The 56,770-nt window shown below is 71.4% G+C and carries 51 protein-coding genes (2 of these 51 only partly in view); 17 read left to right on the forward strand and 34 right to left on the reverse strand.

Going from position 1 to position 56,770, the window contains the following annotated elements:
* Both AC2EAQ_RS02610 and AC2EAQ_RS02615 read left to right on the forward strand, forming a co-directional pair.
* Positions 1-1,975: the 3' portion of a sensor histidine kinase gene (locus AC2EAQ_RS02610; protein ID WP_484640156.1), read on the forward strand. It extends 1,337 nt beyond the left edge of the window; only the last 1,975 of its 3,312 coding nucleotides appear in the window; the start codon falls outside the window, past its left edge; its stop codon occupies positions 1,973-1,975.
* The gene (locus tag AC2EAQ_RS02615; protein WP_484640157.1) at positions 1,950-2,597 is read left to right on the forward strand and encodes a response regulator; all 648 of its coding nucleotides are present in this window, start codon (positions 1,950-1,952) and stop codon (positions 2,595-2,597) included. The genes AC2EAQ_RS02610 and AC2EAQ_RS02615 overlap by 26 nt, the downstream gene beginning before the upstream one ends.
* 1 nt (position 2,598) lies before the next feature.
* On the opposite strand, the gene AC2EAQ_RS02620 is transcribed toward AC2EAQ_RS02615, so the two are convergent.
* From AC2EAQ_RS02620 to AC2EAQ_RS02730, 23 genes are all read right to left on the reverse strand, one after another.
* The gene (locus AC2EAQ_RS02620; RefSeq protein WP_484640159.1) at positions 2,599-4,956 is read right to left on the reverse strand and encodes a Tex family protein; all 2,358 of its coding nucleotides are present in this window, start codon (positions 4,954-4,956) and stop codon (positions 2,599-2,601) included.
* A gap of 55 nt (positions 4,957-5,011) precedes the next feature.
* Positions 5,012-6,007, reverse strand: coding sequence for an aldo/keto reductase (locus AC2EAQ_RS02625; RefSeq protein ID WP_484640161.1), 996 nt, complete (start codon positions 6,005-6,007; stop codon positions 5,012-5,014).
* Positions 6,008-6,126: 119 nt separating this feature from the next.
* Positions 6,127-6,429, reverse strand: coding sequence for an RNA-binding regulator (gene rbp, locus AC2EAQ_RS02630; protein ID WP_484640162.1), 303 nt, complete (start codon positions 6,427-6,429; stop codon positions 6,127-6,129).
* Between the two features lie 108 nt (positions 6,430-6,537).
* Positions 6,538-6,804, reverse strand: coding sequence for a translation initiation factor IF-1 (gene infA / locus AC2EAQ_RS02635; protein WP_484640163.1), 267 nt, complete (start codon positions 6,802-6,804; stop codon positions 6,538-6,540).
* A gap of 15 nt (positions 6,805-6,819) precedes the next feature.
* Positions 6,820-7,068 (reverse strand): hypothetical protein, encoded by a 249-nt coding sequence (locus AC2EAQ_RS02640; RefSeq protein WP_484640164.1) that lies wholly within the window; start codon positions 7,066-7,068, stop codon positions 6,820-6,822.
* A gap of 259 nt (positions 7,069-7,327) precedes the next feature.
* Positions 7,328-9,250 (reverse strand): N,N-dimethylformamidase beta subunit family domain-containing protein, encoded by a 1,923-nt coding sequence (locus AC2EAQ_RS02645; RefSeq protein WP_484640165.1) that lies wholly within the window; start codon positions 9,248-9,250, stop codon positions 7,328-7,330.
* A 52-nt stretch (positions 9,251-9,302) separates the two neighbouring features.
* Positions 9,303-10,094: an SDR family NAD(P)-dependent oxidoreductase gene (locus tag AC2EAQ_RS02650; protein WP_484640167.1), complete on the reverse strand. Its 792-nt coding sequence runs from the start codon at positions 10,092-10,094 to the stop codon at positions 9,303-9,305.
* Entirely contained in the window at positions 10,091-11,266 is a 1,176-nt protein-coding gene (locus tag AC2EAQ_RS02655) for an MFS transporter (RefSeq protein ID WP_484640168.1), read from the reverse strand. The genes AC2EAQ_RS02650 and AC2EAQ_RS02655 overlap by 4 nt, the downstream gene beginning before the upstream one ends.
* Positions 11,267-11,276: 10 nt before the next feature.
* A complete protein-coding gene (locus AC2EAQ_RS02660) occupies positions 11,277-12,518 on the reverse strand; it encodes a TIGR03862 family flavoprotein (protein WP_484640169.1) in 1,242 nt (413 codons plus the stop codon).
* Positions 12,519-12,567: 49 nt separating this feature from the next.
* On the reverse strand, positions 12,568-14,046 hold the full coding sequence (locus AC2EAQ_RS02665) for an MBL fold metallo-hydrolase (RefSeq protein ID WP_484640171.1): 1,479 nt from the start codon (positions 14,044-14,046) through the stop codon (positions 12,568-12,570).
* Between the two features lie 106 nt (positions 14,047-14,152).
* Positions 14,153-15,100 carry a tripartite tricarboxylate transporter substrate binding protein gene (locus AC2EAQ_RS02670; protein ID WP_484640172.1) on the reverse strand — a complete coding sequence of 316 codons (948 nt, stop codon included), beginning with the start codon at positions 15,098-15,100 and terminating at the stop codon, positions 14,153-14,155.
* Between the two features lie 19 nt (positions 15,101-15,119).
* Complete coding sequence (locus AC2EAQ_RS02675; RefSeq protein ID WP_484640173.1) at positions 15,120-15,599, reverse strand: ASCH domain-containing protein; 480 nt, start codon at positions 15,597-15,599, stop codon at positions 15,120-15,122.
* Positions 15,600-15,605: 6 nt separating this feature from the next.
* Complete coding sequence (locus AC2EAQ_RS02680) at positions 15,606-16,517, reverse strand: SDR family oxidoreductase (protein ID WP_484640174.1); 912 nt, start codon at positions 16,515-16,517, stop codon at positions 15,606-15,608.
* The gene (locus tag AC2EAQ_RS02685; RefSeq protein WP_484640175.1) at positions 16,514-17,017 is read right to left on the reverse strand and encodes a GNAT family N-acetyltransferase; all 504 of its coding nucleotides are present in this window, start codon (positions 17,015-17,017) and stop codon (positions 16,514-16,516) included. Before AC2EAQ_RS02685 ends, AC2EAQ_RS02680 begins: the two co-directional genes overlap by 4 nt.
* Before the next feature lie 4 nt (positions 17,018-17,021).
* Positions 17,022-18,044 carry an NADP-dependent oxidoreductase gene (locus AC2EAQ_RS02690; protein WP_484640176.1) on the reverse strand — a complete coding sequence of 341 codons (1,023 nt, stop codon included), beginning with the start codon at positions 18,042-18,044 and terminating at the stop codon, positions 17,022-17,024.
* 6 nt (positions 18,045-18,050) lie between these two features.
* Complete coding sequence (locus AC2EAQ_RS02695) at positions 18,051-18,509, reverse strand: PaaI family thioesterase (protein ID WP_484640177.1); 459 nt, start codon at positions 18,507-18,509, stop codon at positions 18,051-18,053.
* A gap of 31 nt (positions 18,510-18,540) precedes the next feature.
* Positions 18,541-19,332: an SDR family oxidoreductase gene (locus tag AC2EAQ_RS02700; RefSeq protein ID WP_484640178.1), complete on the reverse strand. Its 792-nt coding sequence runs from the start codon at positions 19,330-19,332 to the stop codon at positions 18,541-18,543.
* Position 19,333: 1 nt separating this feature from the next.
* Positions 19,334-19,519, reverse strand: a complete 186-nt coding sequence (locus tag AC2EAQ_RS02705) for a hypothetical protein (RefSeq protein WP_484640179.1) — start codon at positions 19,517-19,519, stop codon at positions 19,334-19,336.
* A 22-nt stretch (positions 19,520-19,541) separates the two neighbouring features.
* Positions 19,542-21,368 (reverse strand): acyl-CoA dehydrogenase, encoded by a 1,827-nt coding sequence (locus AC2EAQ_RS02710; RefSeq protein WP_484640181.1) that lies wholly within the window; start codon positions 21,366-21,368, stop codon positions 19,542-19,544.
* A gap of 4 nt (positions 21,369-21,372) precedes the next feature.
* The gene (locus AC2EAQ_RS02715; protein ID WP_484640182.1) at positions 21,373-21,792 is read right to left on the reverse strand and encodes a PaaI family thioesterase; all 420 of its coding nucleotides are present in this window, start codon (positions 21,790-21,792) and stop codon (positions 21,373-21,375) included.
* A 51-nt stretch (positions 21,793-21,843) separates the two neighbouring features.
* Positions 21,844-22,716 carry an SEL1-like repeat protein gene (locus AC2EAQ_RS02720; protein WP_484640183.1) on the reverse strand — a complete coding sequence of 291 codons (873 nt, stop codon included), beginning with the start codon at positions 22,714-22,716 and terminating at the stop codon, positions 21,844-21,846.
* Complete coding sequence (locus tag AC2EAQ_RS02725; RefSeq protein ID WP_484640184.1) at positions 22,716-23,891, reverse strand: acetyl-CoA C-acyltransferase; 1,176 nt, start codon at positions 23,889-23,891, stop codon at positions 22,716-22,718. The genes AC2EAQ_RS02720 and AC2EAQ_RS02725 overlap by 1 nt, the downstream gene beginning before the upstream one ends.
* Positions 23,892-23,904: 13 nt before the next feature.
* Complete coding sequence (locus AC2EAQ_RS02730) at positions 23,905-25,998, reverse strand: 3-hydroxyacyl-CoA dehydrogenase NAD-binding domain-containing protein (RefSeq protein WP_484640185.1); 2,094 nt, start codon at positions 25,996-25,998, stop codon at positions 23,905-23,907.
* A gap of 173 nt (positions 25,999-26,171) precedes the next feature.
* Here AC2EAQ_RS02730 and ubiM point away from each other — a divergent pair, with 173 nt between their 5' ends.
* Positions 26,172-27,407: a 5-demethoxyubiquinol-8 5-hydroxylase UbiM gene (gene ubiM / locus AC2EAQ_RS02735; RefSeq protein ID WP_484640186.1), complete on the forward strand. Its 1,236-nt coding sequence runs from the start codon at positions 26,172-26,174 to the stop codon at positions 27,405-27,407.
* On the opposite strand, the gene AC2EAQ_RS02740 is transcribed toward ubiM, so the two are convergent.
* From AC2EAQ_RS02740 to AC2EAQ_RS02765, 6 genes are all read right to left on the reverse strand, one after another.
* A complete protein-coding gene (locus AC2EAQ_RS02740) occupies positions 27,404-28,099 on the reverse strand; it encodes an ABC transporter ATP-binding protein (protein ID WP_484640187.1) in 696 nt (231 codons plus the stop codon). The two genes, ubiM and AC2EAQ_RS02740, sit on opposite strands and share 4 nt — an antisense overlap.
* Before the next feature lie 10 nt (positions 28,100-28,109).
* Positions 28,110-28,886 carry an ABC transporter ATP-binding protein gene (locus AC2EAQ_RS02745; protein ID WP_484640188.1) on the reverse strand — a complete coding sequence of 259 codons (777 nt, stop codon included), beginning with the start codon at positions 28,884-28,886 and terminating at the stop codon, positions 28,110-28,112.
* Between the two features lie 124 nt (positions 28,887-29,010).
* Positions 29,011-30,318, reverse strand: coding sequence for a branched-chain amino acid ABC transporter permease (locus AC2EAQ_RS02750; protein WP_484640189.1), 1,308 nt, complete (start codon positions 30,316-30,318; stop codon positions 29,011-29,013).
* A 108-nt stretch (positions 30,319-30,426) separates the two neighbouring features.
* Positions 30,427-31,401 (reverse strand): branched-chain amino acid ABC transporter permease, encoded by a 975-nt coding sequence (locus tag AC2EAQ_RS02755; RefSeq protein ID WP_484641139.1) that lies wholly within the window; start codon positions 31,399-31,401, stop codon positions 30,427-30,429.
* A gap of 176 nt (positions 31,402-31,577) precedes the next feature.
* Entirely contained in the window at positions 31,578-32,771 is a 1,194-nt protein-coding gene (locus AC2EAQ_RS02760) for a branched-chain amino acid ABC transporter substrate-binding protein (protein WP_484641140.1), read from the reverse strand.
* 192 nt (positions 32,772-32,963) lie between these two features.
* Entirely contained in the window at positions 32,964-34,601 is a 1,638-nt protein-coding gene (locus AC2EAQ_RS02765; RefSeq protein WP_484640191.1) for a 3-(methylthio)propionyl-CoA ligase, read from the reverse strand.
* A gap of 113 nt (positions 34,602-34,714) precedes the next feature.
* Here AC2EAQ_RS02765 and AC2EAQ_RS02770 point away from each other — a divergent pair, with 113 nt between their 5' ends.
* Genes AC2EAQ_RS02770 through AC2EAQ_RS02790 form a run of 5 tightly spaced genes read left to right on the forward strand, consistent with a single transcriptional unit; the run spans position 34,715 to position 38,420 of the window.
* A complete protein-coding gene (locus AC2EAQ_RS02770; protein WP_484640192.1) occupies positions 34,715-36,202 on the forward strand; it encodes a protein adenylyltransferase SelO in 1,488 nt (495 codons plus the stop codon).
* Entirely contained in the window at positions 36,199-36,624 is a 426-nt protein-coding gene (gene msrB / locus AC2EAQ_RS02775; RefSeq protein ID WP_484640193.1) for a peptide-methionine (R)-S-oxide reductase MsrB, read from the forward strand. The genes AC2EAQ_RS02770 and msrB overlap by 4 nt, the downstream gene beginning before the upstream one ends.
* Before the next feature lie 2 nt (positions 36,625-36,626).
* Positions 36,627-37,280, forward strand: a complete 654-nt coding sequence (locus AC2EAQ_RS02780; protein WP_484640194.1) for a septation protein A — start codon at positions 36,627-36,629, stop codon at positions 37,278-37,280.
* Positions 37,277-37,558: a BolA family protein gene (locus tag AC2EAQ_RS02785; protein ID WP_484640195.1), complete on the forward strand. Its 282-nt coding sequence runs from the start codon at positions 37,277-37,279 to the stop codon at positions 37,556-37,558. The genes AC2EAQ_RS02780 and AC2EAQ_RS02785 overlap by 4 nt, the downstream gene beginning before the upstream one ends.
* 58 nt (positions 37,559-37,616) lie before the next feature.
* Entirely contained in the window at positions 37,617-38,420 is an 804-nt protein-coding gene (locus tag AC2EAQ_RS02790; RefSeq protein ID WP_484640196.1) for a peptidylprolyl isomerase, read from the forward strand.
* Positions 38,421-38,588: 168 nt separating this feature from the next.
* Here AC2EAQ_RS02790 and AC2EAQ_RS02795 read toward each other — a convergent pair whose 3' ends face one another.
* The 3 genes from AC2EAQ_RS02795 to AC2EAQ_RS02805 form a co-directional block, all read right to left on the reverse strand.
* Positions 38,589-41,792: an efflux RND transporter permease subunit gene (locus AC2EAQ_RS02795; protein WP_484640197.1), complete on the reverse strand. Its 3,204-nt coding sequence runs from the start codon at positions 41,790-41,792 to the stop codon at positions 38,589-38,591.
* A gap of 13 nt (positions 41,793-41,805) precedes the next feature.
* On the reverse strand, positions 41,806-42,975 hold the full coding sequence (locus AC2EAQ_RS02800) for an efflux RND transporter periplasmic adaptor subunit (protein WP_484640198.1): 1,170 nt from the start codon (positions 42,973-42,975) through the stop codon (positions 41,806-41,808).
* Between the two features lie 156 nt (positions 42,976-43,131).
* Positions 43,132-43,866: a GntR family transcriptional regulator gene (locus tag AC2EAQ_RS02805; protein ID WP_484640199.1), complete on the reverse strand. Its 735-nt coding sequence runs from the start codon at positions 43,864-43,866 to the stop codon at positions 43,132-43,134.
* A 113-nt stretch (positions 43,867-43,979) separates the two neighbouring features.
* Here AC2EAQ_RS02805 and AC2EAQ_RS02810 point away from each other — a divergent pair, with 113 nt between their 5' ends.
* The 9 genes from AC2EAQ_RS02810 to AC2EAQ_RS02850 all read left to right on the forward strand — a co-directional run bounded on the left by AC2EAQ_RS02810 (position 43,980) and on the right by AC2EAQ_RS02850 (position 54,917).
* Positions 43,980-44,966, forward strand: a complete 987-nt coding sequence (locus AC2EAQ_RS02810) for a malate dehydrogenase (protein WP_484640200.1) — start codon at positions 43,980-43,982, stop codon at positions 44,964-44,966.
* A gap of 58 nt (positions 44,967-45,024) precedes the next feature.
* Positions 45,025-46,029, forward strand: coding sequence for an HpcH/HpaI aldolase/citrate lyase family protein (locus AC2EAQ_RS02815; RefSeq protein ID WP_484640201.1), 1,005 nt, complete (start codon positions 45,025-45,027; stop codon positions 46,027-46,029).
* A 67-nt stretch (positions 46,030-46,096) separates the two neighbouring features.
* On the forward strand, positions 46,097-46,621 hold the full coding sequence (locus tag AC2EAQ_RS02820; RefSeq protein ID WP_484640202.1) for a hypothetical protein: 525 nt from the start codon (positions 46,097-46,099) through the stop codon (positions 46,619-46,621).
* Positions 46,622-46,692: 71 nt separating this feature from the next.
* Positions 46,693-47,775, forward strand: a complete 1,083-nt coding sequence (serC, locus tag AC2EAQ_RS02825) for a 3-phosphoserine/phosphohydroxythreonine transaminase (RefSeq protein WP_484640203.1) — start codon at positions 46,693-46,695, stop codon at positions 47,773-47,775.
* A 65-nt stretch (positions 47,776-47,840) separates the two neighbouring features.
* Positions 47,841-48,104 carry an AbrB/MazE/SpoVT family DNA-binding domain-containing protein gene (locus tag AC2EAQ_RS02830; protein ID WP_484640204.1) on the forward strand — a complete coding sequence of 88 codons (264 nt, stop codon included), beginning with the start codon at positions 47,841-47,843 and terminating at the stop codon, positions 48,102-48,104.
* Positions 48,101-48,502 (forward strand): type II toxin-antitoxin system VapC family toxin, encoded by a 402-nt coding sequence (locus AC2EAQ_RS02835; protein ID WP_484640205.1) that lies wholly within the window; start codon positions 48,101-48,103, stop codon positions 48,500-48,502. Before AC2EAQ_RS02830 ends, AC2EAQ_RS02835 begins: the two co-directional genes overlap by 4 nt.
* A gap of 39 nt (positions 48,503-48,541) precedes the next feature.
* A complete protein-coding gene (gene acnB / locus AC2EAQ_RS02840; protein WP_484640206.1) occupies positions 48,542-51,127 on the forward strand; it encodes a bifunctional aconitate hydratase 2/2-methylisocitrate dehydratase in 2,586 nt (861 codons plus the stop codon).
* A gap of 81 nt (positions 51,128-51,208) precedes the next feature.
* Positions 51,209-53,896, forward strand: coding sequence for an aconitate hydratase AcnA (gene acnA / locus AC2EAQ_RS02845; RefSeq protein WP_484640207.1), 2,688 nt, complete (start codon positions 51,209-51,211; stop codon positions 53,894-53,896).
* 76 nt (positions 53,897-53,972) lie between these two features.
* Positions 53,973-54,917 carry a DUF3014 domain-containing protein gene (locus AC2EAQ_RS02850; RefSeq protein ID WP_484640208.1) on the forward strand — a complete coding sequence of 315 codons (945 nt, stop codon included), beginning with the start codon at positions 53,973-53,975 and terminating at the stop codon, positions 54,915-54,917.
* Between the two features lie 25 nt (positions 54,918-54,942).
* On the opposite strand, the gene AC2EAQ_RS02855 is transcribed toward AC2EAQ_RS02850, so the two are convergent.
* Together AC2EAQ_RS02855 and AC2EAQ_RS02860 are read right to left on the reverse strand one after the other, a co-directional pair.
* Positions 54,943-56,517 carry an AMP-binding protein gene (locus AC2EAQ_RS02855; protein WP_484640209.1) on the reverse strand — a complete coding sequence of 525 codons (1,575 nt, stop codon included), beginning with the start codon at positions 56,515-56,517 and terminating at the stop codon, positions 54,943-54,945.
* A gap of 7 nt (positions 56,518-56,524) precedes the next feature.
* Positions 56,525-56,770 carry the final stretch of a riboflavin synthase subunit alpha gene (locus AC2EAQ_RS02860; RefSeq protein WP_484640210.1) on the reverse strand. The gene runs 441 nt beyond the window's last position, so 246 of the gene's 687 nt are visible here — the last part of the coding sequence; the start codon falls outside the window, past its right edge — the gene reads right to left on this strand; it ends in the stop codon at positions 56,525-56,527.

The following is a 56,770-nucleotide window of genomic DNA, read 5'->3' on the forward strand; positions in this document are numbered from 1 at the left end:
CTTCGATGCCCGCACCCCGTCCGGCCAGCGGGTGGCGGTGCAGTGGAACCTGGTGCCGCTGCTGGACGCCGAGGGCCGCCTCGACGGCGCCATCGTGGTGATCCAGGACCGGCGGGCAGAACAGCTGGCGCTGGCGCGGGCCGACGCGCTGGCGGGTCGCCTGCGCGCCCTGGCCGACGCGGCCGTCGACACGCTGCTGGCCACGCTCGACGGCGACGGCTGCGTGCTCGAGTGGAGCCGTGGCGCCGAGCGCCTCGCCGGCCGTGCGGCGGCCGAGGCGATGCGGCGTCCCATCGGCGAACTGCTCCATGCCGGCACCGCCTGGCAGTCGTGGCTCCTGGACGCGCGCCGCCACGGCAGTTGCCCGATCGATGCCGAGCTGATGACCGGCGACGGCCGCCTGCGCGGGTTCGAGGGCAGCCTGTACGCGCTCGGGCTGGCGTCGGGCTCGGCGCGCATGGGGCTGATCCTGCGCGACGTGACGGCACGCCGCGAGGCCGAGGCCGAGCTGCAGCGAAGCCGGGCCCGGCTGGAGAACGTGCTGAACACCATGGTCGAGGGCCTGATGATCTCGGACGCCACCGGGACCTACACACTGTTCAACGCCGCCGCGGCACGCATCTGCGGTGTCGACGGGCCCTCGATGATCGGCAAGCACCCGCGGCAGGCGCCCTGGCGCCGGCGCTGGCTCGACACCGGGCTCGAGGTCGTGCATCCGCACGATCGACTCATGGCGGGCGGCGAGGATCTGCGCAACGTCGAGTGGAGCATCGAGCGCCCCGATGGCACCCTCCGCGCGATCTCGCTCAATACGAAGATGCTGCGCGACGCCGAGGGCCGGGTCGACGGCGTGGTGGCGACCTTCGTCGACATCACCGAGCGCCACATGGCCCAGCTCGCGCTGCGTGACAGCCAGGCCCGGCTGGCGGCGGTGGTGGACAGCGCCAGCGATGCCATCGTCAGCACCGACATCGACGGCCGCATCACGCTGTTCAACCCGGCGGCCCAGCGCATCTTCGGCGTCGATGCGGCGTCGATGGCCGGCGCCGGGCTCGAGCGGCTGCTGCCCCTGGCGACCCGGCAGCACCACCTGACGCACATCCAGGGCTTTGCGCACTCGGGCCAGACGCGCCGCGCCATGGGCGCGGGTCGCGTGCAGGGCGTGCATGCCGACGGCCGTGTGCTGGAGCTGGAGGCGTCCATCTCGCAGGCGGAAGTGAACGGCCGCACGGTGCTGACAGCGATCCTGCGCGACGTGACCGAACGCGTGGCGCAGGAGCGCGCCCTGGAAACCACGCGCGCCGAGCTGATGCAGCTGACGCGCCGGCTGCTCGAGCAGGAGAAGCAGACCACCCGCCGCCTTGCGCAGGCCCTGCACGACGAACTGGGTCAGACGCTTACCGCCCTGCGCCTGCACTGGGAAGCGCTGAGGGACGCGGCGCCGGACACCGGCGGCACCATCGCCCAGCGGGTGAATCAGCTGGTCGAGACGGCGCACCGCCAGATCCGCAGCGTGCTGGGCGACCTGCGTCCGCCGCTGCTCGACGACTTCGGCCTCGTGTCGGCGCTGGACAACGAGATGCAGCAGCATCGGCCGGTCAACGGCGTGCCGTCCCTGCGGCTGGACGTGGCCGCGCGCCTGCAGTCCCAGCGCTGGCCGCCGGACGTGGAGTACGCCGGCTTCATGGTCGCCCGCGAGGCGCTGCTCAACGCGCTGCACCACGCCCGGGCGAAGTTCGTCACGGTCGCGATCGAGGGCGACGACGGCGAACTGCAGCTGCGGGTGCACGACGACGGCCTGGGCATGCCGCCGCCGGTGGCCGCCGGGCGGCCCGGCCACCTCGGACTCGTGGGCATGCGCGAGCGCGCCCTGGCCATCGGCGCCGAACTGCGGATCGACTCCGCCCCCGAACGTGGGACGATCGTCACCCTCACATGGACCCTGAGCGATGACCCGGCTGTACCTGATCGATGACCACGGCGTGGTGCGCGACGGACTGCGCATCGTGCTCGAGAACGCCGGCCACGAGGTCGTGGGCGAGGCGGCCGGGCCCACGCCGGCGCTGGCGGACCTGGCCCGGCTGCGCCCCGACATCGTGCTGCTGGACCTGCGGCTGGGCCTGCGCTCGGGCTTCGAGCTGCTGGCCGAGTTGCAGCGGCGCGAGCTGGGGCCCCGGGTGATCGTGCTGACGATGTCCGACCAGCCGCGCCATGTGTCGGAGGCGATGCGCTACGGCGCCTGGGGCTACCTGCTCAAGGGCTCGTCGAGCGCCGAGCTGCTGAAGGCGGTGGACGCGGTGGCGCAGGGCCGGCGCTACCTGTGCCCTCAGGCAGCGGCGGTGGCCGCGAGCGCGCTGACCGGCGAGGCCAGCGCACCCGCGGGCGCCGACCTGCTGTCGCCGCGGGAGCGGCAGATCCTGCTGATGGTGGCGCGGGGCGCATCCAGCGCCGCCATCGGCGAGTCGCTGCACCTGTCGCCCAAGACCGTGGACACCTACCGCAGCCGCCTGATGGCCAAGCTCGGCCTGGCCGACGTGCCGGCCATCGTGCGCTGGACCATCCGCGAAGGCCTGCTCGACGTCGACGACGAGCGCTGACTCAGCCCCGGAGCTTGGCGAAGGCGGCCGCCATGGCGCCCTGCGGTGCGGCCGCATCGCCGGCACCCCGGCGCGGCGCGCGCTCGTCGCGCGCGGCCGGCCGGTAGCCGCCCGCCGCGCCGCCCGGCCCCGGCTTCGCGTCGGAGCGCATCGACAGGCCGATGCGCCCGCGCGCCAGATCCACCTCCATCACGCGCACCTTGACGATGTCGCCGGTCTTGACCACCTCGCGCGCGTCGCGCACGAAGCGGTCGGCGAGCTGGCTCACGTGCACAAGCCCGTCCTGGTGCACACCGAGATCGACGAAGGCGCCGAACTGCGCCACGTTGGTCACCGTGCCTTCGAGCTGCATGCCGGGCTTCAGGTCCTTCAGGTCCTGCACGCCGTCGTTGAAGCGGGCCACCTTGAAGTCGGGCCGCGGGTCGCGGCCGGGCTTGTCCAGCTCGGCCAGGATGTCGCGCACGGTGATGGCGCCGAAGCGCTCGTCGGCGAAGGCCTCCGGGCGCAGGCCGCGCAGCACATCGCTGCGGCCCATCAGCGTGTCGACCGTGCGGCCGGTGGCTGCCAGCATCTTCTGCACCACGGGATAGGTCTCCGGATGCACGCCCGACGCGTCGAGCGGGTCGTCGCCGTCGCGGATGCGCAGGAAGCCCGCCGCCTGCTCGAAGGTGCGCGGGCCCAGGCCCGGCACGTCCAGCAGCTGGGCGCGGCGCCGGAACGCGCCATGGGCGTCGCGCCAGCGCACGATGGCACCGGCCACCCCGGCCGACAGGCCCGACACGCGCGCGAGCAGCGGCACCGATGCGGTGTTCAGGTCCACGCCGACGGCGTTGACGCAGTCCTCCACCACCGCGTCGAGCGAGCGCGCGAGGCCATGCGGGTCCACGTCGTGCTGGTACTGGCCCACGCCGATGCTCTTGGGGTCGATCTTCACCAGCTCGGCCAGCGGGTCCTGCACGCGGCGCGCGATGCTGACCGCGCCGCGCAGGCTCACGTCCAGCCCCGGCAGCTCCTGGCTCGCGTACTCGCTGGCCGAGTACACCGAGGCGCCGGCCTCACTGACGACCACCTTGTCGAGCCGGTGTTCCGGCACGGCCGCCTGCACACGGCGCACCAGCTCCTGCGCCAGCTGGTCGGTCTCGCGGCTGGCCGTGCCGTTGCCGATGGCGATCAGCGACACGCCATGCGTGCCGACCAGCCGCGCCAGCGCATGCAGCGCGCCGTCCCAGTCGCGCCGAGGCTCGTGCGGGTAGACGGTGGCGGTGTCGAGCACGCGGCCGGTGTCGCTGACCACGGCGACCTTGACGCCGGTGCGGATGCCCGGGTCCAGGCCCATCGTCACGCGCTTGCCCGCCGGCGCGGCCAGCAGCAGGTCGCGCAGGTTGTCGGCGAACACCTTGATGGCCGTGGCCTCGGCCGCCTCGCGCAGGCGCGAGAACAGGTCGCGTTCCAGGCTCAGCGACAGCTTGACCTTCCAGGTCCAGGCGACGCAGCGGCGGATCAGGTCGTCGCCGGGCCGGCCGGCGTGGCGCCATCCCAGGTGCAGCGCGATGCGGCCCTCGGCCGGCGAGGGCTGGCCGGGTTCCGGCGGCGCGCCGGGCGGCAGCAGACGCGCGTCGAGCACTTCCAGCGTGCGGCCGCGGAACACCGCCAGTGCGCGGTGCGACGGCACGCGCGCGATCGGCTCGGCGTAGTCGAAGTAGTCGCGGAACTTGGCCACCTCGGGCGACTGCTCGTCCTTGCCCGATGCGAGGGTCGACGCGAACCGGCCCTCGGCCCAGAGCCACTCGCGCAGCGCGCCGACCAGGGCGGCGTCCTCGGCCCAGCGCTCGGCCAGCAGGTCGCGCACGCCGTCGAGCACGGCCGGCACGTCGGCGAAGCCGCCCTCGGCGTTGACGAAGCCCGCGGCCTGCGCTGCGGGGTCGAGCGACGGATCGGCGAACAGGCGGTCGGCCAGCGGTTCGAGCCCGGCCTCGCGCGCGATCATGCCCTTGGTGCGGCGGCGCGGCTTGAACGGTGCGTAGAGGTCTTCCAGCTCCTGCTTGGTGGCCGCGGCATCGAAGGCGGCGGCCAGTTCGGGCGTGAGCCTGCCCTGCTCTTCCACGCTGCGCAGCACCGCGGCGCGGCGTTCTTCCAGCTCGCGCAGGTAGGCCAGGCGCGCCTCCAGCTCGCGCAGCTGGATGTCGTCGAGGCCGTCGGTGGCCTCCTTGCGGTAGCGGGCGATGAACGGCACCGTGGCGCCGCCGTCGAGCAGGGCCACAGCGGCCTGCACCTGGGACGGTCGGACCTTCAGCTCGTCGGCGAGCTGGTGGCTGATCTTGCGCTGGAGGTGGTCGGTGGGCGGTGTGTCCTGGGTCACGGGAACGAGGGGACCGGAAAAATCGAAGGGCGCGAGTGTGGCACAGGCCCCCGGCTCAGCGTCCGGCCAGCGGATACATCGGGTCGTTGTAGCCCGGCGTGGAGGGGTGGCCCGGCGCGACCAGCGCGTCCACCACCGCTTCGTCGTCGGCACCGATGGCGACGTCGAGCGCGCCCAGGTAGTCCACCCATTGCTCGAAGGTGCGCGGCCCCGCGATCACCGCGCTGACGGCGCAGTGGGCCAGCACCCATGCGGTGGCGAAGTGCGACAGCGCCACGCCCCGGGCGTCGCAGTGGGCCTTGAGCTGCTGCGCGATGGCCAGCGACTCCTCGCGGAACTCGGTCTGCAGCATGCGCTTGTCGCCGCGCCCGGCGCGCGTGCCCTCGGCCGGCTTCGCCCCCGGCGCGTACTTGCCCGACAGCACGCCGCGCGCGATCGGGCTGTAGGGCACCACGCCGATGCCGTGGTGGCGGCACGCGTCCAGCACCTCCACCTCGGGCTGGCGGTTGAGCAGGTTGTAGTAGGGCTGGCACACCACCGGCCCGGGCATGCCGAGCTGGCGCGCCAGGTGGACCATCTCGGCGATGCGCCAGCCGCGGAAGTTGCTCACGCCCCAGTAGCGGATCTTGCCGGCGCGCAGCAGCGCGTCGACGGCCCGCAGCGGCTCCTCCAGGTCCATGCCGTTGAAGTCGCGGTGCAGGTAGTAGACGTCGACATGGTCCATGCCCAGCCGCTGCAGGCTCGCGTCGCACTCGGCCAGCACCCAGGCGCGCGAGTAGCGCGAGCGGTTGGGCGCCTCGCCCATCGGGTTGCCGACCTTGGTGGCCACGACCCAATGCTCGCGCTGGCCGGCGAGCAGTTCGCCCACCATGCGCTCGGACGCGCCCAGCGTGTACACGTCGGCGGTGTCGATGAAGTTCACGCCATGCTCGCGCGCGTGCGCGGTGATGCGGCGCGCTTCGTCGATGGGGGTCTGGTCGCCGAACATCATCGTGCCGAGGCACAACTCGGACACCTGGAGCGGGCTCTTGCCGAGGTTGCGATAGCGCATGGGGACTCGCGGTCGGGAAGGAGGGCCACCGTTATAGCAGCGCCGGCCCCATGAAAAATGGGCCCCGAGGGGCCCATCGTGTCGTGCAGGCAGGCCGCAGCGGCCTGCGCAGCGTGGCTTCAGTAGCCGCGCGAACGGCCACCGCCGCCGCCGCCGAAGCCGCCCGGACGCTCTTCGCGGGGACGGGCCTCGTTGACGACGAGCGCACGGCCGTCGATGTTCTTGCCGTTCATGCCGCGGATGGCGGCCTGGGCGGCTTGCGGCGACTCCATCTCGACGAAGCCGAAGCCCTTCGAGCGGCCGGTTTCACGGTCCATCATCACCTTGGCGGAGTTGACGGCACCGAACTCGGAGAAGTGCTGCAGCAGCGAAGCGTCGGACAGCGAGTAGGCCAGGTTGCCGACGTAGAGTTTGCTGATCATGGGAGAGTTGCCTTTCTGGCAGGGAGATTGCGCACCCCGGTGGATCCAGGAATCGGACGCCTTGGCGCGCGGGGGTTGAACGGGGGTGTGGGGTGGGTGCCGTCGCGGTCAGCGGCGGCGCTGGGGGGCGGGACGCGGAGCGCCGCCGGCCCGGGGTTCGAGATGTCGGAAGGTGATGCGCCCCTTGCTCAGGTCGTAGGGCGACAGTTCGAGCGCCACGCGGTCGCCCGCGAGGATCCGGATGTGGTGCTTCTTCATGCGGCCCGAGGTGTAGGCCACGAGGACGTGGCCGTTCTCCAGAGACACGCGGAAACGCGAGTCGGGCAGCACTTCCTCGACCTTGCCGTTCATCTCGATCAGCTCTTCCTTGGCCATGGATGCTCCTCGGTGTTATGGGTGTGCCGGCGCCTGGGGCGAACCGGTCTCGCGGATCCAGCGACGGCCGTGGTCGGCGGCATGCCGACGCGCGTCGTCGCGGCGCGCGAAGCGGGCCTCGAGGCGGAACACCCGGTCGTGGGTGCTGCGGCCGTGGCCGCTGCGGATGGAGACGGACGGCGCGTAGGTGCCGGCCGGAGTGAGGGTGGTGAGCGGAGACACGAGGTACTTGCCCACCGAGAAAGTCTTTTCGCGGTTGGTCATCAACAGGCGCCAGGCCGGAGGCCGGCCGAGGCGCAGGGAACAGGGAATCGGGCCGGCCCGCGATGTCGGGGACCGGCGGCGTGAAAGGGGTGGAGCTCTCCGAAGGGAGGAGGCTGACGGCGGGGGGACCGAGGATGACGGCCCGAGGTGCCTGGGTGCGCTGCGGCGGTTCTGTGGCCGAGGACCCTGTCAAGCGACAGGCGCCGGGTCAGGGAGCAGACTCACGGCGCGTGCCGCATTGTAGCGCCTTTGTGGCGCGTCAGGACGCCGTGCTGCGCCGACCCATCTCGGGATGGTGCAGGTCGAGCCACGACAGCCGATGGTCGGTACCCGCGGAGAACAGCATGTTCTGCACCACCGCGAGCCCGCGCGTGGCAGGGCAAGGCGCGAGGTCGACCCAGGCGAGACTCTCGCCGACGAAGTCGGAACTCGATCGCAGCAGGCGGCCACCCGACGTCGCCACGAGCAGGATGCCCGCCAGCGATGTCATCGCCACGATGTCGGCCCGCGCGGGCGGACCGGCGGAAGGCCGCCAGCCCGCGTCGGGCCCCGCGACCACCTCCGGTCGCGATGGCCGGGTCCACAGGCGGCCATCGCCGCCAATGGCGTAGAGGGCGCCGCCCAGGCCGGCCATGGCGCGCACGCCCCCTGTCGGCCCGGAGCCGATCGGAGACCATGTGATGTCCTGCTCCTGCGGACGCCGGCAGAACAGCAGGTTGCCCGCGGCGATGCAGAACAGGTGCCCGCGGTCCGCCGCCAGGGCCGACACGCGGTTCGCGTGTCCGATCGGGCGCCAGCGCGCGTCCGCCAGCACCGGATGCCGCAGCCACAGGCGGTCGTCGCGCGTGGTGGCGAACAGCCGTCCCTCCAGCGCCGTCAGCGCCGTGACGTCGCGTGCATGACCGACCGCTTCCCAGTCGAAAGGCCGGCGCGCCGAGAGCCGGCCCAGCACGTTGAGCGTGATGCGCGAGAGCGCGGCGTCGTAGGGCACCGTTTCCATCCACTCGGTGGTGCCGGCACTGAACACGGCCCCACCACGAACCAGCAGCGTGGCCGTGGCCAGCCCGGGCTTGTGCGCCGGACTGGTGAACTCGGCCGAGGCCAGCACCACCGTTGACAGCGGCGCGCCCTCCTCGCCCGTGACACGCGGATGGCCCTCGGGCTCGATCACGAAGCCAGTGGCGTCCGTCTCGTATCCGAGGAAGGGGCGCGTGCGCTGTCCGGTTTCCAGCGCGGCACCCGTCATCGTCCAGTGACCGGGGAAATGCACGGTGTAGGGCACGCGCCCCCCTTCGCTGTACCAGGCGCCATGGGTCCAGCCGACGCCAAGCAACGCGTCCGGCGCACGATGCACCGGCGGCTGGGCGAAGGCGACCGTGGCGTCGGCGGGGTCGGGGACCGGATCGGTGGCCGCCGTCTTCTGGCACACCAGCGTCCGATAGGTGCGTTCGAACCGCACCTGGCGATAGCAGGTGTTGCCCGACAGGCTGACGACGTTGCCGCCGCGGCGCACGAAGCGCTCGACCGCACTGCGCATCGCCCGCGACCAGTACTCGACGTGGTGGCCGAAGACGAGGCAGTCGTAGGCATCGAGCAGGCTGGCGTTGGCATGCAGGTCCACCGTCGACCCATGCTCGACCGTGATCGACTGCGCCTCCAGCCAGCGGATGAAGCCGTGCATGATGGTGCTGGTGACGTAGGCCGGCTCGGGGGGCCGGTTGAAGCTCACGGTGGGCGAGCGCGCGATCCAGCGGCCACCGGACTCGAAGCCGTAGAAGCAGCGTCCGCCCGTGGTGTTGTAGGCCTGCGGCGTGATGAAGTCGGTGGCGAGGAGCACGCGCGACAAGGCGCCGGGCCGCGACGGCCGCACCACGAACTCGACGACAGGGACGAAGTCCGCGGGGCCCGGACCTTCGAGCGCCTGCAGCACGTACAGGCCGGTCGGCCAGTCGGACGGCACCGACAGGGCCCAGGCCACGGGCCAGAAGAACTCGAGCGAGCCGTAGGCGGGGTCGGCATGGGCGCCGACGAGCCGCGTCGTGCGTGTCCGCTCGACGTCCATGCGACCCACCTGCACCACGCGCAACACCACGCTGCGCGCCGAGGCGCCGGCGCTGAGGTGGAAGTCGATCAGGCCACCGGGGGAGGCGGCGGTGATGCTGGTGTACCCGCGGATCGGCATGGGCTCACCCTAGCGCGGCGGCGGCGCCCGAACGATCCCCAGAACTAGGCTCTCAGCCGGGGCGCCGCCTCAGCGTGGGCAGGCCCACGCCGCTCGCGTCGAAGCCGCCGTCCACCGCCAGCACCTGGCCGTTGACGTAGCTGGCCTCGGCGCTGCACAGGAAGCCCGCCGCCGCCGCGATCTCGTCGACGGTGCCGTAGCGGTTGAGCGGGATCACGTCGTGATAGTCGCTGCGGATCGCCACCGAGTGCACCAGCTTGGCCATCTCGGTGTCCACCGGGCCCGGCGCGATGGCATTGACGCGGATGCCGGCATTGCCCAGTTCGATGGCCTGCTGCTTGGTCAGGTGGATCAGCGCGCCCTTGCTGGTGCCGTAGGCCACGCGCAGCGTGGACGCGCGCAGGCCCGAGATCGACGCGATGTTGACCACCGCGCCGCCGCGGCCCTCGCGCAGCATGATCGGTGCGGCGGCCTGGGTGCACAGGAACGCGCCGTCGAGGTTGGTGCCCAGCACGTGGCGCCACTCGTCGTAGCTGGTGTCGAGGATCGGCTTGAACACTGCGACACCCGCGTTGTTGACCAGCGCGTCGATGCGGCCGAAGCGGTCGTCCACCGCGGCGATCGCGCGCGCGACCTGGTCCGGCTTCGACACGTCGGCATGCACCGCAAGCACGCGCTCAGGGTCGGCCAGCTCGCGCTCGGTGCGCGCCAGCGTGTCGGCGTCGATGTCGATCAGCGCGACGCCGTGGTTGCGCGACAGGAACCAGCGGCCGATGGCCAAGCCGATGCCGCGCGCACCGCCGGTGACGACGGCCACGGGTCGCAGGGTGCTCGGGTCGGTCATGCGGGGGTCTCCTCGGGTCGGGGTTCGGGCGGCAGCAGCAGCAGCAACCCGGCGGTGAAGACGGCGATGCCGGACATCGCCAGGAACAGCGTCGTGAAGCCGGTGGCCTTGACCACCGGCCCGAGCGCCCAGACGGCCGCCGAGCTGATGCCCAGCGACACAGCCAGGCGCATGCCGGACACGCGGCTGCGCATGCGGTCGTCGACGAAGCGCACGATGGTCGCATCGATGAACGGGATGGAGCCGAACACGAACACCATCAGGCCGAGCAGCGCGAGCCAGCTCCACCATCCGGGCGCAGCGGAGGCCAGCGCAAGCATCGGCGCCTGGATCAGCACCACCGTCAGCCACAGCGGCTTGAGGGCATGACGGTCGATCAGGCGGCCCATCACCACCTGGGCCAGCGATGCCACCGCATACACCACCGCCAGCAGTACGCCCAGGCGCGACGGGTCGGCGGCGAGGCTGGCCACGCGCTCGCCCAGCAGCTGCGCGTTGCCGTTGGTGGTGAGGTTGAAGATCAGCCCGCCCGACGCCGACGCCAGCGTCACGACCAGCAGCACGCGCGTCAGGGCGCGCGGTTCCAGCCGCACCGCCGCGCGCTGCACGCGCCGGGACGGCGGCTCGCTCTCGCGCGGGGCCAGGCGCCAGAACACCAGGCCGACCGCGATGCTCGCCAGCCCGGGCACGGCGAAGGCCGCGCGCCAGCCCGCGAGTTCCACCAGCACGCCGGTGGTCAGGGCCGCGGCGGCGATGCCCAGGTTGCCGCTCAGGCCGTTGACGCCGATGGCCGCGCCCGGGCGCTGTGCATGCTGCACCAGCATCGGAATGCCCACCGGGTGGTAGATCGACGCGAACGCGCCCAACAGCGTCAGCGCACCGGCCATCTGCCAAGGCCCCTGCGTCACCGACACCAGCAACGCCGACACGCCCATGCCGAAGAAGAACACCAGCATCATCGGCCGCCGGCCCCACAGGTCGCCCAGGCGACCCGACGGGATCGAGCCCAGACCGAACAGCAGGAACGCGCCGGCGCCGAAGGGCATCAGGTCCTCCCATCGGGCCAGGCCGAAGTCCTGCGCGATGGCGCCCACCGCGGTGGCGAAGATCAGCAGGAACAGGTGGTCGATGGCATGCGCGATGTTGAGCAGCAGGGTGACGGAGCGGCGCATGGTCTGCATGCTAACCGTGCGCCTGCGGCCGCCATCGCGCGGCACCCTGCCCCGCCACGCGCCCGCTGGCGATCGACGCCTGCAGCAGGTAGCCGCCGGTGGGCGCCTCCCAGTCGAGCATCTCGCCGGCACAGAACACGCCGGGCCGCGCGCGCAGCATCAGCGCGTCGTCGAGCGATTCAAGCCGCACGCCGCCCGCGGTGCTGATCGCCTCGGCCACCGGCCGCGCCGCGCCGAGCACGACCGGCAGGGCCTTGATCGCCGCGGCCAGGCGCGCCGGATCGCCCATCGCCTCGCGCGGCAGCAGCTCGTGCAGCAGCGCGGCCTTCACGCCGTCCAGGCCGAGCCGGCTCTTCAGGTGCGACGACAGGCTGCGGCTGCCGCGCGGGTGCGCCACCTCGCGCGCCACGCGGTCGGCGTCGTGCGCGGGCAGCAGGTCCAGCCAGACCGTGGCGCGGCCCTCGGCCGCGATGGCTTCGCGGATCGCCGCCCCCGCCGCGTACACGAGGCTGCCCTCGATGCCGTAATCGGTGACGACGAACTCGCCCTGGCGTTCGAACGCGGTGCCGAAGCGCAGCACCACCGGCTTGACCGGCGCCCCGGCGAAGCGCTCGCGCAGATGCGCGCTCCACGGTGCCGCCACTTCGAAGCCGCAGTTGGCCGGCCGCAGCGGCGCGATCTCGGCGCCCGCCTCGCGCAGCCACGGCACCCAGGCCGCATCCGATCCGAGCCGCGGCCAGCTCGCCCCGCCCAGCGCCAGCACCACGCGCGGCACGGCGACGTCCAGAGCGCCCTGCGGCGTGTCGAAGCGCAGCGCGCCATCGGCCGACCAGCCCTGCCAGCGGTGGCGCATGTGGAACGTCACGCCCTGCGCGCGCAGCCGGTGCAGCCAGGCCCGCAGCAGCGGCGCGGCCTTCAGGTCCACCGGGAACACGCGGCCCGAGGTGCCGACGAAGGTCTCCACCCCCAGGCCGCGAGCCCAGTCGCGCAGCGCGTCCGGCGACCAGGCCTGCAGCCACTGCGCCGCCGCTGCCGAGCGCGCTCCGTACCTCGCCACGAAGTCCGGCAGCGCCTCGCCGTGCGTGAGGTTCAGGCCGCCCTTGCCCGCCAGCAGGAACTTGCGCCCCACCGAGGGCATGGCGTCGTACAGGTGCACACGCAGGCCAGCGGCGGCCATCACTTCGGCGGCGGCGAGCCCGGCGGGGCCGCCGCCGATCACGACGGCGGCGTTGTCGGTGTCGGGCGTGGTCACGGACGCATCGTGCCATGCCGGCGCGGCACGGCCCGATGCGCCGGGTGCGTCAGCGCGGCAGCGGCCGGCTGGCGGTGGCGTACAGGTCGGCCAGCGGGACGACGCGGCCGTGCAGCGGCAGGATGCGGTCGATCGGCAGCTTCAGGCGCTCGATGTTGTCGATCAGGTTCACGTTGTTGGCGTTCGGCGTGGCCGGCGGCGGCGTGTTCGGCGGCAGCGGCGTGTAGGCGTCGGCCTGGATCAGCAGCCGCTCCTTCGGCAGGTACACCATCAGGAACCCGTCGTTGTGGATGCTGCCGACGATGCGGTGCAGTTCCACCTTGCGCGTGGCGTCGGCCAGCTCGCCGCGGTCGCCCACCGGCAGGAAGCGCGGTGTGCGCGCCGCCTGGGCCAGGCGGTCGGGTCGCACCGTGTTCGGCGTGGCCAGCGCCCGCTCGAAGTACGGCACGTTGACCGCCTGGGTGACCACGGTCGCGCCCTCGGCCACGGCGGCGCGCAGGCCGCCCGAATGGTCGAAGTGCGGGTGGCTGTTGACCACGAAGCGGATCGGCTTGCCCGGCGCCAGCGCCTTGGCCTGGTCGATCACCGCCTGCGTGCGCGCGTCGTTGAGCGGCGCCTCGACCAGCACGAGATGGTCGGCCATCTCGATGGCCACGCTGTTGTGGGAGCCGCCGGCGAGGAACCACACCCCGTCGGTCACCTTGTCGGCGACGACGCGCTCGCCCTGGTTGCGGGCGGCGTCCGGCACCGCCAGGGCGGTCACGGGCGCGTTGGCCTGCACTTCCTTGACGGCGAGGTCGAGCACCGGATGCCCGCCCGCGGACTGGCGGATGCGGGTCGGGAACCTGACGCCGCCGAAGTCGCGGTAGTCGGCATAGGTCGTCAGCGTCTGCGTGTCGCCCAGCACCGGGTCGGCGTAGGTGGAGGCCACCTGCGTCACCAGGCCGTCGGCACCGATGGTCGCGGACGCCCGGACGCGGCCCGGCACGGCGAACGACAGCACCTGCGTCCCGCCGGACCCCGCGGCCACCGTGGCGTTGCCTCGCTGCGCGGCCCGGAGCACGCCGTGCGGCGTGATCCACAGCTGGTGCACGCGGTCGGCCACGAAGCGCGGGCCGGGCGCCACGTTGCCGCCCACGACGTTCCAGGCGATCTCGCCCGCGACGAACTGATCGTTGCGCTGCTGACCGGCCAGCGGGTAGCCGCCGCCGCCGCGCGGCTCGGCGCGCGACAGCACGATCTCGTCGCGCATCGCCGCCGCCTCGTAGTCCACGGTGCGCACCACGGAGTGATAGGCCACCTTGGGCCAGGGTCCGTTGGGCAGGTAGGCCTGGCCGAAGGTGAAGCCCTCGCCCTCGCCCACGTAGCGGATCGAGCGCAGGCCGGTGGCGCCCATGGCCTGCGACGCGCGGGCGATGACCTCAGGGGCCGAGGGCGGCGCGGTCGCGCAGCCGGCCGCGGCCAGCAGCAGCGGCACCAGGGCCGAGGCCCACAGAAGCCGGCGAAGGGGGAACACGGGGCTCGTCATCGGGCGTCTCCTCGGGCACAAGGCCCGTCGTTGTCTGGCGTATACGCGCCCAGGGGCCCGGCCCTTCCCTCGCCGCGGGGAGACACGCCCGCGGCGGCCCGACGGGCTACTTCTTGCCCAGGCCCATCATCTTGGCCGTCTCGCCGTAGACCGCGGCGCGCTCCTTCATGAAGGCGTCCATCCGGTCGACCCCCACGTTGATGAGCTCGAAGCCGCTCTTGGCGGCCAGTTCCTTCATCTCGGGGTCGGCATTGAGCTGGGCGAACAGGTCCGACAGGCGCTTGCGCGCCTCGGGCGGCGTGGACTTGGGGACCGCGATGCCGCGCATGGCACCGTCGACCCAGTCGACGCCCAGTTCCTTGAAGGTCGGCACGTCGGGCAGCAGCGGATGGCGCTGCGCCATGGCCACGGCCAGCGCGCGCACGCGCTGCTTGTTGTTGATCGCGAACACGGTGTAGGTCAGCGCGCCGTCGATCTGCGCGCCGAGCACCGCGTTGGCAAGGTCGCCGGTGCCCTTGTAGGGCACGTAGGTGGTCTTGATCTTGAACGAGCCGTTGAGCCGCTCGTGCGCCGCGTGGTTGGCCGAGTTCAGCGCCGAGCCACCGAGGTTGAACTTGCCCGGGGTGGCCTGCGCCGCCTTCAGGAAATCGGCGAAGGTCTTGAACGGGCTGGACTCGGGCACCACCAGCGCGTCGGGCGTGTAGTGGTACCAGAACACCGGCGTCAGGTCCTCGGTCTTGTACTGCACCTGGCCCTCGAGCGGCTGCAGCACCACGTGCGGCAGGTTGATGCCGTAGATGTGCGTGCCGTCGGCCGGCAGCGTATTGACCGAGCTCCACAGCACCGCGCCGCCGCCGCCGGCCTTGTACTGCACGATGGTGTCGATGGCCGGGCACTTCTTCTTCAGCACCACCTGCTGATGACGCGCCGAGATGTCGGACTCGCCGCCGGGCGGGAAGGCCTGCCAGTAGTTCAGGTTCTTGTCAGGGCACAGGTTCTGCGCCGAAGCGCCTGCAACCGATGCGAACAGGGCGAGCGCGACGAGGTGCTTCATGCGGGATTCCTGGTGGAGGTCACTGGGGCCAGACGAGCTCGAAGTATTCCAGGATCAGCACCGCCCGTTCACCCACCTGAAAACCCTGAGCCTCGGCGCGCTCGGCGAATTCCTGGCGGTAGGCCACCAGCCACCAGGCCAGCGTGCGGTCGCCTTCGCCGCACTCGAAGGCGAACTCGTCGTCGATCTCGTTGAAGTAGCGCCGCTCCACGTGCGTCAGCCGCACGATGGCGCGCGGCGAGCCGCGGCCGTCGAGCACGACCACATGCTCGCCCGGTCGCGGCAGCGGGTCCCCTTCGGCCTCGAAGTCGCGTTCCAGCGAGGCATGGGCGCGCTTGTGGCCCTCGGCCACCAGCGCGGCCAGCTCGTCGGCCACGGCACGCGTGTGGCCGTAGGCGGTGGCCGAGAAGCCTTCCACGCGCACCTGGCAGGCCTTCTGGTAGTCGAGCCAGAAGGCCTCGATCTCGTCGCGTCGCCCGGGCTGCGGTGGCGTGCTCATGGCGCCTCAGCCCTGGCCGCGCAGCGCCGCGCGCAGCTCGGCACCGATCTCGGGCTTGTCGGCGAACGGGTCGGTCGGGTTGCGCGCCTGCATGATGTCCTCCAGACGGGTCTGCACCGCGCCCAGCGCCTTGGGGTGGCTGTAGATGTAGAAGCGGCGCTTGCGCACCGCGTCGAACACCAGGGCGGCCACCTGGGCCGCGCTGACGCGCCCCGATTCCACCGCCTTGCTCACCATGGCCTGCGCCACGCGCTGGCTGCGCGTGGGCCGGGCCGGCGGCGCAGCCGGGTCGGCCGGCCGGTTGCGGTGGCTCTGGTGGATGCCGGTGGCCACGAAGTACGGGCAGAGCACGGAAGCCCCGACCTGGTCGGTCACCAGCGACAGATCCTGGTAGAGCGTCTCGCTCAGGCTCACCACGGCATGCTTGCTGACGTTGTAGACGCCCATGTTCGGCGGATTGAGCAGGCCCGCCATCGACGCGGTATTGACGATGTGACCCTCGTAGCCGGGGTCGGCCGCGGCGGCCTCCAGCATGCGCGGCGTGAACACGCGCACCCCGTGCGCCACGCCCATCACGTTGACGCCGAGCACCCATTCCCAGTCGGCGGCGCTGTGCTCCCAGATCAGCCCGCCGTGGCCGACGCCGGCGTTGTTGAACACCAGGTGCGGCACGCCGAAGCGGGCGAGCACCGCCGCGCCGAGCGCCTCGACCTCGGCCGCGCGCGACACGTCCAGCCGGTACGGCAGCACCGCCGCGCCCAGCGCCGCCACCTCGGCCGCCGCGCGCTCGAGCGCGTCGGCCTGCACGTCGGCCATCACCACGTTCATGCCCTCGCGCGCCGCGAGGCGGGCGGTCTCGAGGCCGAAGCCGGAACCGGCACCGGTGATCACGGCCGTGCGGCCCTGGAAGGTCTTCATGGGGTCCTTGCTGCCGGCACGGCCGGCGGAGGGAGGACGGCCGCAGCGGCGGGCCGCAGCATCACGACATGGGGAATGCCGTCCTCACCGTGGTTGGGAGCGACGCGCACGTAGCCGAAGCTTTCGTAGAAGCGCTCCAGATGCGCCTGCGCGCTGATGCGGTTGGCGCGTCCCGGCCAGAACCGGTCGGCGCCGGCGACGCCCTCGGCCATCAGTGCGCGGCCGCTGCCGCCGCCGCGCGTCTGCGGCGACGTGATCACGCGGCCGATCGAGGGTTCCTCGAACTTGGCGCCGGGGTCGACCAGGCGCAGGTAGCTGACCAGCGTGCCGGCCGGGTCGCGACCCAGGAGGTGCCAGGACACGCGGTCCAGGCCGTCGGGGTCGAGGTAGGGGCCCTGCTCCAGCACGAACACGCGGCAGCGCAACTGCAGCGCGTCGTAGAGCCCGTCGACGCCGAGGTCGGCGAAGCGGGCCCACTGCCAGTGCACGTCGGAAGCCACCGGCTCAGGCCAGCCTGACGAGCTGCTTGCCGAAGTTGCGGCCCTTGAGCAGGCCGAGGAAGGCCTCGGGCGCGCTGGCGATGCCGTCGGCGATGGTCTCGCGGTACTTGAGCTTGCCGGTAGCCACCAGCGTGCCCAGTTCCTTCAGCGCCTGCGGCCACAGTTCCATGCGCTCGCTGACGATGAAGCCCTGGATCTTCATCCGGTTGACGAGGATCAGCGCCGGATTGGCCATCGGCAGCGGCGCACCGTCGTAGCCGGCGATCATCCCGCACACCGCGATGCGCGCGAACGCGTTGGTGCGCAGCATCACCGCGTCGAGGATCATCCCGCCGACGTTCTCGAAGTGGCCGTCGATGCCGTCGGGGCAGGCTTCCTTCAGCGCGCGCGTCAGCGACTTCAGGTCGCTGTGCTGCTTGTAGTCGATGCAGGCGTCAAAGCCCAGCTCCTCGACGACGTAGCGGCACTTGTCCGGGCCGCCGGCGATGCCCACCGCGCGGCAGCCGCGCTGGCGCGCCAACTGCCCCAGCGCGCCGCCCACAGCGCCCGACGCGGCGCTCACCACCACCGTCTCGCCCGCCTTGGGCTCGATGATCTGCGTCAGGCCCATCCAGGCGGTCACGCCGGGCATGCCCACCGCGCCGAGGTAGGCCGACAGCGGGATGTGCGTCGTGTCCACCTTCTGCAGCACGCCGCGCTGGCCGGCGTCGACGATGGCGTATTCCTGCCAGCCGCCCATGCCGACCACCTTGTCGCCGACCGCGAAGTGCGGATTGCGCGACGCCACCACCTCGCCGGCGGTGCCGCCGATCATCACCGCGTCCAGCGGCTGCGGCTGGGCGTAGCTCTTGCTCTCGTTCATGCGGCCGCGCATGTACGGGTCGAGGCTCAGGAAGTGGTGCCGCACCAGCACCTGGCCGTCGGCCAGCTCGGGCACGGCGGCCTGCACCAGGCGGAAGTTCGCGGCGCTGGCTTCGCCCGTGGGGCGCGAGGCCAGCAGCCACTGGCGGTTGACGATGGAACTCATGGGCATCTACTCCTGGGTGTCGTCGCGGCGCGAGGGCGACTTGGGCGGGCGGCCCTTCACGGGCAGCTTGCGCAGGTACTTGAAGGTGCCCGTGGCATGGGCACAGAGGTGATGGTCCTCGTCGAACACCGAGGCCTCGCAGAAGGCCATGGTGGTGCTGCGATGCAGCACCTTGGCCTTGGCCGCGAGCCGACCCTCCGCCGGACGCATGAACGAGGTCTTCATCTCCACCGTCACCAGGCCCGGCGCGTTCGCGGGGTCGTGGCTGTTGACGCTGCGCGCGGCGTGCGCCATGGACACGTCGAGCATCGTCATCAGCACGCCGCCGTGGGCCACCTCCCACGAGTTGAGGTGGGCCTGCTCCAGGTCCACCTGCACCTCGGCCTGGCCGTCGCCGAAGCGGTGCAGCTCGAGGCCCAACTCCTCGACGAAGGGGATCTGGATCGGGAACTGGAGTCGCGACACGGGCAGGGTCTCCTGGAGGCGGTGGTGGGTGTCAGGCGCCGTGGTGCACGGCCGACAGGCCGCCGTCCACGGCGAGGATCTGGCCGGTGATGTGCTTTCCGGCCGGCGAGCACAGCAGCAGCGCGGCGCCCTTGAGGTCGTCGTCGTCGCCGATGCGGCGCAGCGGGGCCGCCGCGGCGAGCTTGTCCACGCCCAGCGCGGCCAGCGTGCCGCGCGTCATGCGGCTCGGGAAGAAGCCCGGCGCCAGCGCGTTGACATTGATGCCGTGCGGCCCCCACTCGCCGGCGAGCTGGCGCGTGAAGTTGACCACCGCGCCCTTGCTGGTGGCATAGGCGATGAACTCCATGTCGTGCGACCCGGCCAGACCGGCGATCGACGCCACGTTGAGCACCCTGCCCTGGCGCCGCGGCAGCAGGCTGGCGCGCCCGGCCGCCTGGCAGAACAGGAACATGCTGCGCACGTTGAGGTTCATCACCTTGTCCCAGGCCTCGAGCGGATAGTCGGCCATCGGCGCGCCCCAGGTGGCGCCGGCGTTGTTGACCAGCACGTCGATGCGGCCCACGCGCTGCATCGTCTCGTCCACCACGCGCTGCACCTCGGCCGGCTGGCTCGCGTCGGCGGCAATCCAGCGCGTGTCGATGCCGCGCGCCTGCAGGTCGGCCGCGGCCTCCTCCAGGTCGGCGGCCTTGCGCGATGTGAGCACGATGCGCGCCCCCGCCTCGCCCAGCGCCTCGGCGATCTGCAGGCCGAGGCCGCGCGAGCCGCCGGTGACCAGGGCCACCTGGCCCGTCAGGTCGAACAGTTGCGTGACCGGAGTTCCCATGTCAGTCCTTCAGGCGCGAACGCACCACGATCAACACCACGCCGGCCACCGCGGCCGCGAGGCCCCCGGTGATCAGCAGCTCGCCCCAGGGCCCGCGCAGGGGCGACAGGAACCATCCCAGGCAGGCGCCCAGCAGCCCGCCGTAGATCAGGATCCACACCAGGGCTTCCATTCGTTGGCGGCTCATGCGTCGTGCTCCCGGGAAGTGGTCAGAACCAGGCGTCGCGCATGTCGCGGCAGGTGGGGTCGCGCTGCGCCACCACGCCCAGCCACGCCCCCACCTTGGGCAGCTCGTAGCGGAAGAAGTAGCGCATCGCCGCGCGCCGGCCTTCGCAGGCGTCGTCGCCGCGGCCCTCGCAGGCCAGCGCCACGTCGAGCCAGGTCCAGGCCAGCACCACGTGGCCAAAGGCCTGCAGGTAGGGCGTGGCATTGGCCAGCGCCTCCTCGGGCACGCCGGTGGCCCAGGCCGCCTTGGTGGCCGCGCCGAGCGACTGCAGCGCCGCGGCCAGCGCGTTGGCCTCCACCGCGAGACCGTCGACGTGCCCGGCGCGCTGCACCGTCGCGCCGATCTGCGTGGCCAGCAGCTTGAGGCCCGCGCCGCCGTCCATCACCACCTTGCGCCCGAGCAGGTCGAGCGCCTGGATGCCGTGCGTGCCCTCGTGGATCATGTTCAGACGCTGGTCGCGCCAGTACTGTTCCACCGGGAAGTCGCGCGTGTAGCCGTAGCCGCCATGCACCTGGATCGCCAGCGAATTGCCTTCCAGGCACCACTCGCTGGGCCAGCTCTTGGCCACCGGCGTCAGCACCTCCAGCAGCAGCGCCGCCTCGCGGGCGGCCTGCGGCTCGCCGGTGTGCTGCTCGTCCACCAGCCGCGCGCAGCGCAGCAGCAGCGCCAGCGCCCCCTCGGCATAGGCCTTCTGCGCCAGCAGCATCCGCTTCACGTCGGCGTGCTCGATGATCGGCACCTGCGGCTGCGCGGCGTCCTTGCCCGCGCCGGTGATCGGCCGGCCCTGGGGACGCTGCCGCGCATAGGCCAGCGCGGCCTCGTAGCCGGCCATGCCCAGCATGGCGGCGCACAGGCCCACGCCGATGCGCGCCTCGTTCATCATGTGGAACATGCAGCGCAGGCCCTCGCCCTCGCGGCCAACCCGGTAGCCCACCGCGCCGCCCCGCCCGCCCGGCCGGTGCCGGCCTTCGCCGAAGTTGAGCAGCGTGTTGGTGGTGCCGCGCCAGCCGCACTTGTGGTTCAGCCCGGCCAGCACGACGTCGTTGCGCTCACCGGTGAGGCGCCCTTCGCCATCGACCAGGCGCTTGGGCACCACGAACAGCGAGATGCCGCGCGTGCCCGGCACCAGCCGGCCATCCGCCCCGGGCACCTTGGCCAGTACCAGGTGGACGATGTTCTCCGTCAGCTCGTGCTCGCCGGCGGAGATCCACATCTTGTGGCCGGTGAGCCGGTAGCGCGGGCCGAGCGGGTCGGCCTCGAAGTCGTCGCCGTCGGGCACGGCGCGCGTGGCCACGTCGGACAGGCTCGACCCCGCCTGCGGCTCGGACAGGCACATCGTGCCCGACCAGCGCCCCTCGAACTGAGCGCGGGCGAACACCCGCTGCTGGGCCGGCGTGCCGTGCGCGAGCAGCAGGTTGGCATTGCCCACCGTCAGCAGGCCCGCGCCGATGCTGACCGACGCACGCGAGAAGAAGGCATTGGCCGCGGCCTCGATCACGTAGGGCAGGCTCATGCCGCCCCATTCCTCGGTCTGCGCGGCGGCCAGCATGCCCGAGCCGGCATAGGCCTGCCACGCGTCGTGCGTGGCCTGCGGCAGCACCACGCGGTCGCCGTCGGCGTCGGACACGACGCGCGGCTCCTCGGTGTCCACCAGGCGATTGAACGGTGCGTACTTCTCGCGCGCGATGCGCTCGCAGGTGTCGAGCACCGACGCGAAGGTCTCGCGCGAATGCTCGGCAAAGCGCGGCCGCGCCGTCAGCGACTCGACGCCGAGCCAGTCGTTCAGCAGGAAGTCGACGGTCGCGCGCATGCCGTCAGCGCGCCTCGACGACGGCCATCGTGGCGCTGGCAGTCGCCACCAGGGTGCGCGCGTCGCCGTCCAGCGCGAACACCTGCGCCTCGGTGAAGCTGAGCTGCCGCCCGGGCTTGACCACGGTGGCGACGCATTCCAGGCGCCGGCCCCGGCCCGCCCGCAGCAGGCTCACCTTGAACTCGGCCGTCAGCACCCAGTGCCCCGCCGGCGCCAGCGTCTGCGCCGCCGCGCCCATGGTGTGGTCGGCCAGCGCGCCCATCACGCCGGCGTGCACCACGCCCGTGTGCTGCAGGTGCCGCGGCGCCAGCTCGATGCGGGTGGCCACGCGGCCCTCGCCGGCGTCGAACGGCTCCACGCCGAGGTCCACCATGAACGGGGCACTGGCGAAGAAGCGCGTCAGGTCGTCGAGGGTCATCGGCATGTCGAATCGTGCTGCCCGCGGCGGGCCCGGACCGACCGGGCCACCGCCCCGTCAGCGTGCCACATAGATGAAGTTGAACTCCAGGCGCAGTTTCCACGCCGGGTCGAAGTCGGCGGGCCGGGTCATGCGCTGCCGGCCTCGGTCGACCACCGACCGGATGTCGTTGGCGAACGCCGAACGCACCGCGCGCGTGGCGCCGTCGCGGACCACGTCGCCCGACGCCAGGCCGCCAGGCTGGGCCTGGCGCAGGTCCTCGTCGACCACCTCGACCCGGTCATCGGCGGGCCGGTACTCCACGACCACGCGGCCGTGCAGGCCATGGTCGGCGGCCCGGCTCGAGAACTCCAGGTCGCCCATCACCGTGCCCACCACACCGACCACGTAGCTACAGCGCTCCAGCAGGCCGGCGGGCCATTCGCGCAGCGCCGCAACGAAGCGGTCCGGGTCGTCCTTGACCGCTTCGGCCGACCGGCAGTCGGGCGGCAGGCTCATGCGGCCCAGGGCCCACCACACGGCCGCGGCCCGGTCCGGCCCGGCGGCGTCCGAGGCATAGCCGGAGGCGATGCGCGCCGCCGCCCGCGGGTGGCCGGCGGCCAGCGCCCGCTCGTACTGCTCCAGCGCCCGCGGCCAGCTGCGCTTCAGGCACACGCCTTCCTCGAACATCGCGCCGGCCAGCAGCAGGGTGTGCGGATAGCCCGCCCGGACGCCCTCGGACAGCACGCGGGCCGCCTCGGCGCAGTCCTTGCGGTCGATCTGGGTCCAGACCGCGCGGACGGTGGCCTCGTCCCGTTTGTCGGGCGACCAGGGTGCCGGCCGGGACTGCGCCGCCGCACCCGTGGCCATGACGGCGGCGACGGCCAGCACCGCCACGCGGTGCCGGCGCGCAGGCACCGAGGGCGGGACTGCCGGGCCCGGGGACGGCATCAGAGCACCTCGAACACGCCGGCCGCGCCCATGCCGCCACCGATGCACATCGTGACGCACACGCGCTTGGCGCCACGGCGCCGGCCCTCGATGAGCGCATGGCCGGTCAGGCGCTGGCCGCTCATGCCGTAGGGGTGGCCGATGGCGATGGCGCCGCCGTTGACGTTGAGCCGCTCGTAGGGAATGCCGATGCGGTCGGCGCTGTAGAGCACCTGCACCGCGAAGGCCTCGTTGAGCTCCCACAGGTCGATGTCGTCCGGCGCAAGACCCAGGCGCGACAGCACCTTGGGCACGGCGAACACCGGGCCGATGCCCATCTCGTCGGGCTCGCAACCGGCCACCGCGAAGCCGAGGAAGCGGCCCAGCGGCTTGAGACCCTGCCGCTCGGCGTAGGCCTCGCTCACCACCACGCAGGCGCCCGCGCCGTCGCTGAACTGGCTGGCATTGCCGGCGGTCACCACGCCGCCGGGCACCGCGGTGCGGATGTCCTTGATCGACTCGTAGGTGGTGCCCGGGCGCAGGCCCTCGTCGGCCGACACCGTGACCTGCTTGCTGCGCAGGCCCAGCACCGCGTCGGCCACGCCGGCGGTGACGGTGATCGGCGCGATCTCGGCGTCGAACAGCCGCTGCTCCTGCGCCTTGCACGCCTTCTGCTGGCTCTCGGCGCCGAAGCGGTCCATGCGCTCCTTGCTGACGCCGTAGCGCTTGGCCACCTGCTCGGCCGTCTGCATCATGTTCCAGTAGATCTCCGGCTTCTTCGCGTCCAGCGCCGGGTCCTTGAACATGTGCAGGTTCATCTCGTTCTGCACGCAGGAGATGCTCTCCACGCCACCCGCCACGTAGACGTCGCCCTCCCCCGCGGCGATGCGCTGCGCCGCCAGCGCGATGGTCTGCAGCCCGCTGGAGCAGAAGCGGTTGACGGTCATGCCCGGCACGCCCACGGGCAGGCCGGCCATCAGCGCGCACTGGCGCGCGATGTTCCAGCCGGTGGCGCCCTCGGGGTTGGCGCAGCCCATCAGCACGTCCTCGACGGCGCCGGGGTCGATGCCGGCGCGGTCGACGGCGGCGCGCACCACGTGCCCGCCGAGCGTGGCGCCATGGGTCATGTTGAAGGCGCCCTTCCAGCTCTTGGCCAGCGGCGTGCGTGCGGTGGAGACGATGACGGCGTTGCTCATGGTGCGGTGTCCTTCAGGTGAACGACTGGCCCTCGGCGGCCAGGCGGGCCAGCAGCGGGGCGGGTTGCCAGAACGCGGCGTCGTCGTGCGGGTTGGCGGCGAACTGCTTCATCGCCTGCACGACGTTGAACAGGCCCTGCTCGTCGGCGTAGCGCATCGGGCCGCCGCGGTGCAGCGGGAAGCCGTAGCCGGTGAGGTAGACCATGTCGATGTCGCTGGCCTTTGCGGCGATGCCTTCTTCCAGCAGCTTCGCGCCCTCGTTGACCAGCGAATAGACCAGGCGGTGCACGATCTCGTCGTCGGCGATCTTGCGCGGCGCGATGCCGAGGTCGGCGCGGTGCTTCGCGATCATGTCCTCCACCAGCTTCGACGGGATCGCGTCGCGCTTGCCGGGCTGGTAGTCGTACCAGCCGGCTCCCGTCTTCTGGCCGAAGCGGCCCATCTCGCACAGCAGGTCGGCGGTGCGGCTGTAGCGCATGTGGGGCTTCTCGACGTAGCGCCGCTTGCGGATCGCCCAGCCGATGTCGTTGCCGGCCAGGTCGCCCATGCGGAACGGGCCCATCGCGAAGCCGAACTTCTCGATCGCGCGGTCCACCTGCGCCGGCGTGCAGCCCTCCTCGAGCAGGAAGGTCGCCTGGCGCGAGTACTGCTCGATCATGCGGTTGCCGATGAAGCCGTCGCACACGCCCGAGACCACCGCCGTCTTGCGGATCTTGCGCGCCAGCGCCATCACGGTGGCCAGCACGTCGCGCGCGGTGTGCTCGCCTCGCACCACCTCCAGCAGCTTCATCACGTTGGCCGGGCTGAAGAAGTGCAGGCCCACAACGTCCTGCGGCCGCTTCGTGAAGGACGCGATCCGGTTCAGGTCGAGCGTGCTGGTGTTGCTGGCCAGGATGGCGCCGGGCTTCATCACCTCGTCGAGGGTGCGGAACACGGTCTCCTTGACGCCCATGTCCTCGAACACGGCCTCGATCACCAGGTCGGCGTCGCGGATGTCGTCGTAGGCGAGCGTGGGCGTCAGCAGCGCCATACGCTGCGCGTACTTGTCTTCCTTGAGCTTGCCCTTGCGGACCTGGGCCTCGTAGTTCTTGCGGATCGTGGCCAGGCCCCGGTCCAGCGCGTCCTGCTTCGTCTCGAGGATCGTCACCGGGATCCCGGCGTTGAGGAAGTTCATGCTGATGCCGCCGCCCATCGTGCCGGCGCCGATGACGGCGACCCTGGCCACGGCCCGCTGCGGCGTGCCCTCGGGCACGTCGGCGATCTTGCTGGCGGCGCGCTCGGCGAAGAATGCATGGCGCAGCGCGCGGCACTCGGGCGTCATCATCAGCGCGAGGAAGGCGTCGCGCTCGTAGCGCATGCCGTCGTCGAAGCGTAGCTTCATCGACTGCTCGACGCAGTCGACGCAGCGCGCCGGCGCCGGGAAGTTCTTCGCCATCGCGCGCACCGTGTTGCGCGCGAACTGGAAGTAGGCGTCGGGGTTGGGGTGGGTCACCTTCAGGTCGCGCACCCGCGGCAGCGGCCGCACCGCGGCCACCTCGGCGGCGAAGGCGAGCGCGCCGGCCAGCAGGTCGCCGTCGACGATGCGGTCGAACAGCTTCTGCCCCGGCACCGTGGCCAGCACCTCGCTGGGCACCGGCTCGCCGCTGACGATCATGTTGAGCGCGGTCTCCACGCCGAGCGCGCGCGGCAGGCGCTGCGTGCCGCCGGCGCCCGGCACGAGGCCGATCTTCACCTCGGGCAGCGCCACCGGCACCTTGGGCGCAGCCACGCGGTAATGGCAGCCGAGCGACAGTTCCAGGCCGCCGCCCATGCAGGTGCCGTTGATGGCGGCGACCACCGGCTTGGGCGAGGCCTCCACCAGCTTGATCAGCGACAGCAGGTTCGGCTCCGCGATGGCCTTGGGCGAACCGAACTCCTTGATGTCGGCGCCGCCGGAGAACGCCTTGCCGGCGCCGGTGACGACGATCGCCTGCACCGCCGCGTCGGCCAACGCACGCTCGATGGCGGCGGCGAACTGGCGGCGGGTTTCCAGGCCCAGCCCGTTGACGGGCGGGTTGTCGAGGGTGACGACGGCGACGGCGCCGTGCACCGCATAGCTCGCGCTCATGGCGGGTTCCTTCGATGAAAAACGAACGACCGTTCGATTCTACGGGCGGCACGCGCGGCGCCCGTGTCGCTGCGGTGACAGGGTACCCCGCGGCGTCGGGCCTGCGCTGGGTCAAGCCGCCAGCCGGGGGGCGGCACTAGCCTGCGCATCGCCCGACACTGTCCGCGACGCCGATGACCCTGCCCCGCCACGACCCGACCGCCGCTCCGCCCGTGGCGGCGGAACACGGTACCGACGTGCTGATCGTGGGGGCCGGTCCGGCAGGCCTGGCGCTGGCCGTGGCCCTGGCCCGGACGGGCCTGCGCTGCACGGTGCTCGAGCAGGCGCCGCTGTCGACGCTGGCCGACCCGCCCGAGGACGGACGCGACATCGCCCTCACCCACCGCGGCCGCGCCGTGCTGCAGGCGCTGGGCGCGTGGGACCGCATCGATCCGGCCGAGTTGGCCCCGCTGTGCCGCGCCGAGGTGCGCGACGGCCTGTCGCCGGTGGTGCTGCCGTTCGACGGTCAGGCGCAGGGCCATGAGGCCCTGGGCTGGCTCGTGCCCAATCACCGCATCCGGGCCGCGGTGCATGCCGCTGCGGCGCAGCAGGCCGGCGTCACGCTGCGCGGCGACGCCCGCGTCGTGGCCTTCCACGCCGGCGAGCAGACCGCCGCCGTCACGCTGCAGGACGGGCAGCGCCTCTCGGCTGCTCTCGTGGTGGCGGCCGACAGCCGCTACTCCGGCCTGCGCCGGCTGGCCGGCATCGGCGCCAACTGGCTCGACTTCGGGCGCACCGCGCTGGTGTGCCGCGTGGCGCACGAGGCGCCGCATGACAACGTGGCGCACGAGCGCTTCCTGTACGGCCACACGCTGGCGATGCTGCCAATGGCCGGCCGGCAGTGCTCTGCCGTGCTCACGCTGCGCAGCGACGAGGTCGGCGACTGGATGGCGCTGTCCGACGAGGCCTTCGCAGCCCGCCTGCAGGCCGCGTTCGGCGACGCGCTGGGCCGGCTGCACTCGCCGGGCACGCGTCACGCCTATCCGCTGGTGGCCACCTATGCGCACCGCTTCGCGGCGCGGCGCGTCGCGCTGGTCGGCGACGCGGCCGTCGGCATGCACCCGGTGACGGCGCACGGCTACAACTTCGGCCTGTACGGCGTGCAGGTGCTGGCGCGCGAGCTGGCCGCGGCGCGGCAGCGTGGCGAGGACGCCGGCTCGCCGCGCGCGCTGGGCGCCTACGAAAGCGAGCACCGGCGCGTCACGCTGCCGATCTACCTGGGCACCAATGCGGTGGTGCAGCTGTTCACCGACGACCGCCGTCCGGCGCGCTGGCTGCGCAGCGCCGTGCTGCAGGCCGCCCGGCACCTGCCGCCGCTGCAGGCCCTGGTGACGCGCCAGCTCACCGGCGGCGCGAGCGCGCCGCGCTAGACCTCGAGCCACTCGCGCCGCACGGTGGCGTCCGCGCGCAGCTCCGCCGGCGTGCCGGAAAAGACGATCTGGCCGTGGCCCATCACGAGGCAGCGGTCGGCCACCTCGAGCGCGATGGTCAGCTTCTGCTCCACCAGCAGCACCGCGATGCCGCGGCGCTTGAGTTCGCGCAGGTACTCGGCCACCAGCTCGACGATCTTCGGCGCCAGGCCCTCGGTGGGCTCGTCGATCATGATCAGGTCGGGGTCGCCCATCAGGGTGCGGCACAGCGTGAGCATCTGCTGCTCGCCGCCGGACAGCACGCCGGCTTCGGTGTGCTGCCGCTCCAGCAGGCGCGGGAACAGCCGGTACATGTCGTCGAAGCTCCAGCGCGGCTGGCGCGCGCCGCGCTTCTGGCCCAGCATCAGGTTCTGGTGCACGGTCAGGCGCGGAAAGATGTCGCGGTTCTCCGGCACGTAGCCGATGCCGGCGTGGGCGATCTCGAACGCCTTGCTGCCGAGGATCTCGCGCTCGCCCCAGCGGATGCTGCCGGTGGCGTCCACCAGGCCCATGATGGTCTTGACCGTGGTGGACCGGCCCGAGCCGTTGCGCCCGAGCAGTGCCACGATCTCGCCCGCGCCGACCTCGAAGTTGACGCCATGCAGCACATGGCTCTTGCCGTAGTAGGCGTGGACCTTGGACAGGCGCAGCATCGTGTGGACCTCAGTGCCCCGCGGCGGCGGCCTGCTGGTCCGCCAGCACCGACCCGAGGTAGGCCTCCTGCACGCGGGCGTTGGCACGCACGGCCTCCGGCGTGTCGAAGGCGATCACCTCGCCATACACCAGCACCGCGATCTTGTCGGCCAGGCCGAACACGACGCCCATGTCGTGTTCCACCGTCAGCAGGGTGCGACCCTGGGTCACGCTGCGGATCAGCTCGACGAAGCGCTTGGTCTCGCTCTTGCTCATGCCGGCGGTGGGCTCGTCCAGCAGCACCACGCCGGCGCCGCCGGCGATGGTGATGCCGATCTCCAGCGCGCGCTGCTCCGCGTAGGTGAGGTTCATCGCCAGCACGTCGCGCCGCCGGTCGAGCCGGATCATCTCCAGCACCTCCTCGGCGCGGTCGTTGGCGTCGCGCAGGTCGGCCAGGAAGCGCCAGAACGCATAGCGGTAGCCCAGGCTCCACAGCACCGCGCAGCGGATGTTCTCGAACACCGACAGGCGCGTGAACAGGTTGCTGACCTGGAAGCTGCGCGCCAGCCCCAGGCGGTTGACCTGATAGGGCGTCATGCCGTTGACGCGCTGCCCGTTGACCCGGATGTCGCCGCTGGTGGGCGCCAGCCGCCCCGAGATCAGGTTGAACAGCGTGCTCTTGCCCGCGCCATTGGGCCCGATGATCGCCACCCGCTCCCCGGGCGCCACCGACAGGCTCGCGCCCCGGATGATCTCCGTCTTGCCGAAGCTCTTGCGAACGTCGACCAGTTCGACTGCCGCAGTCACCACCACCTCCGACTTCCCACCGCGGCGAAGCCCGCGCCACCCAGCAGGCGCCGCGCGTCCGGCTCCGCCGGCGCGCTGGCGCCGCCCCCCTGGGGGGGAGCCGCGAAGCGGCAACGGGGGGGGTTCATATGACATTCTCCCGCCGCTTGATCTCCTTCTCGATCTCCTCCTGGATGCGGCTCCAGTCGGCGACGAAGCGGCGACGCGTCAGTTCGAACAGGGCCACGCCGCACACCAGCACCAGGCCGGCACCGAACCAGCTGTCGACACTCAGGGCGTTCAGGCGGGCGCCCATGAAGGTCAGCTCCGGCCCGAGCGCAGTGTTGAGCTGCAGGTGATAGAGCATCTCGATCATCGCGCCCGCGCCCGCCAGCATCACGAAGGCCGTGCCGCCGAGCGCGAGATAGGCGGTCCACAGCTCGCGCAGCTTTCCGAACGCGGCCACGCGCAGGTTCATCATGATCAGGCTGGCCACGCCGCCGGGCGCATACATCACCATGAACAGGAACACGAGGCCGAGGTAGAGCACCCAGGCCTTGGTCAGCTCGGACAGGATCTGCGCCAGCACCATCAGCACCGCGCCGATGATCGGCCCGAAGAAGAAAACCGCGCCGCCGAGGAACACGAACAGCAGAAAGGCCCCGGACCGCGCCGCGCCCACCACCTCGGCGGTCACGATCTCGAGGTTGAGCGCGCCCAGTCCGCCCGAGATGCCGGCGAAGAAGCCCGACACCATGAAGGCCAGGTAGCGCACCTGCTGCGTGCTGTAGCCGATGAACTCCACCCGCTCCGGGTTGTCGCGCACGGCATTGAGCATGCGCCCGAGCGGCGTGCGCGTGAACGCGAACATCGCGGCCGTGGACACGAAGCAGTAGGCCGCGATCAGGTAGTACATCTGCACCTGCGGCCCGAAGCTGATGCCCCACACCGGCTGGCCGACGACCCGGTTGCCGCTGACACCGCCTTCGCCGCCGAAGAACTCCGGCACCATCAGCGACATCGACCACACCAGCTCGCCGATGCCCAGCGTGATCATCGCGAAGGTGGTGCCGGCCTTGCGCGTGGTGACATAGCCCAGCAGCGCCGAGAAGCCCAGGCCGGCGAGGCCGCCCACCAGGGGCAGCAGGCTCACCGGGATGGCCAGCTTGCCGGCGCTGACCGCATTGAGCGTGTGCATCACCAGGAAGGCGCCCAGGCCGCTGTAGACGGCATGGCCGAAGCTGAGCATGCCGCCCTGCCCGAGCAGGATGTTGTAGGCCAGGCAGGCGATGACGGCGATGCCCATCTGCGACAGCATCGTGTGGCCGAGCCGGCTCGACCACAGCATCGGCGCCACCACCAGCAGCACCGCGAACAGGCCCCACAACAGCCAGCGCCCGACGTTGAGCGGCTTGAAGTGGTAGTGCGGCCGGCCTTCGTGAATTCGGGTCATGGCAACGACTCGACCAGACCAGCCAACGCCGCAGATCCGGCTTTGCCGGTCTGCTGGCGTCGCTCCCCTGGGGGGGAGCGCCGAAGGCGCAACGGGGGGGGTCTCACATCAGTCCTCGCGGGTGCCCAGGAGGCCGCGGGGGCGGAAGATCAGGATCAGCACCAGCAGCAGGTACGGCAGGATCGGTGCCGCCTGCGCCAGCGTGATCTTGGCCAGCGAGTAGTACCAGTCGCCCGGCGCGATGGTCCAGCCGGCCGACGCTGCGACGTGCACCAGGGACTTGTCCACCGTGAGCGGCAGCGTCTGCAGGAGCCCGATGACGATCGAGCCGACGAAGGCCCCGGCCAGCGAGCCCAGACCGCCGACGACGACGACCACGAAGATGATCGAGCCGACGATGGTGGCCATCGACGGCTCGGTGACGAAGGTGACGCCGCCGACCACGCCGGCCAGCCCGGCCAGCGCGCAGCCGCTGCCGAACACCAGCATGAACACGCGCGGCACGTTGTGGCCGAGCGACTCGACCATCTCGGGATGCGTCAGCGCGGCCTGGATCACCAGCCCGATGCGGGTGCGGGTGAGCAGCAGCCACAGCGCCAGCAGCATGGCCACGGCCACCACCATCATGAAGAAGCGCGTGGCCGGGAAGGTGGAGCAGCTGACCGCGGCCCCGGCCACGGCCGACACGCAGCGCGCCGGGTCGGCCGCGCCCCAGTCGAAGGCCCACTGGTCGCCGGCATGCACCAGGGTGAAGGCCGGCCCCTGCAGCAGCGGCGGCGGCGAGAACGGCACCGACGACAGGCCCCAGATCAGCTTGACGAGCTCGAGGATGACGTAGGACACGCCGAAGGTGACCAGCAGCTCGGGCACATGACCGAACTTGTGCACCTTGCGCAGCGCGGTGCGCTCGAACAGCGCGCCGAGCACGCCCACGGCCAGCGGCGCCAGCACCAGCGCCGGCCAGAACCCCACCACCCCCGACAGCGTGTAGCCGAAGTAGGCCCCGACCATGTAGAAGCTGGCGTGGGCGAAGTTCAGCACGCCCATCATGCTGAAGATCAGCGTCAGCCCCGAGCTGAGCATAAACAGCAGCAGCCCGGCGCTCACGCCGTTCAGCACATTGATCAGGAACTGGTCCACAACGAGAACTGCGCGCGAACCGATGGACTACCCGCAGGCGCGGCGCGTCCGGCTCCGCCGGCGCGCACGCGCCGCCCCCCCGGGGGGGAGCGGCGAAGCCGCAACGGGGGGGGTCGTCGTCACCCCGGCCGCTTCATCTGGCACGACGTCGGCGTGCTGGACACGTACGGCTCGTAGGTCTTGATGACGCGGAAGTTATAGCCGGTGTTCTCGACGCTGTAGTCCAGCGGCGGCTTGTCGGCCTTGGTCCACTGCTGGATGTAGAGCGTCTGCTGCAGCTGGTGGTCGGCCTTGCGCATCGTCACTTCGCCGTTGAGGCTCTTGACGGACAGGCCGCCCATCGCGGCGGCGACCTTGGCCGGGTCGGTGCTCTTGGCCTTGGCCATCGCATTGGAAAGCAGCGCGTAGGCGTGGTAGACCTGGGCCGTGTAGAAGTCGTCGTTGAAGCGCTTCTTGTAGTCGTCCATGATCTTGCGCGCTTCGGCCGACACGCCGTACGGGAACACGCTGACCTGGTAGACGCGACCGGCGGCATTGGCGCCCATCGCCGTGGGCGTGCCCGACACGCCGGCGTAGTAGGTGTAGAACTTGGCGTTGAGGCCGGCGTCGTTGGCGGCCTTGATCAGCAGCGTCAGGTCCGACGACCAGTTGCCGGTGATGATGGTGTCGGCGCCGGACGCCTTGATCTTGGCGATGTAGGGCGCGAAGTCGCGCGTCTGCGCCAGCGGCGTGAGGTCCTCGCCGACGATCTGCACGTCCGGCCGCTTGCGCGCGAGGTTCTCCTTGGCGTACCTCGCGACCTGGTGGCCGTGGGCGTAGTTCTGGTTGATCAGGTAGACCTTCTTGACGTCGGCCTGGTCCTTCATGAAGGTGGTCAGCGCCTCCATCTTCATGGACGTGTCGGCGTCCATCCGGAAGTGCCAGTAGCTGCACTTGCTGTTGGTCAGATCGGGGTCGACCGCCGCGTAGTTGATGAACACCACCTCCTTGCCGGGGTTGCGCTCGTTGTACTTGTTCAGGAAGTCGATGATCGCGGTGGCCGGGCCGGTGCCGGTGCCCTGGAACACGTAGCGGATGCCCTGGTCGATGGCCGCCTGCAGCGCGTTGACGGTCTCCTGCGGCGACAGCTTGTTGTCGAACGAGACGATCTCGAACTTGACGCCGGCCGGGTTGCTCTTGCTGAACTGCTCGGCCAGGAACTGGAAGCTCTTGAGCTGGTTCTGGCCCGTGGCCGCGGTCAGGCCGGTGAGCGCGTCGATCCACGCCACCTTGACCGTCTGACCGGCCTGGGCAAGGGCCCCGCCACTGGCCATTGCCGCGGCGGCGGCGACACAGACGGCGAGCGATCTCGGCTTGAACGGGGTGAACATGGTGCGGGTCTCCTGTTTTGGACTGCGGTTCAGTCGGGACGTTAACGGATGCCCGCCGGCACGGCGCTGAGGGACTACCCCGAAGCGGGACCTCCGGCAGGCGACCTGTCGCGTCGGCGACAGCCGCCCCGCCGATCAGGCCCCGGGCAGCCGGTGCCCCTTGAACTGCTCGCGCAGCTTGTTCTTCTGCATCTTGCCGGTGGCGCCGAGCGGGATCGCGTCGACGAAGACCACGTCGTCGGGCACCTGCCAGCGCGCCACCTTGCCCTCATAGAAGGCAAGGATTTCGTCGCGGCTGGCCGACACCCCGGGCTTGGGCACCACCACCAGCAGCGGCCGCTCGTCCCACTTCGGATGCGGCAAGGCGATGCAGGCCGCCATCGCCACGCCGGGGTGGGCCATCGCGATGTTCTCGATGTCGATCGAGCTGATCCACTCGCCGCCGGACTTGATGACGTCCTTGCTGCGGTCGGTGATCTGCATGAAGCCGTCGCGGTCGATCGAGGCCACGTCGCCGGTGGGGAACCAGCCGTCCACCAGCGGATCGGGCAGACCGTCCTCCTTGCCCCGGAAGTAGCCCGAGGTGATCCACGGGCCGCGCACCAGCAGGTCGCCGGTGGCCACGCCGTCCCAGGGCAGCTCGCGGCCCTCGGGATCGACGATCTTCATCTCGACCCCGAACAGGGTCCGCCCCTGCTTGCCCATCATCGCGAGCTGATCTTCCAGCGGCTGCTCCAGGTGGTGCAGCTTCAGGGTGCAGGCCGTGCCCAGGGGCGACATCTCGGTCATGCCCCAGCCGTGCACCACGACGACGCCGTAGTCGGCGTAGAAGCTGCGGATCATCGACGGCGGGCAGGCCGACCCGCCGATGACGGTGCGCTTGAGGGTGGAGAACTTCAGGCCGCCGGCGCGCATGTGGTTGAGCAGCATCAGCCACACCGTCGGCACGCCGGCGGCGTAGGTGACGCGCTCGGACTCGATCAGCTCGTAGACCGACTTGCCGTCCAGCGCCGCGCCCGGGAACACCAGCTTGGCGCCGGTCATCGCCGCGCCATAGGGGATGCCCCAGGCATTGACGTGGAACATGGGCACCACCGGCAGCACCGAGTCGCGGGCCGACAGCCCCATCACGTCCGGCAGGGCGCCGCCGTAGGCGTGCAGCAGGGTCGAGCGGTGGCTGTAGAGCACGCCCTTGGGGTTGCCGGTGGTGCCGCTCGTGTAGCACAGGGCCGCGGCACTGCGCTCGTCGAACTGGGGCCAGTCGTAGGTGTCGGGCTCGCCGTCGATCCAGGCCTCGTAGCTGCGCAGGCCCGGGATGCCGGTGTCGGCTGGCAGGGCGTCGGCGTCGCACAGCGCGATCCAGTGGCGCACGCTGGTGCATTGCCGCCAGATCGCCTTGACCACCGGCAGGAAGGTCATGTCGAAGCACAGCACCTGGTCCTCGGCATGGTTGGCGATCCAGGCGACCTGGTCCGGCGCCAGGCGCGGATTGATGGTGTGGACCACGCGGCCGCTGCCCGACACGCCGAAGTACAGCTCGAAGTGGCGGTAGCCGTTCCAGGCCAGCGTGCCCACGCGGTCGGAGAACGCCAGGCCGAGCCGGTCCAGCGCATGGGCCACGCGGCGCGCGCGGGCCGCCGCCTGGGCATAGGTGTAGCGGTGCAGGTCGCCCTCGACGCGCCGCGACACGATGGCCGTGTCCGCATGGTGACGCGCCGCGAACTCGATCAGGCTCGAGATCATCAGGGGCTGGTCTTGCATCAGGCCGAGCATCGGTTCTTCCTCCCGTGGGTGCGGGGCAGTATCGAAACCGCCCCGGCTCCTGTCAAAGCGTGATTCCCCCATCCGCCCGGGGGCGCGCGGCCCCGGGGGACAATGCCGCTGCCGTGAACGCCCCCGACCCCCTTCCCCCGCCCGCCCGCGCCGAGGCGCCACCGCTGCCCTGGCAGGCCGAAGGCTTCCTGCAGTCGCTCGGCCCGGCCTTCGGCACCGCGCTGCCGGCGCAACCACTGCCCGCACCGCGCTGGGTGGCGCGCAGCGAGGCGCTGGCCGCCGACCTGGGGCTGTCGGACTGGCTGGACGGCGACGAGGCCCTGGCGGCCCTGTCGGGCAATGCCGCGCCGAACGGCACCCGGCCGTTCGCGTCGGTCTACTCGGGCCACCAGTTCGGCGTCTGGGCCGGCCAGCTCGGCGACGGCCGCGCGCTGCTGCTGGGCGAGCTGGCCACGCCCGCCGGCCCGATGGAGCTGCAGCTCAAGGGCAGCGGCCTGACGCCCTATTCGCGCATGGGCGACGGGCGTGCCGTGCTGAGATCGTCGATCCGCGAGTTCCTGTGCTCGGAGGCGATGCATGCATTGGGCATCCCGACCACGCGCGCGCTGGCGGTCACCGCGTCGCCCCACCCGGTGCGGCGCGAGACGATGGAGACCGCAGCGGTGGTCACGCGCGTGGCGCCGTCGTTCCTGCGCTTCGGCCACTTCGAGCACTTCGCCCACACCGCCGGGGACCCGGCCGCACTGCGGCGCCTGTTCGACGCCACGCTGGAGCGCTACTTCCCCGGCCTGGCGCGCACGCCGGCAGCGCTGCTCGACGAGGTGAGCCGCCGCACCGCGCGCCTGGTGGCGCAGTGGCAGCTGGTGGGCTTCTGCCACGGGGTGATGAACACCGACAACATGTCGGTGCTGGGCCTGACCATCGACTACGGGCCGTTCGGTTTCCTCGACGCGTTCGACCCGCAGCACGTCTGCAACCACAGCGACCACCAGGGCCGCTACGCCTTCGGGCGCCAGCCCGGCATCGCCTTCTGGAACCTGCATGCGCTGGCGCAGGCCCTGCTGCTGCTGGCCGACGGGCCGCCCGAGGCAGCGTCCGAGTCCCTGCGCGCGGCGCTGGAACCGTTCAAGGCCGAGTTCGCCCGTGCCATGGTGGAAGGCCTGCGCGCCAAGCTCGGCCTGCAGGACGCGCAGGACGACGACCCGGCGCTGGCCGACGACCTGCTGCGCCTGATGGCCGAGGACCGTGCCGACCACACCATCACCTGGCGGCGCCTGGCGCTGCCGGAGCAGGCGCGCGACGAGTTCCTGCAGCGCGAGCGCTTCGACGCCTGGCTGGCGCGCTACCGCGCCCGTCTGGCACAGGAGTCGAGCGAAGACGTCTCGCGGGCGCAGCGCATGAACCGGGTCAACCCCAAGTACGTGCTGCGCAACCATCTGGCCCAGCAGGCGATCGACCGCGCCGTGGCCGGCGACGACAGCGAGGTGCGGCGCCTGCTGGCCGTGCTGCAGCGCCCGTTCGACGAGCAGCCGGAGCATGCGGCCGACGCCGGCCATCCGCCCGCCTGGGCATCGCAACTCGAAGTGTCCTGTTCCTCATGAGCTCTCCCCCGCACGACCACGACGACCCGCGCTACCCGGTGCGACTGACCGACGAGCAGTGGCGCGCCCGGCTGTCGCCGATGCAGTACGAGGTGACGCGCCATGCCGCCACCGAGCGGCCCTTCACCGGCGCCTACTGGGACCACTGGGACGACGGCCAGTACCACTGCGCCGGCTGCGGCGAGCGGCTGTTCGACGCCCGCACCAAGTTCGACGCCGGCTGCGGCTGGCCGAGCTACTACGAGCCGGTCAATGCCGAGGTGGTCGAGCGCGTGCGCGACGACAGCCACGGCATGGTGCGCGTGGAAGTGCGCTGCAAGCGCTGCGGCTCGCACCTGGGCCATGTGTTCCCGGACGGGCCCGAGCCCACCGGCGAGCGCTTCTGCATCAATTCCGCCGCGGTGGCGTTCGAGAAGCGCTGACGATGAAGCTGCTGCTCGACTTCCTGCCGATCCTGCTGTTCTTCATCGCCTTCAAGGCGGCGGACGCCAACAAGGAGGCCGCCGCCGCGCTGGCCAGCGCGCATCTCGGGTTCATGGTGTCCGGCGGCGTGGTCGGGCCGGCCGAGGCGCCGGTGCTGCTGGCCACCGTGGTGGTCGTGGTGGCGACGCTGGCGCAGGTGGGCCTGCTGGCGGCGATGGGGCGCCGCATCGACATGATGCTGTGGGTCAGCCTGGGCCTGGTCGTCGTGATGGGCGGCCTGACGATCTGGCTGCACAGCGAGACCTTCATCAAGTGGAAGCCGACGCTGCTGTACTGGGTGATGGGCAGTGCCTTCGCCCTGGCCCCGCTGCTGACCGGTCGCAACCTGCTGCGCCTGCTGCTGGGCGAACAGCTGCAACTGCCCGATCCGGTGTGGAAGCGGCTGAACCTGGCCTGGGTGGCGTTCTTCGCCTTCATGGGCGCGCTCAACCTGTGGGTGGCCTACACCTTCGCCACCGACACCTGGGTCAACTTCAAGCTGTTCGGCGGCATCGGCCTGATGCTCGTCTTCACCATCGCCCAGGGCTTGTATCTCAGCCGCTACCTGCCCGACGAGAAGGAAGCCGCGGCCGGCACCGAGGACCGCACCCCATGAGCGCCGGCGGCGTGACGGCCGAACGCCTGCATGCCGCGCTGGAGCGTGGCCTGCAGCCGCGCTGGCTGGAGGTGCGCGACGACAGCCACCTGCATGCCGGGCATGCCGGCGCCCGCGAGGGGCGCCACTTCAGCGTGCGGATCGTCAGCCCTGCATTCGACGGTTTGTCACGGGTGGCGAGGCATCGCCTCGTTTATGATGCCGCGCGCTCGCTGATCCAAGAGGGCATCCATGCGCTGGCCATCGAGGCCCGCACGCCCGCCGAAGCGAGCCGCTGACGCCCCGCCGCCATCGGCGGGCCAGCCCGGCCCCCCCGAGTCCCGAAAGGCCCACGCCATGTTCCAGAAGTCCGTCGCCGCGTTCGCCGTGGCCCTCCTCCTTGCCGGCGCCGCCCAGGCGCAGAACGTCGCGATCGTCAACGGCAAGGCCGTGCCCAAGTCGCGCGTGGACACCATCGTCGAGCGCTTCAAGGCCCAGGCCGCGCAGCAGGGCCGGCCGGTGCCGCCCGAGCTGGAAGAGCGGGCCCGCGAGCAGGTGGTCATCAGCGAGATCTTCGCCCAGGAGGCCGAGCGCCGCGGCATGCAGGGCTCGGCCGAGTACCGCGCCCAGCTCGAGGTGGCGCGCCAGCAGATCCTGATCCAGGCGCTGTTCAACGACTTCCGCAAGAAGAACCCGGTCACCGACGCCGAGGCCAAGGCCGAGTACGACAAGTTCAAGGCGCAGGCCTCCGGCACCGAGTACCGGGCGCGCCACATCCTGGTGGACAAGGAAGACGAGGCGCGCGCGCTGCTGGCCCAGCTCAAGGCCGGCGCCAAGTTCGAGGACCTCGCCAAGAAGCACAGCAAGGACACCGGCTCGGCCAAGAACGGCGGCGACCTCGACTTCGCCAAGCCCGACAGCTACGTGCCCGAGTTCGGCCAGGCCATGGCCGCGCTGAAGAAGGGCGAGACCACCACCGACCCGGTGAAGACGCAGTTCGGCTTCCACATCATCAAGCTCGACGACACCCGCGAGGCGGAGTTCCCCGCGTTCGACGAGGTCAAGCCGCAGGTGGTGCAGCGCCTGGAGCAGCAGAAGCTGCAGAACTACCAGGAAACGCTGCGCAAGCAGGCGAAGACCGACTTTAAATTTAGTCAGTAGGTCCCCCCCGTTGCGCCGTCGGCGCTCCCCCCCAGGGGGGCGGCGCCGACGGGCCGGCGGAGCCGGCCCGTGGCCCCTGCTGGAGGGGGCGCTTGGGCCTTCGGCCTCGCGCCGCTGGCACGCCGTCATTGGCGCGCTTGGCTCGCCCTTGGCAGTCGTCCCTTCCCTTCAACCGTCCTTGTCGGCGGGCATCAGGGTGGGGGTGGGTCCGGCGGGGGCCGCTGCCGTCTTGCGGCGGTCGCGCACGAGGTAGCTGTAGAGCACCGGCACCACCACCAGGGTCAGGATGGTGGAGGTGATCACGCCACCGATGATGGCGCGGCCCATCGGCGCCTGAATCTCGCCGCCGTCGTTGAAGGCCAGCGCCATCGGCAGCATGCCGAACACCATGGCCGCGGTGGTCATGACGATCGGGCGCATGCGGATCAGGCCGGCCTGCAGCAGGGCGTCGGGCACCGAGGCACCGGCCTTGCGCGCCTGGTTGGCGAAGTCCACCAGCAGGATCGCGTTCTTGGTCACCAGGCCCATCAGCATCACCAGGCCGATCATCGAGAACACGTTCAGCGTGGACCGCCACAGCAGCAGCGCCAGCATCACGCCGATCAGCGCCAGCGGCAGCGACGCCATGATCGCGATCGGCTGGATGAAGCTGCCGAACTGGCTGGCCAGCACGATGTAGATGAAGATCACCGCCAGCGCCATCGCCGCCAGCAGGCCCGAGAAGGCCTCCTGCTGCTGCTGCAGCTGCCCGCCGACGTCGAAGCTGTAGCCCGGCGGCAGCGTGGTCTGCTCGATCAGCTTGCGCACGTCCTCGCCGACCTCGCCCACCGAGCGGTCCTTCACGCCGGCGAACACCGCCTCGCGGCGCTGCAGGTTCTGGCGCCGGATCACCTCCGGGTTGAACACCGGTTCGATCTGCGCCACGCTGTCCAGCGACACCGGCGTGCCGTTGGCGGCAAAGGCCACCGGCAGCGACCGCAGCTGCTCCAGCCGTTCGCGCTGCGCCTGGTTCAGCCGCAGCGTCACCTCGATCTGGTCGCCGTTGGGCGTGGTCCAGTAGGTGGCGGTGTCGCCGTTGACGTAGGCGCGCAGCGACGCGGCCACCTGCGGCGCGGTCAGGCCCAGCTCGCGGATCGCGTCGGGCTTCAGGCGCACGGCGTAGGCCGGCAACCCGGGCTTGACCGACACCTCGACGTCGACCACGCCCTTGATCTTGCGCACCTTGTCGGCGAACTCGTTGGTCACCCGCGCCAGCCCCTCGGGGTCGCTACCAAGGATGGCCACGTAGACCGGCCGGTCGAAGCCGACCGCCGCGTCGGTGCCGGGGATGCGGGCGATCGCCTCGCGCATGGCGTCCTCCACCTCGCGCTGCGTGCGTCGGCGCTCCTTGCGGTCCGTCAGCGCGATGTTCAGCCATGCCCGGTTGCGCTGGCCCGGGCCGCCGACCCAGGTGGCCACGCTCTTGACCTCGGGCAGCGCCAGCACGATCTCCTCGATCTGACGCACCTTGGCGTCGGTGCGCTCGAGGCTGGAGCCCACGGGCAGCTGCAGCGACAGCTGCGTGAAGCCCTGGTCGGTCTGCGGCACGAACTCGCTGCCCACCAGCGGCGCCAGCGCGAGGGCGCCGACGAAGCTGGCCGCGCCGGCGGCCATCACCAGGCCGCGCGGCGTGATCGTGGCCCAGCGCAGCCGGCGCCGGCTGGCCTTGTCTCGCGAGCCGTCGGCGTGGAAACCGTGCCCCCAGGCCGGCAGCGGCGGCGCCAGCATGCGGTAGCGCCGCCCCGAGAAGGCCCAGCGGATGGTGCGCTCGTACACCCGGTGCAGCACATCCATGCCGGCGTCGGTGGCGCGGATCGCATGCCCGACCACCGGCACGCGCCGCAGGCGCTCGGCCGGCGGGTCGTGCCACACCGACGACAGCATCGGGTCGAGCGTGAAGCTGACGAAAAGGCTCACCAGCACCGCCACCACCACCGTGATGCCGAACGGGTAGAAGAACTTGCCGATGATGCCGCCCATGAAGGCCACCGGCACGAACACCGCGCACAGCGCGAAGGTGGTGGCCATCACCGCCAGGCCGATCTCGTCGGTGCCCTCCCGGGCGGCCGTGTGGTGGTCCTTGCCCATGTGGATGTGGCGCACGATGTTCTCGCGCACCACGATGGCGTCGTCGATCAGCAGGCCGATGCACAGCGACAGCGCCATCATCGTCATGAAGTTCAGCGTGAAGCCGAACATGTACACCGCGATGAAGCTGGAGATCACCGCGATCGGCAACGTCAGGCCGGTGATGATGGTGCTGCGCCAGGAGTGCAGGAACAGGAACACGATCACCACGGTGAGCAGCGCGCCTTCGATCAGCGTATGGCGCAGGCCGTCGAGCGAGCCCTTGACCCAGTCGCTCGACGCGTAGATGAGCGTCAGCTCGACGTCGGGCGGCAGCGTCTTGCGGATCTCGTCGAGCGCCTTCTTCACCGCGTCGCCGGTGGCCACGATGTTGGCGTCCTGCTGCTTGAAGACGTTGAAGTTGATCGCCGGCTGGCCGTTGATGCGGGCCGTGGAATCCGCCTCGCGCTCGCGCTCGACCAGGGTGCCCAGGTCACCCAGCGTCAGCGACAGGCCGTTGCGCCGCGCCACCACCACGCGCTCGAAGTCCTTCGGTTCGCGCACCTTGCCTTCGACACGCAGCAGCGTGTCGGTGAGGCTGTCCTTGAGCACGCCCACCGGCTGGTCGGCGTTGGCCTCGCGCAGCGCGGTGGAGATCTCCGCCGGCGTGACGCCGTAGGCGCGCAGGCGCACCGGGTCGAGGTCGATGCGGACCTCGCGCGTGACCAGGCCGCTGATGTCCACCCGCGCCACGCCCTCGACACGCTGCAGCCGCTTGCCCACGGTGTGCTCGCCCAGCACCGACAGCTCGCGCGGGCTGCGCGTCTTGGACAGCAGCGCCACGTTGACCACCGGCTGGCTGTTGTCGTTGTTCCAGCGCGCCAGCGTGGGCGCCTTCACCTCGCGAGGGAACGACGACTGCACGGCCGCGATGCGGTCGCGCACCTCGGTCATCGCGCGGTCCATGTTCGTGTCCAGGCCGAACTCGATGGACATCGAGCCCTGCCCCTCGGCGGCACGCGACGTGATGCGCTTGACGCCGGCCACGCTGTTGACCGATTCCTCGATCGGCTTGATGAGTTCGCGCTCCACCGCCTCGGGCGAGGCGCCGGGATACTGCACCTCCATCCAGGCGCCCGGAAAGCTGATGTCGGGCATCTGCTCGACACCCAGCCGCGAATACGAGAAGACCCCGAGCACGCACAGGGCCAGCATCACCATCGCGGCGAAGACGGGGTTGTTGATCGAGACGCGGGTGATCCACATGATGCGTCCCCGACTAGCGCGCCACCGGCGTGGACGCCGCGGCCGACGCCACCGGCGCCGACTTCGCCGCCACCACCTGGGCCTTGGCCCCTTCGCGCAGGTTCTCGAAGCGCGCGGCGAGCACCTGGCTGGCTGGCGACACGCCCGCCAGCAGCTCCACGCGCCCTTCGCGGCCGTCCTTGCGGCCCACGGTGACCGCCCGGCGCGCCAGCACGCCGTTCTCGATCAGCCAGACATGGTCCTGGCCCGCCGTGTTGCCCACGGCCGACTGCGGCACGGTCAGGCGCGGCTGCGCGTCGGCCAGCTCGACGCGGGCCAGCGCGTACTGGCCGGCGCGCAGGGTCTCCTTCGGGTTGGGCAGCTCGATCGTCACGCCGATCGAGCGCGTGCCGGGCTCGGCGGCCGGGGCGATGCGGGCGATCTTGCCCGACACCTCCTGGTCCACCCCCTCGACCCGCACCTTGGCCGGCACGCCGGGCGCCAGCTGCGACACCTCGTGCGTGCCGACGGCGCCGGCCAGCTCGAGCCGGGCCAGGTCGACGATGGTCACGATGGTCTGCTCGGCCGACACCTTCTCGCCGGCCACTGCATGGCGCTTGGCCACGATGCCGGAGATGGGCGCCACGATGCGGGTGTCGCGCGAGGCCACGCGCACCGTGTCGAGCTGCGCCAGGGCAGCGCGTTCCTGGGCCCGCGCCGCGTCCAGGGCCGCACGCGACTGCTCCAGCGCCGTGGGCGAGATGAACTGCTGATCGGCCAGGCGCTGGTTGTTGCTGTGGGTGCGCTCGGCCTGGGCCAGCGCGGCGCGTGCGGATTCCACCAGGGCCTGGCGCTCCGCCAGCCGGGCGCCGATCTCGGCGGCGTCGATGCTGGCCAGCACCTGCCCGGCCCGGACCCGGCTGCCCTCCGCGACCGACAGGGTCAGCAACGTGCCGCCCGCCTTGGCGCGCACCACCGCGGTCTGCGGCGCCACCAGCGGCCCGGAGAACTCGATCTGGCTGGACATCGTGGCCAGGGCAGGCTGCACCACCTCCCGGGCAGTGAACTCCAGCGTCGGCTTCTCCTCGGGCTTGTTGCCCTGCTTGTCGCCGGACGCGCCGACCTTTCCCGTCACGGCCAGCGCGGCGGCCACGCCGACCACGCCCAGGACGGCCACCGACCCGATCCACCATGCCTTGCGCATCCAATCCTCCCGTTGTGCCTGCTCTCGTGAAGCGGGCGCAGTGTAGGCAGCCGAGATGACGGCCGGCGCCGATGATGCGACAGAACGCGCCTTGTCGGCGACGAACTGCAGTCCGGGCCGGACAGGCCCGGGAACCCGGCGCCCCGGCAGCGGGGTTCAGTTCAGGGTGTTGCGGTAATGATGGGAGCGGGTGTCGTACAGGCCGCGGCGCAGTTCCACCGGGCGGTCGCCATAGGTGAACGACACGCGCGACACCGACAGCAGCGGCGCGGCCGGCTGCACCCCCAGCAGGGTGGCCGTCTCGGCGTCGGCCGCCACGGCCCGGATCTGCTCCTCGGCACGGATCATCCGCACGCCGAACTCGGCCTCGAACAGGCCGTACAGCGGGCCCTGGTACTCGGACAGGCGCTGCTCGGTCAGCCCCTTGAACAGCGACAGCGGCAGCCACAGGTCGTCCAGCACCACCGGCGCGCCGCGGAAGAACAGCAGGCGGCGCACCTGCAGCACCGCCTGGCTGGACGGGATGTCCAGCGCCTGCGCCACGTCGGCCGTCGGCCGCGTGCGGCGGCAGTCCAGGAAGCGCCGCGACAGGCGCTCGGCGCTGCCGTCGTCGGGTGCCAGGCGCAGGAAGCGGAACTGGGTCCGCTCCTCGGAGTGCGTCGCGACGAAGGTGCCCTTGCCCTGGCGCCGCACCAGCAGGTGGGCCGCGGCCAGCGCGTCGATGGCCTTGCGAACCGTGCCCTGGCTCACCTTGAAGCGGGCGGCCAGATCCATCTCGCTCGGAATGGCCTCGCCCGGCTTCCACTCGCCGGCATCGAGCCCGCGCGTGATCAGGTCCGCGATCTGTCGGTACAGGGGCTGAAAAAGCGGCGTGTCAGGAACGGCGGACATGATGCGCGATTGCAGCACAGTCCCCTGTCTTATAGAAGACCTGATTTCGGGGCCTGCGCCGCACTACACTTCGGGTTGTCCCGCAGCTTTCCCCCCTCCCTGGAGCTCCCACGATGAACAAGAAGCCCGTCCGCGTCGCCGTCACCGGCGCCGCCGGCCAGATCGGTTACGCACTGCTGTTCCGCATCGCCTCCGGCGAGATGCTCGGCAGGGACCAGCCGGTCATCCTGCAACTGCTCGAGATCCCCGACGAGAAGGCCCAGAACGCGCTCAAGGGCGTGATGATGGAACTGGAGGACTGCGCCTTCCCGCTGCTGGCCGGCATGCAGGCGCACAGCGACCCGAAGTCGGCCTTCAAGGACACCGACTACGCGCTGCTGGTGGGCGCGCGCCCGCGCGGCCCGGGCATGGAACGCAAGGACCTGCTCAGCGCCAACGCGCAGATCTTCACCGCGCAGGGCAAGGCGCTCGACGCGTCGGCCAGCCGCGACGTGCGCGTGCTGGTGGTGGGCAACCCGGCCAACACCAATGCCTACATCGCGATGAAGTCGGCGCCCAGCCTGCCGCGCGGCAACTTCACCGCCATGCTGCGCCTGGACCACAACCGCGCCCTGAGCCAGATCGCCGCCAAGACCGGCAAGGCCGTGGCCGACATCGAGAAGCTGGCGGTGTGGGGCAACCACTCGCCCACGATGTATGCCGACTACCGCTTCGCCACCATCGGCGGCCAGTCGGTCAAGGACATGATCAACGACGAGGCCTGGAACCGCGACACCTTCCTGCCCACGGTGGGCAAGCGCGGCGCGGCGATCATCGCCGCGCGCGGCCTGTCGTCGGCCGCCTCGGCCGCCAACGCCGCCATCGACCACATGCGCGACTGGGCGCTCGGCACCAACGGCCGCTGGGTCACGATGGGCATCCCGTCCGACGGCCAGTACGGCATCCCCAAGGACGTGATGTTCGGCTACCCGGTCACCTGCGCCGGCGGCAAGTACCAGGTGGTCGACGGCCTGCCGATCGACGCCTTCAGCCAGCAGTGCATCGACAAGACCCTGGCCGAGCTGCTCGAGGAGCAGGACGGCGTCAAGCACCTGCTCTGACCCGCGCCGCGGGCGCGCCGGCCCGCCGGCCGCGCCCGCAGGCGTTACGCTCGGCCCCATGACCGCGAGCCCGGCCCTGCATCCCCGCGACGCCCTCTTCGACGCCGACGAGCCGGCGCCGCCGGACCTGCCGGTCTGCGACCACTATGCCGGTGTCGAGGCGCGCATGCGCAAGAGCCTCGACCTGCAGGCCGAGCTCGGCCCGGTGTTCGACGTCACCCTCGACGCCGAGGACGGAGCCCCGGTCGGCGGCGAGGTCGACCATGCGCAGCTCATCGCCGGGCTGATCGGCAGCAGCGCCAACCGCTTCGGTCGCGTCGGCGCGCGCATGCTGCCGGTGGACCATCCCCGCTTCGAGGCCGTGCTCGAGGCCCTGCTGGCCGCCCCGCGCGCGCCGGCCTACCTGATGCTGCCCAAGCCGCGCGGCGTGGCCGACGTCGTGCGGGCCGCTGCCGCGATGGATGCCGGCGGCGGCGGCGCGGTGCCGCTGCATGCCCTGGTGGAAACGCACGGCGCGCTGGCCGAGGTGGCGGCCATCGCCGGTCACCCGCGCATCGAGTCGGTCTCCTTCGGCCTGATGGACTTCGTGTCGGCGCATCGCGGCGCGATTCCGGCGTCGGCGATGGGCGTCAAGGGTCAGTTCGAGCATCCGCTGGTGGTGCGTGCCAAGCTGGAGATCGCCGCGGCCTGCCACCGCCATGCCAAGGTGCCGTCGCACTGCGTGGTGACCGAGTTCAAGCATGCCAGCGCCCTGATGGACGCCGCCACCCGGGCCAGCCGGCAGTTCGGCTACACGCGCATGTGGAGCATCCACCCGGACCAGATCCGCACCATCGTCGAGGCCTTCACGCCCAGCGTGGCCGAGGTCGACCTGGCGGTCGAGATCATCCTGGCGGCCCAGGCGGCGCAGTGGGCGCCGATCCGCCACCACGACACGCTGCACGACCGCGCGTCCTACCGCTACTACTGGCAGATCATCGACCGGGCCCACCGCACGTCCTACGCCGGCGGCCCCCAGTTGCCGGCAGAGGTGCGCGCCGCGTTCTTCCCGGCAGCGACCTGAGCACTTCGGCACGACCGCTACGTCTTGCAACCGTGCGCCGGCAGCGCACGCCCACAATGCGGTGGTCATGTCCTGGAGAGCTTCGATGCGCCTGACCGCCCCTGCCCGAGTGATCGCCCCCGCCGCCGCCTGCATGGCGCTGTGGCTGGCCCTGCCGGCAGCCGCACAGACCGCCCCGGCGCCCAAGGCCCGGCCGGCCCCGGCGGCCAAGAAGCCCGCGGCGCCGGTGGAAGCGCCCCTGCCGGCGGCCAGCAACGAGCAGCTCGAGGCCGCCAACGTCGCCCACCTCGGCGACTACGCCTGCGAGTTCGACCAGAAGGTGAGCCTGGCGCCGCACTCGAAGGTGCCGGGCTACATCGAGATGAAGAACAAGACGCAGGCCTGGGTGATGAAGCCCGTGATGTCGTCCACCGGCGCGCTGCGCCTGGAAGACGTGAAGGGCCGCATGCTGATGATCCAGATCGCCAACAAGTCGATGGTGATGGACACCCGGATCGGCCAGCGCCTGGTGGACGGGTGCGTGCACGAGAACCAGCGCGCGTTCATGGCCACGCAGGGCAATCTGCTCGCGCCCGAGCCGGCCAAGCCCTAGCCGCCTCCCCGGGGGCCCGGGCACCCTGCCCCGGGATAATGAGGGTTGATCTGCCTGGAACCCTCCTGCCCATGAGTCGAGTCTTCAACTTCAGCGCGGGACCCGCCGCGCTGCCCGAGTCCGTGCTGCGGCGCGCCGCCGACGAGATGCTGGACTGGCACGGCACCGGCATGTCGGTGATGGAGATGAGCCATCGCGGCAAGGACTTCATGGGCATCCAGGAGCGCGCCGAGGCCGACCTGCGCACGCTGCTGGCGGTGCCGGCGAACTACAAGGTGCTGTTCCTGCAGGGTGGCGCGATCGCCGAGAACGCCATCGTGCCGATGAACATGCTGCGCGGCGGCACGCGCGCCGACTACATCGACACCGGCGAGTGGTCCAGGCGCTCGATCGAGGAGGCGCGCAAGTACGCCACCATCAACGTGGCCGCGTCGTCCGCCGATACCGCCTACGACCGCGTCCCGCCGCGCGACACGTGGCGCCTGGACCCGGGGGCCGCCTACGTCCACATCTGCAGCAACGAGACCATCGGCGGCGTCGAGTACCACTTCGACCCGGACGTGGGCGACGTGCCGCTGGTGGCCGACATGTCCAGCAGCATCATGAGTCGCCCGGTGGACGTGGCGCGCTACGGCCTCATTTATGCCGGCGCGCAGAAGAACATCGGCCCTGCGGGCCTGACCATCGTGATCGTGCGCGACGACCTGATCGGCCGGCCGCACCCGGCGCTGCCCTCGGCGTTCGACTACGCGCAGCAGGCCGCAGCCGGATCGATGCTCAACACGCCGCCCACCTACGCGATCTATATCGCGGGCCTGGTGTTCGAATGGCTCAAGGCGCAGGGCGGCCTGCCGAAGATGGAGCTTCACAACCGACGCAAGGCGGCGCTGCTTTACGACTACCTGGACTCGACCGACTTCTATCGCAGCCCGGTCGCGCGCGCGGACCGGTCGCTGATGAACGTACCGTTCCGGCTGCGTGACCCGGCGCTGGACGCCGCCTTCCTGGAAGGCGCCGAGGCACGCGGCATGCGACAGCTCAAGGGGCACCGGGTGGTGGGCGGCATGCGGGCGTCGATCTACAACGCCATGCCCGTCGAAGGCGTCCAGGCCCTGGTCGATTACATGAAGGAGTTCGCGGCGCGCCACGGCTGACGGCATCCGGCTCCTGTCGGACGGGTTTGGTACGTATAATTCGTACATACTTTCCGGAGCATGCGATGGAAGCCACCGTGGCCGAACGCGGCCAGATCACCCTGCCCAAGGCCGCGCGCGACGCGCTGGGCCTGACCAAGGGCAGCAAGCTCAAGGTCGAGGTGGAGAACGGCCGCATCGTGCTGAGCAAGGACGTCGACGACGCGATCTCGCGCCTGCGCGGCCGCTTCAAGCTCGACGGCTTCGCCAGCACCGACGAGGCCATGCGCGCGCTGCGCGGCCACGCGCCGGGCGACCCGTACCTGCCGCCGGAGGACGCCAAGGCGTGATCGCAGCGGACTCCTCCGTGCTGCTCGACCTGATCGGCGGGGGTGAACGCTCCCAGGCCGCGGCCAGCGCCGTGCGCCAGGCGCTGCATGCCGGCCCGGTGGTGCTGTGCGACGTGGCACTGGCCGAGCTGTGCACGTCGCTGCGCGGCGGCTCCGAGGTGCTGCAGCACCTGGAGGACGCCGGCATCGCCTACAGCGCGATGGAGCCGAAGTCCGCGCTGCGCGCGGGCGAGATGCAGCGCCGCTACCGCCAACGCAGCGGCGACCGCAGCCGCACCGTGGCCGACTTCCTCATCGGTGCGCACGCGATGATGCAGTGCGACGCCCTGATCACCCGTGACGCGGACTTCTACCGCGACTACTTCAAGGGACTGAAAGTCATCGTCCCGAAAGCCTGATTTCCGACACTTCTCAGTTGTCTCACCTGGAGCTGCCCCATGCTGACCGCCTATCGCCAACACGCCGCCGAACGCGCCGCCCTGGGCATCCCGCCCCTGCCGCTGGACGCCGGCCAGACCGCCGCGCTGATCGAGCTGATCAAGGCCCCGCCGGCCGGCGAAGAGGCCTTCCTGCTGGACCTGCTCACGCACCGCGTGCCGCCGGGCGTGGATGACGCGGCCAAGGTCAAGGCCTCGTTCCTGGCCGCCGTGGCGCATGGCGACCTGAAGGTCGGCCTGCTGTCCAAGGCCAAGGCCACCGAGCTGCTGGGCACCATGGTGGGCGGCTACAACGTGCATCCGCTGATCGAGCTGCTCGACGACGCGGACGTGGCGGCGATCGCGGCCGAGGGCCTGAAGAAGACCCTGCTGATGTTCGACTTCTTCAACGACGTGGCCGACAAGGCCCGCGCCGGCAACGCCAAGGCCCGCGAGGTGATGAAGAGCTGGGCCGACGCCGAGTGGTTCACCAGCCGCCCCGAGGTCGAGAAGAAGATCACCGTCACCGTGTTCAAGGTGACCGGCGAGACCAACACCGACGACCTGTCGCCGGCCCCCGACGCCTGGAGCCGCCCGGACATCCCGCTGCACTACCTGGCGATGCTGAAGAACGCGCGCCCCGGCATCACGCCGGAAGAGGACGGCAAGCGCGGCCCGATGAAGTTCATCGAGGAGCTCAAGGCCAAGGGCCACCTCGTGGCCTACGTCGGCGACGTGGTGGGCACCGGCTCCAGCCGCAAGAGCGCCACCAACAGCATCGTCTGGGGCTTCGGCCAGGACATCCCCTTCGTGCCGAACAAGCGCTTCGGCGGCGTCACGCTGGGCGGCAAGATCGCGCCGATCTTCTTCAACACGCAGGAGGACTCGGGCGCGCTGCCGATCGAGGTGGACGTGTCGGCCTTCGACATGGGCGACGTGATCGACATCCTGCCCTACGACGGCAAGATCATGAAGAACGGCCAGGTGGCCGCCACCTTCCAGCTCAAGAGCGACGTGCTGTTCGACGAGGTGCGCGCCGGCGGCCGCATCAACCTGATCATCGGCCGCAGCCTCACCGCCAAGGCGCGCGAGTTCCTCGGCCTGCCCGCGTCCACCGTGTTCCGCCTGCCGCAGGCGCCGGCCGCCACCCAGGCCGGCTTCACGCTGGCGCAGAAGATGGTCGGCCGCGCGGTCGGCCTGCCCGAGGGCCAGGGCGTGCGCCCGGGCACCTATTGCGAGCCCCGCATGACCACCGTCGGCAGCCAGGACACCACCGGCCCGATGACGCGCGACGAGCTGAAGGACCTGGCCTGCCTGGGCTTCTCCGCCGACCTCGTGATGCAGTCGTTCTGCCACACCTCGGCCTACCCGAAGCCGGTGGACGTGAAGACGCACCGCGAGCTGCCCGCCTTCATGAGCAACCGCGGCGGCGTGTCGCTGCGCCCGGGCGACGGCGTGATCCACAGCTGGCTCAACCGCCTGCTGCTGCCCGACACCGTGGGCACCGGCGGCGACAGCCACACCCGCTTCCCGATCGGCATCAGCTTCCCGGCCGGCTCGGGCCTGGTGGCGTTCGGCGCGGCCACCGGCGTGATGCCGCTGGACATGCCCGAGAGCGTGCTGGTGCGCTTCAAGGGCAAGATGCAGCCCGGCGTGACGCTGCGCGACCTGGTGCACGCGATCCCGCTGTATGCCATCAAGCAGGGCCTGCTGACGGTGGCCAAGGCCGGCAAGATCAACGAGTTCAGCGGCCGCATCCTCGAGATCGAGGGCCTGCCCGACCTGAAGGTGGAACAGGCCTTCGAGCTGAGCGACGCCTCGGCCGAGCGCTCGGCCGCCGGCTGCACGATCAAGCTCAACCCCGAGCCGATCAAGGAGTACCTCACCAGCAACATCGTGCTGATGAAGAACATGATCGCCAACGGCTACCAGGACAAGCGCACGCTCGAGCGCCGCATCGCGAAGGTGGAGGAGTGGCTGGCCAAGCCCACGCTGCTGGAGGCCGACAAGAACGCCGAGTACGCGCACGTGATCGAGATCGACCTGAACGAGATCAAGGAGCCGATCCTGTGCTGCCCGAACGACCCGGACGACGCGAAGTTCCTGTCCGAGGTGGCGGGCACCAAGATCGACGAGGCCTTCATCGGCAGCTGCATGACCAACATCGGCCACTTCCGCGCCGCGGCCAAGCTGCTGGGCGGCCAACGTGACATCCCGGTCAAGCTGTGGGTGGCCCCGCCGACCAAGATGGACCAGAGCGAGCTGATCAAGGAAGGCCACTACGCCGCCTTCGGCACCGCCGGTGCGCGCACCGAGCAGCCCGGCTGCAGCCTGTGCATGGGCAACCAGGCGCAGGTGCGCGAAGGCGCCACGGTGGTGTCCACGAGCACGCGCAACTTCCCCAACCGCCTGGGCAAGAACACCAACGTGTTCCTGGCCTCGGCGGAACTGGCGGCGATCGCCTCCAAGCTCGGCAAGATCCCGACCGTGGCCGAGTACCACGAGGCGATGGGCATCATCAACAAGGACGCCGCCAGCGTCTACCGCTACATGAACTTCGACCAGATCGAGGAGTACGCGGAGACGGCCAAGGCGGTGGCCGGCTGAGACCGCCAAGGCCCCTGGCCCGCTGAGGCCATGGCGCGCCGGGACGGGCGCCGCATAATCGTCCGGCAAGGAGGTCCGATCATGGAACACCCCTTTGCCGCGACGAAGCGGCGCCTGGGCCCCGGCCAGTCCTTCTACTCGCTGCCCGAGCTGGGCCGGCAGTTCCCGGGCGTGGCCCGGCTGCCGGTGAGCCTGCGCGTCGTGCTCGAGAGCGTGCTGCGCCACTGCGACGGCCGGCGCGTCAACGCCGAGCACGTGCGCCAGCTGGCGCAGTGGAAGCCGAACGCCGAGCGCACCGAGGAGATCCCCTTCCTGGTCGCGCGCGTCGTGCTGCAGGACTTCACCGGCGTGCCGCTGCTGGCCGACCTGGCCGCGATGCGCAACGTGGCCCAGGCGCTGGGCCGCGACCCGAAGACGATCGAGCCGCTGGTGCCGGTGGACCTGGTGGTCGACCACAGCGTGACGATCGACCACTACGGGTCGCCGCAGGCGCTCGACCTGAACATGAAGCTGGAGTTCGAGCGCAACCGCGAGCGCTACCAGTTCATGAAGTGGGGCATGCAGGCGTTCGACACCTTCGGCGTCGTGCCGCCGGGCTTCGGCATCGTGCACCAGGTGAACCTGGAGTACCTGGCGCGCGGCGTGCACGTGGGCCGGGACGGCGTCGTGTACCCGGACACGCTGGTGGGCACCGACAGCCACACCACGATGATCAACGGCATCGGCGTGGTGGGCTGGGGCGTGGGCGGCATCGAGGCCGAGGCCGGCATGCTCGGCCAGCCGGTGTACTTCCTGACGCCCGACGTGGTGGGCTTCGAGCTGACCGGCCGGCTGCGCGAGGGCGTCACCGCGACCGACCTGGTGCTCACCGTCACCGAGATCCTGCGCCGCCACAAGGTGGTGGGCAAGTTCGTCGAGTTCTTCGGTCCCGGCACGCGGACGCTCGCCCTGCCCGACCGCGCCACGATCGCCAACATGGCGCCGGAGTACGGCGCGACGATGGGCTTCTTCCCGGTGGACGAGCGCACCCTCGAGTACTTCCGCGGCACCGGCCGCAGCGAGGACGAGGTCGCCCTCTTCGAGGCCTACTTCAAGGCGCAGCAGCTGTTCGGCGTGCCGATGGCCGGCGACATCGACTACAGCAGCGTGGTGCGGCTCGACCTGTCCACCGTGGTGCCGAGCCTGGCCGGCCCGAAGCGCCCGCAGGACCGCATCGAGATCACCCACCTGTCGCGCACCTTCGCCGACCTGTTCAGCAAGCCGGTGGCCGACAATGGCTTCGGCCAGCCGCCGGACAAGCTGGGCCGGGCCTTCCGCGCCGACGACGGCCGCATGGTGCGCAACGGCGACGTGCTGATCGCCGCGATCACGAGCTGCACCAACACCAGCAACCCCGGCGTGCTGCTGGCCGCCGGCCTGCTGGCGAAGAAGGCGGTGCAGGCCGGGCTGAACGTGGCGCCGCACATCAAGACCTCGCTCGCCCCCGGCTCGCGCATCGTCACCGAGTACCTGACCAAGGCCGGCCTGCTGCCCTACCTGGAGCAGCTCGGCTTCGCCGTGGCGGCCTATGGCTGCACCACCTGCATCGGCAATGCGGGCGACCTGAGCCCGGCCCTGAACAAGGTGATCCAGGACAACGACCTCGTGTGCGCCGCGGTGCTGTCGGGCAACCGCAACTTCGAGGCGCGCATCCACCCGAACCTGAAGGCCAACTTCCTGGCCAGCCCGCCCCTGGTGGTGGCCTACGCCATCGCGGGAACCGTGACGCGCGACCTGATGACCGAGCCGGTGGGGCACGGCTCGGGCGGGCGCGAGGTGTACCTGGGCGACATCTGGCCCACCAGCGACGAGGTCCATGCGCTGATGAAGCTCGCGATGGACCCGAAGGCGTTCCGCAGCAACTACGGCAAGGTCCGGACCGAGCCGGGCGCCCTGTGGGACCGCGTCGAGGGCAGCGCCGGCCAGGTGTACGACTGGCCGGAAAGCACCTACATCGCGCGGCCGCCGTTCTTCGACGGCTTCACCCTGAAGCCGCCGCCGCTGGTGCCCGGCGTGCAGGGCGCCCGCATCATCGCCCTGTTCGGCGACTCGATCACCACCGACCACATCAGCCCGGCCGGCAGCTTCCGGGAGACGACCCCCGCCGGGCGCTACCTCGCCGGGCAGGGCGTGCTCAAGGCCGACTTCAACAGCTACGGCGCGCGCCGCGGCCACCACGAGGTGATGATGCGCGGCACGTTCGCCAACGTGCGCGTGAAGAACCTGATGCTGCCGGCCCGGGCCGACGGCTCGCGCGTGGAAGGCGGCTACACGCTGAAGGACGGGCGTCAGCTCCCGATCTACGACGCGGCGATGGAATACATCGCCCAGGGCACGCCGACGGTGATCTTCGCCGGCGAGGAGTACGGCACCGGCTCGTCGCGCGACTGGGCCGCCAAGGGCACGCAGTTGCTGGGCATCAAGGCGGTGGTGGCGCGCAGCTTCGAGCGCATCCACCGCAGCAACCTGATCGGCATGGGCGTGCTGCCGCTGCAGTTCGCGCCCGGCGATTCATGGCAGTCGCTCGGCCTGCGCGGCGACGAGACGGTGGACGTGCGGCTGGACGCCGAGATCCGGCCGCAGAGCCAGGCCCGTCTCGTGATCACCGCGGCCGACGGCGGGCGGCGCGAGGTCGGGGTGACGCTGCGCATCGACACCCCCATCGAGGTCGACTACTACCGGCACGGCGGCATCCTGCCCTACGTGCTGCGGCAGCTGCTGGCGGCCTGAGCCCACCGCTGGCGAACGGCTACAGCCGCTCACGATTGGCCCGGAACCGCGGCCCGTCGCGCGCCGTCTGACCGCAATGGCCCCCACGCCGGACCCGCGCCACACCCCTGCCCTGCGGGTGGAGCCCGTCCTGCGGCCCGGCGCCGACCTGCGGGCCGACGTGCCCCCGCCCCCGGCGGCCGCGGGCTCGCGCACCGGCGCTGCCATCGTGGCGCTCGGTCTGCTGGTGTTCATCGGCCTGGTCGTCGGCGCCTACCGGCTGTGGTGGCTGCCGGCCCCCGAGGCACCCGCCGCACCCGAGGCAGTGGCCGCGCCGCCGCCAGCCCCCGCCGTCGCCGTCGCCGCCAGCGTCCCCGCCGGGCCCCGGCATCCGATCGACGAGGCCGTGGCGGCCGCGCCGGCAACGGTCGACCCGGCAACGGCGCTGCGCGCCGGCCTGGCCGACCTGCTCGGCGAACGCGCCGTGGTGGCACTGCTGCAGACCGACGGCTTCGCCGCGCGCGTGGTGGCCACGGTGGACAACCTCGGCCGCAGCCATGCCGCGCCGCGCCTGTGGCCCGTCGTGCCGGCCGCCGGACGCTTCACCGTGCAGGAGCAGGCCGGCACGACCACCGTGGCCGCCGCCAACGCCGCACGCTACGAGCCCTTCGTGGCCCTCCTGGCGGGTGCCGACATGCGCCGCGCCGCGGCCCTGTACCGGGCCCACTACCGGCAGTTCCAGGGCGCGTACCGCGCGCTCGGCTACCCGGACGGCCACTTCAACGACCGCCTCGTCGAGGTGATCGACGCGGTGCTCGACACGCCCGCACCGGCCGACCCGCCGGCCCTGCGCCTGACCGAGGTGAAGGGGCCGATGGCGGGCGACCGGCCCTGGGTGCGCTACGAGTATGCGGATCCGGCGCTGCAGGCCCTGCCGGCGGGCTCGCGCATCCTGCTGCGCCTGAGCCCGTCGCAGGCGCAGCAGGTGCGCTCGCGCCTGCGCGAGTTCAGGGACCTGGTGGCCTCGTCGCCGCGGCGCTGAGGAAGCAGAGCGCAGCGAGGGCGCGTCAGCCGCCGCGGCGCTCGCGGTCCAGCCGCCGCATCTCGCGGCGCAGGATCTTGCCCGCCGCGGTCTTGGGGATCGCGGCGCACAGCACCACCTCGGCCAGCTGCTTGTACGCCACGACGCGCTGGGCCACCCAGTCCTGCAGCATCGCGGGCGTCAGCGCCGGCGAGCGCGGCACCACCCAGGCCACCGGCAGTTCGCCGGCGCGCTCGTCGGGCCGCCCGATCACGGCCACGTCGGCCACGTCCGGATGCTGGCCCAGCAGCGCCTCCAGTTCGGCCGGCGCCACCTGGAAGCCCTTCACCTTGATCAGCTCCTTGAGCCGGTCGGTGATGAACAGGTAGCCGTCGGCGTCGAAGCGGCCGATGTCGCCGGTGCGCACCCAGCCGTCGGGCGTGCGCATCGCGGCGGTGGCCTCGGGCTGGTTCAGGTAGCCGGCAAAGGCCTGCGGGCCGCGGAACCAGATCTCGCCGGCGTCGCCGGGCGCCGCATCGCGCCCGGTGTCCGGGTCCACCACGCGCGCTTCGGTGGCCGGCAGCAGCAGCCCGCTGGCGCCGGCACGGCCCTGGCCGTAGGGCGTGGTGGCGATCACGCCCGACGACTCGGTCATGCCGTAGCCCTGCGTCACGCGGCGCCCGAGGCGTCGCGCCACGCGCTCCTCCAGCTCGGCCGACAGCGGCGCGGCCCCGCTGGTGATGCGCAACAGCGACGACAGGTCGCGCCCCTCGACGGCCGGATGCGTGGCCAGGAACTGCAGCACCGGCGGCACCACCGCGAGACGGGTGACGCGATGGCGCTCGATCGCGTCGACGAAGGACACCGGCTCGAAGCGCGGCAGCGTGACCACCGTGACGCCGGCCGCCAGCGCGCACATCGTCACCGCCGTGAAGCCGTAGATGTGGAACATCGGCAGGAACGCCAGCACCACGTCGCCCGGCTCGAGCCCGAGCACCTGGTGGATCTGCAGCACGTTGGTGACGAGGGTCCGGTGCGTGAGCATCACGCCCTTGGGCAGACCGGTCGTGCCCGACGAGTACGGCAGCGCGGCCAGCGCTGCGGGTGCCACGGCCGGCAGCGGCGCGGGGCCGCGACGGGCCAGGCCGTCGAGCGACAGCGCACCGTCGGCGTGCCCGTCCAGCAGCACGACGGGCACCGGGCGCGCGGTGGGATGCAGACGCAGCGCCTCTCGCACCACCGGCAGGCCCGCGGCGGTGGTGGCCACGAAGGCCGCCCCGGCGTCGCGCAGCTGGTGCGCCAGGTCCTCGGCGCCGTACTGCGGATTGGCCCCGCTGACGGCGGCACCGGCGGCCATGGCCGCCAGCGCGACGAGGGGCCATTCCGGCGCGTTGGGTGCGAACAGCGCCAGCGTGTCGCCGCCACGCAGGCCGGCGTCGGCCAGGCCCGCGGCCAGCGACCCGATGCGGGCGTCGAGCTCGGCGAAGGTGACGCACCGGCCGGTGACGCCGTCCACCAGGGCCGGCGCATCGCCGCGCTGCCGTGCGGCGTCGCGGATCAGCGCCGGCAGGGTGACCTCGGGCACCCGGCCGGCCAGGGGCGGGCCGGCATGAATGCGCATGCCGCCGTCAGCCCCCACCAGGCACGAAGCCGCGCTCGCGCGCCAGCGCGTCGAGCAGCGCGGTGTAGGGCCCGAGCCGCTGCTCCACCGCGTCGCGCACGGTGTCCACGATTACCTGCGTCTGGCGCTCGATCTCCACGTTGAAGGCGTCGCCGACGCGGCGCTCGCCGAAGGTGGTCATTCGCAGCGTCTCGGGAATCAGCCACACCTCGAACCAGCCGCTGCCGTCGCTGTCGCGATGCGCCTGCGCCAC

Source organism: Aquabacterium sp. T101 (assembly GCF_057219775.1).

Coding starts and splice junctions, on each gene's coding strand:
- serC (WP_484640203.1), top strand. CDS start 46,693: ATGAGTCGAGTCTTCAACTTCAGCGCGGGACCCGCCGCGCTGCCCGAG.
- msrB (WP_484640193.1), top strand. CDS start 36,199: ATGAGCTCTCCCCCGCACGACCACGACGACCCGCGCTACCCGGTGCGA.
- AC2EAQ_RS02810 (WP_484640200.1), top strand. CDS start 43,980: ATGAACAAGAAGCCCGTCCGCGTCGCCGTCACCGGCGCCGCCGGCCAG.
- rbp (WP_484640162.1), bottom strand. CDS start 6,429: ATGATCAGCAAACTCTACGTCGGCAACCTGGCCTACTCGCTGTCCGAC.
- AC2EAQ_RS02820 (WP_484640202.1), top strand. CDS start 46,097: ATGTCCTGGAGAGCTTCGATGCGCCTGACCGCCCCTGCCCGAGTGATC.
- AC2EAQ_RS02760 (WP_484641140.1), bottom strand. CDS start 32,771: ATGGCCAGTGGCGGGGCCCTTGCCCAGGCCGGTCAGACGGTCAAGGTG.
- AC2EAQ_RS02765 (WP_484640191.1), bottom strand. CDS start 34,601: ATGCTCGGCCTGATGCAAGACCAGCCCCTGATGATCTCGAGCCTGATC.
- AC2EAQ_RS02680 (WP_484640174.1), bottom strand. CDS start 16,517: ATGAAGACCTTCCAGGGCCGCACGGCCGTGATCACCGGTGCCGGTTCC.
- AC2EAQ_RS02715 (WP_484640182.1), bottom strand. CDS start 21,792: ATGCCGATGACCCTCGACGACCTGACGCGCTTCTTCGCCAGTGCCCCG.
- AC2EAQ_RS02725 (WP_484640184.1), bottom strand. CDS start 23,891: ATGAGCAACGCCGTCATCGTCTCCACCGCACGCACGCCGCTGGCCAAG.
- infA (WP_484640163.1), bottom strand. CDS start 6,804: ATGGCCAAGGAAGAGCTGATCGAGATGAACGGCAAGGTCGAGGAAGTG.
- AC2EAQ_RS02795 (WP_484640197.1), bottom strand. CDS start 41,792: ATGTGGATCACCCGCGTCTCGATCAACAACCCCGTCTTCGCCGCGATG.
- AC2EAQ_RS02690 (WP_484640176.1), bottom strand. CDS start 18,044: ATGAGTTCCATCGTCAACCGCCAGTGGCTGCTGGCCTCGCGCCCCACG.
- AC2EAQ_RS02645 (WP_484640165.1), bottom strand. CDS start 9,250: ATGCCGATCCGCGGGTACACCAGCATCACCGCCGCCTCCCCCGGTGGC.
- AC2EAQ_RS02615 (WP_484640157.1), top strand. CDS start 1,950: ATGACCCGGCTGTACCTGATCGATGACCACGGCGTGGTGCGCGACGGA.
- ubiM (WP_484640186.1), top strand. CDS start 26,172: ATGACCCTGCCCCGCCACGACCCGACCGCCGCTCCGCCCGTGGCGGCG.
- AC2EAQ_RS02855 (WP_484640209.1), bottom strand. CDS start 56,517: ATGCGCATTCATGCCGGCCCGCCCCTGGCCGGCCGGGTGCCCGAGGTC.
- AC2EAQ_RS02755 (WP_484641139.1), bottom strand. CDS start 31,401: ATGCTCAGCTCGGGGCTGACGCTGATCTTCAGCATGATGGGCGTGCTG.
- AC2EAQ_RS02785 (WP_484640195.1), top strand. CDS start 37,277: ATGAGCGCCGGCGGCGTGACGGCCGAACGCCTGCATGCCGCGCTGGAG.
- AC2EAQ_RS02780 (WP_484640194.1), top strand. CDS start 36,627: ATGAAGCTGCTGCTCGACTTCCTGCCGATCCTGCTGTTCTTCATCGCC.
- AC2EAQ_RS02665 (WP_484640171.1), bottom strand. CDS start 14,046: ATGACGAGCCCCGTGTTCCCCCTTCGCCGGCTTCTGTGGGCCTCGGCC.
- AC2EAQ_RS02750 (WP_484640189.1), bottom strand. CDS start 30,318: ATGACCCGAATTCACGAAGGCCGGCCGCACTACCACTTCAAGCCGCTC.
- AC2EAQ_RS02800 (WP_484640198.1), bottom strand. CDS start 42,975: ATGCGCAAGGCATGGTGGATCGGGTCGGTGGCCGTCCTGGGCGTGGTC.
- AC2EAQ_RS02850 (WP_484640208.1), top strand. CDS start 53,973: ATGGCCCCCACGCCGGACCCGCGCCACACCCCTGCCCTGCGGGTGGAG.
- AC2EAQ_RS02640 (WP_484640164.1), bottom strand. CDS start 7,068: ATGACCAACCGCGAAAAGACTTTCTCGGTGGGCAAGTACCTCGTGTCT.
- acnA (WP_484640207.1), top strand. CDS start 51,209: ATGGAACACCCCTTTGCCGCGACGAAGCGGCGCCTGGGCCCCGGCCAG.
- AC2EAQ_RS02625 (WP_484640161.1), bottom strand. CDS start 6,007: ATGCGCTATCGCAACCTCGGCAAGAGCCCGCTCCAGGTGTCCGAGTTG.
- AC2EAQ_RS02740 (WP_484640187.1), bottom strand. CDS start 28,099: ATGCTGCGCCTGTCCAAGGTCCACGCCTACTACGGCAAGAGCCATGTG.
- AC2EAQ_RS02670 (WP_484640172.1), bottom strand. CDS start 15,100: ATGAAGCACCTCGTCGCGCTCGCCCTGTTCGCATCGGTTGCAGGCGCT.
- AC2EAQ_RS02675 (WP_484640173.1), bottom strand. CDS start 15,599: ATGAGCACGCCACCGCAGCCCGGGCGACGCGACGAGATCGAGGCCTTC.
- AC2EAQ_RS02790 (WP_484640196.1), top strand. CDS start 37,617: ATGTTCCAGAAGTCCGTCGCCGCGTTCGCCGTGGCCCTCCTCCTTGCC.
- AC2EAQ_RS02730 (WP_484640185.1), bottom strand. CDS start 25,998: ATGAGCGCGAGCTATGCGGTGCACGGCGCCGTCGCCGTCGTCACCCTC.
- AC2EAQ_RS02830 (WP_484640204.1), top strand. CDS start 47,841: ATGGAAGCCACCGTGGCCGAACGCGGCCAGATCACCCTGCCCAAGGCC.
- AC2EAQ_RS02710 (WP_484640181.1), bottom strand. CDS start 21,368: ATGCGCGCGACCGTCGACTTCCTGCTGAACGACTGGCTCGGCGTCGAG.
- AC2EAQ_RS02700 (WP_484640178.1), bottom strand. CDS start 19,332: ATGGGAACTCCGGTCACGCAACTGTTCGACCTGACGGGCCAGGTGGCC.
- AC2EAQ_RS02805 (WP_484640199.1), bottom strand. CDS start 43,866: ATGTCCGCCGTTCCTGACACGCCGCTTTTTCAGCCCCTGTACCGACAG.
- acnB (WP_484640206.1), top strand. CDS start 48,542: ATGCTGACCGCCTATCGCCAACACGCCGCCGAACGCGCCGCCCTGGGC.
- AC2EAQ_RS02705 (WP_484640179.1), bottom strand. CDS start 19,519: ATGAGCCGCCAACGAATGGAAGCCCTGGTGTGGATCCTGATCTACGGC.
- AC2EAQ_RS02720 (WP_484640183.1), bottom strand. CDS start 22,716: ATGCCGTCCCCGGGCCCGGCAGTCCCGCCCTCGGTGCCTGCGCGCCGG.
- AC2EAQ_RS02815 (WP_484640201.1), top strand. CDS start 45,025: ATGACCGCGAGCCCGGCCCTGCATCCCCGCGACGCCCTCTTCGACGCC.
- AC2EAQ_RS02655 (WP_484640168.1), bottom strand. CDS start 11,266: ATGCGCCGCTCCGTCACCCTGCTGCTCAACATCGCGCATGCCATCGAC.
- AC2EAQ_RS02650 (WP_484640167.1), bottom strand. CDS start 10,094: ATGACCGACCCGAGCACCCTGCGACCCGTGGCCGTCGTCACCGGCGGT.